General features: G+C 63.0%; 53 protein-coding genes (2 of these 53 cut by a window edge). 20 read left to right on the forward strand and 33 right to left on the reverse strand.

Annotation, left to right across the window (positions count from 1 at the left end):
* A protein-coding gene (locus tag AC0NIL_RS24650; protein ID WP_473573883.1) for an endonuclease/exonuclease/phosphatase family protein crosses the window boundary here: on the forward strand, window positions 1-215 show its end. It extends 832 nt beyond the left edge of the window; only the last 215 of its 1,047 coding nucleotides appear in the window; the start codon falls outside the window, past its left edge; its stop codon occupies window positions 213-215.
* Between the two features lie 4 nt (window positions 216-219).
* Here AC0NIL_RS24650 and AC0NIL_RS24655 read toward each other — a convergent pair whose 3' ends face one another.
* From AC0NIL_RS24655 to AC0NIL_RS24665, 3 genes are all read right to left on the reverse strand, one after another.
* A complete protein-coding gene (locus AC0NIL_RS24655; protein ID WP_473573884.1) occupies window positions 220-819 on the reverse strand; it encodes a DUF922 domain-containing Zn-dependent protease in 600 nt (199 codons plus the stop codon).
* A gap of 129 nt (window positions 820-948) precedes the next feature.
* On the reverse strand, window positions 949-2,628 hold the full coding sequence (locus AC0NIL_RS24660) for an electron transfer flavoprotein-ubiquinone oxidoreductase (protein ID WP_013532620.1): 1,680 nt from the start codon (window positions 2,626-2,628) through the stop codon (window positions 949-951).
* A gap of 63 nt (window positions 2,629-2,691) precedes the next feature.
* Window positions 2,692-2,838 carry a hypothetical protein gene (locus AC0NIL_RS24665; RefSeq protein ID WP_473573885.1) on the reverse strand — a complete coding sequence of 49 codons (147 nt, stop codon included), beginning with the start codon at window positions 2,836-2,838 and terminating at the stop codon, window positions 2,692-2,694.
* A 10-nt stretch (window positions 2,839-2,848) separates the two neighbouring features.
* Between AC0NIL_RS24665 and AC0NIL_RS24670 the strand changes: the two genes are divergently transcribed.
* The 3 genes from AC0NIL_RS24670 to AC0NIL_RS24680 all read left to right on the forward strand — a co-directional run bounded on the left by AC0NIL_RS24670 (window position 2,849) and on the right by AC0NIL_RS24680 (window position 5,434).
* Window positions 2,849-3,493 carry a hypothetical protein gene (locus AC0NIL_RS24670; RefSeq protein WP_013532621.1) on the forward strand — a complete coding sequence of 215 codons (645 nt, stop codon included), beginning with the start codon at window positions 2,849-2,851 and terminating at the stop codon, window positions 3,491-3,493.
* Window positions 3,494-3,691: 198 nt separating this feature from the next.
* The gene (locus AC0NIL_RS24675) at window positions 3,692-4,567 is read left to right on the forward strand and encodes a uracil-DNA glycosylase (protein WP_473573886.1); all 876 of its coding nucleotides are present in this window, start codon (window positions 3,692-3,694) and stop codon (window positions 4,565-4,567) included.
* A gap of 54 nt (window positions 4,568-4,621) precedes the next feature.
* A complete protein-coding gene (locus AC0NIL_RS24680) occupies window positions 4,622-5,434 on the forward strand; it encodes a helix-turn-helix domain-containing protein (RefSeq protein WP_063171745.1) in 813 nt (270 codons plus the stop codon).
* On the opposite strand, the gene AC0NIL_RS24685 is transcribed toward AC0NIL_RS24680, so the two are convergent.
* Window positions 5,435-6,337, reverse strand: coding sequence for a DMT family transporter (locus tag AC0NIL_RS24685; RefSeq protein ID WP_244506971.1), 903 nt, complete (start codon window positions 6,335-6,337; stop codon window positions 5,435-5,437). It lies immediately after the preceding gene.
* A 71-nt stretch (window positions 6,338-6,408) separates the two neighbouring features.
* Window positions 6,409-8,715: a xanthine dehydrogenase family protein molybdopterin-binding subunit gene (locus AC0NIL_RS24690; RefSeq protein WP_473573887.1), complete on the reverse strand. Its 2,307-nt coding sequence runs from the start codon at window positions 8,713-8,715 to the stop codon at window positions 6,409-6,411.
* Between the two features lie 156 nt (window positions 8,716-8,871).
* Here AC0NIL_RS24690 and pepN point away from each other — a divergent pair, with 156 nt between their 5' ends.
* The 4 genes from pepN to AC0NIL_RS24710 all read left to right on the forward strand — a co-directional run bounded on the left by pepN (window position 8,872) and on the right by AC0NIL_RS24710 (window position 14,901).
* On the forward strand, window positions 8,872-11,517 hold the full coding sequence (gene pepN / locus AC0NIL_RS24695) for an aminopeptidase N (protein WP_473573888.1): 2,646 nt from the start codon (window positions 8,872-8,874) through the stop codon (window positions 11,515-11,517).
* A 259-nt stretch (window positions 11,518-11,776) separates the two neighbouring features.
* Entirely contained in the window at window positions 11,777-14,098 is a 2,322-nt protein-coding gene (locus tag AC0NIL_RS24700) for a PAS domain-containing sensor histidine kinase (protein WP_024505281.1), read from the forward strand.
* A 107-nt stretch (window positions 14,099-14,205) separates the two neighbouring features.
* Window positions 14,206-14,466: a type II toxin-antitoxin system prevent-host-death family antitoxin gene (locus AC0NIL_RS24705; protein ID WP_013532628.1), complete on the forward strand. Its 261-nt coding sequence runs from the start codon at window positions 14,206-14,208 to the stop codon at window positions 14,464-14,466.
* Between the two features lie 69 nt (window positions 14,467-14,535).
* Window positions 14,536-14,901: a hypothetical protein gene (locus AC0NIL_RS24710; RefSeq protein WP_244506934.1), complete on the forward strand. Its 366-nt coding sequence runs from the start codon at window positions 14,536-14,538 to the stop codon at window positions 14,899-14,901.
* A gap of 59 nt (window positions 14,902-14,960) precedes the next feature.
* Here the strand turns inward: AC0NIL_RS24710 and AC0NIL_RS24715 are convergent, their stop codons facing one another.
* The 13 genes from AC0NIL_RS24715 to AC0NIL_RS24775 form a co-directional block, all read right to left on the reverse strand.
* Window positions 14,961-17,909, reverse strand: a complete 2,949-nt coding sequence (locus AC0NIL_RS24715) for a bifunctional [glutamine synthetase] adenylyltransferase/[glutamine synthetase]-adenylyl-L-tyrosine phosphorylase (protein ID WP_473573889.1) — start codon at window positions 17,907-17,909, stop codon at window positions 14,961-14,963.
* Window positions 17,909-19,387 carry a sensor histidine kinase gene (locus tag AC0NIL_RS24720; protein WP_024505283.1) on the reverse strand — a complete coding sequence of 493 codons (1,479 nt, stop codon included), beginning with the start codon at window positions 19,385-19,387 and terminating at the stop codon, window positions 17,909-17,911. The genes AC0NIL_RS24715 and AC0NIL_RS24720 overlap by 1 nt, the downstream gene beginning before the upstream one ends.
* Window positions 19,388-19,394: 7 nt before the next feature.
* Window positions 19,395-20,069, reverse strand: coding sequence for a response regulator transcription factor (locus AC0NIL_RS24725; RefSeq protein ID WP_023812818.1), 675 nt, complete (start codon window positions 20,067-20,069; stop codon window positions 19,395-19,397).
* A gap of 350 nt (window positions 20,070-20,419) precedes the next feature.
* A complete protein-coding gene (locus AC0NIL_RS24730; RefSeq protein ID WP_013532632.1) occupies window positions 20,420-21,973 on the reverse strand; it encodes a Do family serine endopeptidase in 1,554 nt (517 codons plus the stop codon).
* A 426-nt stretch (window positions 21,974-22,399) separates the two neighbouring features.
* Window positions 22,400-22,864, reverse strand: coding sequence for a cytochrome c-type biogenesis protein (locus AC0NIL_RS24735; protein ID WP_275953678.1), 465 nt, complete (start codon window positions 22,862-22,864; stop codon window positions 22,400-22,402).
* A complete protein-coding gene (locus AC0NIL_RS24740; protein WP_024505285.1) occupies window positions 22,861-24,852 on the reverse strand; it encodes a heme lyase CcmF/NrfE family subunit in 1,992 nt (663 codons plus the stop codon). The genes AC0NIL_RS24735 and AC0NIL_RS24740 overlap by 4 nt, the downstream gene beginning before the upstream one ends.
* A 32-nt stretch (window positions 24,853-24,884) precedes the next feature.
* Complete coding sequence (ccmE, locus tag AC0NIL_RS24745; RefSeq protein ID WP_013532635.1) at window positions 24,885-25,328, reverse strand: cytochrome c maturation protein CcmE; 444 nt, start codon at window positions 25,326-25,328, stop codon at window positions 24,885-24,887.
* 8 nt (window positions 25,329-25,336) lie between these two features.
* Window positions 25,337-26,476: a c-type cytochrome biogenesis protein CcmI gene (ccmI, locus tag AC0NIL_RS24750; RefSeq protein ID WP_024505286.1), complete on the reverse strand. Its 1,140-nt coding sequence runs from the start codon at window positions 26,474-26,476 to the stop codon at window positions 25,337-25,339.
* Window positions 26,477-26,569: 93 nt separating this feature from the next.
* Window positions 26,570-27,007, reverse strand: a complete 438-nt coding sequence (locus tag AC0NIL_RS24755) for a hypothetical protein (RefSeq protein WP_013532637.1) — start codon at window positions 27,005-27,007, stop codon at window positions 26,570-26,572.
* A 184-nt stretch (window positions 27,008-27,191) separates the two neighbouring features.
* Window positions 27,192-28,625 (reverse strand): ATP-binding protein, encoded by a 1,434-nt coding sequence (locus tag AC0NIL_RS24760; RefSeq protein WP_024505287.1) that lies wholly within the window; start codon window positions 28,623-28,625, stop codon window positions 27,192-27,194.
* The gene (locus tag AC0NIL_RS24765; protein ID WP_013532639.1) at window positions 28,609-29,274 is read right to left on the reverse strand and encodes a response regulator transcription factor; all 666 of its coding nucleotides are present in this window, start codon (window positions 29,272-29,274) and stop codon (window positions 28,609-28,611) included. The genes AC0NIL_RS24760 and AC0NIL_RS24765 overlap by 17 nt, the downstream gene beginning before the upstream one ends.
* A gap of 119 nt (window positions 29,275-29,393) precedes the next feature.
* Window positions 29,394-29,696 carry a hypothetical protein gene (locus tag AC0NIL_RS24770; RefSeq protein WP_013532640.1) on the reverse strand — a complete coding sequence of 101 codons (303 nt, stop codon included), beginning with the start codon at window positions 29,694-29,696 and terminating at the stop codon, window positions 29,394-29,396.
* 175 nt (window positions 29,697-29,871) lie between these two features.
* The gene (locus AC0NIL_RS24775) at window positions 29,872-30,279 is read right to left on the reverse strand and encodes a DUF3168 domain-containing protein (protein ID WP_064993409.1); all 408 of its coding nucleotides are present in this window, start codon (window positions 30,277-30,279) and stop codon (window positions 29,872-29,874) included.
* Window positions 30,280-30,572: 293 nt separating this feature from the next.
* Between AC0NIL_RS24775 and AC0NIL_RS24780 the strand changes: the two genes are divergently transcribed.
* On the forward strand, window positions 30,573-31,361 hold the full coding sequence (locus tag AC0NIL_RS24780) for a 2-keto-4-pentenoate hydratase (protein WP_275953679.1): 789 nt from the start codon (window positions 30,573-30,575) through the stop codon (window positions 31,359-31,361).
* On the opposite strand, the gene AC0NIL_RS24785 is transcribed toward AC0NIL_RS24780, so the two are convergent.
* The 5 genes from AC0NIL_RS24785 to AC0NIL_RS24805 all read right to left on the reverse strand — a co-directional run bounded on the left by AC0NIL_RS24785 (window position 31,358) and on the right by AC0NIL_RS24805 (window position 36,312).
* Complete coding sequence (locus AC0NIL_RS24785; RefSeq protein ID WP_027162976.1) at window positions 31,358-32,161, reverse strand: ABC transporter permease; 804 nt, start codon at window positions 32,159-32,161, stop codon at window positions 31,358-31,360. The genes AC0NIL_RS24780 and AC0NIL_RS24785 overlap by 4 nt on opposite strands.
* Window positions 32,161-32,994 (reverse strand): ABC transporter permease, encoded by an 834-nt coding sequence (locus AC0NIL_RS24790; RefSeq protein WP_013532644.1) that lies wholly within the window; start codon window positions 32,992-32,994, stop codon window positions 32,161-32,163. Before AC0NIL_RS24790 ends, AC0NIL_RS24785 begins: the two co-directional genes overlap by 1 nt.
* Window positions 32,995-33,017: 23 nt before the next feature.
* Window positions 33,018-34,133, reverse strand: a complete 1,116-nt coding sequence (locus AC0NIL_RS24795) for an ABC transporter substrate-binding protein (protein WP_027162977.1) — start codon at window positions 34,131-34,133, stop codon at window positions 33,018-33,020.
* Window positions 34,134-34,200: 67 nt separating this feature from the next.
* Complete coding sequence (locus AC0NIL_RS24800) at window positions 34,201-35,295, reverse strand: ABC transporter ATP-binding protein (protein ID WP_127385415.1); 1,095 nt, start codon at window positions 35,293-35,295, stop codon at window positions 34,201-34,203.
* Window positions 35,296-35,415: 120 nt separating this feature from the next.
* Complete coding sequence (locus AC0NIL_RS24805; protein ID WP_013532647.1) at window positions 35,416-36,312, reverse strand: LysR substrate-binding domain-containing protein; 897 nt, start codon at window positions 36,310-36,312, stop codon at window positions 35,416-35,418.
* An 84-nt stretch (window positions 36,313-36,396) separates the two neighbouring features.
* Between AC0NIL_RS24805 and AC0NIL_RS24810 the strand changes: the two genes are divergently transcribed.
* From AC0NIL_RS24810 to AC0NIL_RS24830, 5 genes are all read left to right on the forward strand, one after another.
* Window positions 36,397-38,016 (forward strand): zinc-binding metallopeptidase family protein, encoded by a 1,620-nt coding sequence (locus AC0NIL_RS24810; RefSeq protein WP_275953680.1) that lies wholly within the window; start codon window positions 36,397-36,399, stop codon window positions 38,014-38,016.
* Complete coding sequence (locus AC0NIL_RS24815; RefSeq protein ID WP_013532649.1) at window positions 38,013-38,945, forward strand: dimethylarginine dimethylaminohydrolase family protein; 933 nt, start codon at window positions 38,013-38,015, stop codon at window positions 38,943-38,945. The genes AC0NIL_RS24810 and AC0NIL_RS24815 overlap by 4 nt, the downstream gene beginning before the upstream one ends.
* A gap of 150 nt (window positions 38,946-39,095) precedes the next feature.
* Window positions 39,096-41,249, forward strand: a complete 2,154-nt coding sequence (locus tag AC0NIL_RS24820; protein WP_063171734.1) for a transglycosylase domain-containing protein — start codon at window positions 39,096-39,098, stop codon at window positions 41,247-41,249.
* A gap of 163 nt (window positions 41,250-41,412) precedes the next feature.
* Complete coding sequence (locus tag AC0NIL_RS24825) at window positions 41,413-41,997, forward strand: DUF1214 domain-containing protein (protein WP_063171733.1); 585 nt, start codon at window positions 41,413-41,415, stop codon at window positions 41,995-41,997.
* The gene (locus tag AC0NIL_RS24830) at window positions 41,990-42,559 is read left to right on the forward strand and encodes a DUF1254 domain-containing protein (RefSeq protein WP_224674121.1); all 570 of its coding nucleotides are present in this window, start codon (window positions 41,990-41,992) and stop codon (window positions 42,557-42,559) included. The genes AC0NIL_RS24825 and AC0NIL_RS24830 overlap by 8 nt, the downstream gene beginning before the upstream one ends.
* Window positions 42,560-42,698: 139 nt before the next feature.
* On the opposite strand, the gene AC0NIL_RS24835 is transcribed toward AC0NIL_RS24830, so the two are convergent.
* Window positions 42,699-42,887 (reverse strand): hypothetical protein, encoded by a 189-nt coding sequence (locus AC0NIL_RS24835; protein ID WP_013532653.1) that lies wholly within the window; start codon window positions 42,885-42,887, stop codon window positions 42,699-42,701.
* A gap of 187 nt (window positions 42,888-43,074) precedes the next feature.
* Here AC0NIL_RS24835 and AC0NIL_RS24840 point away from each other — a divergent pair, with 187 nt between their 5' ends.
* On the forward strand, window positions 43,075-44,109 hold the full coding sequence (locus AC0NIL_RS24840) for a hypothetical protein (protein WP_224621111.1): 1,035 nt from the start codon (window positions 43,075-43,077) through the stop codon (window positions 44,107-44,109).
* Here the strand turns inward: AC0NIL_RS24840 and AC0NIL_RS24845 are convergent.
* The 3 genes from AC0NIL_RS24845 to AC0NIL_RS24855 form a co-directional block, all read right to left on the reverse strand.
* Window positions 44,087-44,434 (reverse strand): DUF1491 family protein, encoded by a 348-nt coding sequence (locus AC0NIL_RS24845; protein WP_013532655.1) that lies wholly within the window; start codon window positions 44,432-44,434, stop codon window positions 44,087-44,089. The two genes, AC0NIL_RS24840 and AC0NIL_RS24845, sit on opposite strands and share 23 nt — an antisense overlap.
* A gap of 69 nt (window positions 44,435-44,503) precedes the next feature.
* Window positions 44,504-45,301 carry a peptidoglycan-binding domain-containing protein gene (locus AC0NIL_RS24850; protein WP_013532656.1) on the reverse strand — a complete coding sequence of 266 codons (798 nt, stop codon included), beginning with the start codon at window positions 45,299-45,301 and terminating at the stop codon, window positions 44,504-44,506.
* Complete coding sequence (locus tag AC0NIL_RS24855; RefSeq protein WP_127370050.1) at window positions 45,276-47,009, reverse strand: sensor histidine kinase; 1,734 nt, start codon at window positions 47,007-47,009, stop codon at window positions 45,276-45,278. Before AC0NIL_RS24855 ends, AC0NIL_RS24850 begins: the two co-directional genes overlap by 26 nt.
* Window positions 47,010-47,544: 535 nt before the next feature.
* Between AC0NIL_RS24855 and AC0NIL_RS24860 the strand changes: the two genes are divergently transcribed.
* Together AC0NIL_RS24860 and AC0NIL_RS24865 are read left to right on the forward strand one after the other, a co-directional pair.
* On the forward strand, window positions 47,545-47,898 hold the full coding sequence (locus AC0NIL_RS24860) for a DUF5330 domain-containing protein (RefSeq protein ID WP_013532658.1): 354 nt from the start codon (window positions 47,545-47,547) through the stop codon (window positions 47,896-47,898).
* Window positions 47,899-47,998: 100 nt separating this feature from the next.
* Window positions 47,999-48,427 carry a SufE family protein gene (locus tag AC0NIL_RS24865; RefSeq protein WP_027162984.1) on the forward strand — a complete coding sequence of 143 codons (429 nt, stop codon included), beginning with the start codon at window positions 47,999-48,001 and terminating at the stop codon, window positions 48,425-48,427.
* Between the two features lie 92 nt (window positions 48,428-48,519).
* Here AC0NIL_RS24865 and AC0NIL_RS24870 read toward each other — a convergent pair whose 3' ends face one another.
* Window positions 48,520-48,945 (reverse strand): Ros/MucR family transcriptional regulator, encoded by a 426-nt coding sequence (locus tag AC0NIL_RS24870; protein WP_013532660.1) that lies wholly within the window; start codon window positions 48,943-48,945, stop codon window positions 48,520-48,522.
* A gap of 444 nt (window positions 48,946-49,389) precedes the next feature.
* Complete coding sequence (locus tag AC0NIL_RS24875; protein ID WP_013532661.1) at window positions 49,390-49,758, reverse strand: SH3 domain-containing protein; 369 nt, start codon at window positions 49,756-49,758, stop codon at window positions 49,390-49,392.
* A 180-nt stretch (window positions 49,759-49,938) separates the two neighbouring features.
* Between AC0NIL_RS24875 and AC0NIL_RS24880 the strand changes: the two genes are divergently transcribed.
* From AC0NIL_RS24880 to AC0NIL_RS24890, 3 genes are all read left to right on the forward strand, one after another.
* On the forward strand, window positions 49,939-52,062 hold the full coding sequence (locus tag AC0NIL_RS24880; RefSeq protein WP_275953682.1) for a S9 family peptidase: 2,124 nt from the start codon (window positions 49,939-49,941) through the stop codon (window positions 52,060-52,062).
* Complete coding sequence (locus tag AC0NIL_RS24885) at window positions 52,059-52,685, forward strand: LysE family translocator (RefSeq protein ID WP_024505543.1); 627 nt, start codon at window positions 52,059-52,061, stop codon at window positions 52,683-52,685. Before AC0NIL_RS24880 ends, AC0NIL_RS24885 begins: the two co-directional genes overlap by 4 nt.
* A gap of 157 nt (window positions 52,686-52,842) precedes the next feature.
* Window positions 52,843-53,250: an SET domain-containing protein gene (locus AC0NIL_RS24890; protein WP_013532664.1), complete on the forward strand. Its 408-nt coding sequence runs from the start codon at window positions 52,843-52,845 to the stop codon at window positions 53,248-53,250.
* Between the two features lies 1 nt (window position 53,251).
* Here AC0NIL_RS24890 and AC0NIL_RS24895 read toward each other — a convergent pair whose 3' ends face one another.
* The 4 genes from AC0NIL_RS24895 to AC0NIL_RS24910 form a co-directional block, all read right to left on the reverse strand.
* Complete coding sequence (locus AC0NIL_RS24895) at window positions 53,252-54,199, reverse strand: cytochrome c (protein ID WP_127370988.1); 948 nt, start codon at window positions 54,197-54,199, stop codon at window positions 53,252-53,254.
* 9 nt (window positions 54,200-54,208) lie between these two features.
* Window positions 54,209-54,649: a c-type cytochrome gene (locus AC0NIL_RS24900; RefSeq protein ID WP_013532666.1), complete on the reverse strand. Its 441-nt coding sequence runs from the start codon at window positions 54,647-54,649 to the stop codon at window positions 54,209-54,211.
* A gap of 156 nt (window positions 54,650-54,805) precedes the next feature.
* The gene (locus AC0NIL_RS24905) at window positions 54,806-55,405 is read right to left on the reverse strand and encodes a superoxide dismutase (RefSeq protein WP_013532667.1); all 600 of its coding nucleotides are present in this window, start codon (window positions 55,403-55,405) and stop codon (window positions 54,806-54,808) included.
* 106 nt (window positions 55,406-55,511) lie between these two features.
* Window positions 55,512-56,104, reverse strand: the 3' portion of a protein-coding gene (locus tag AC0NIL_RS24910; protein ID WP_024505546.1) for a branched-chain amino acid aminotransferase. 286 nt of this gene lie beyond the right edge of the window; only the last 593 of its 879 coding nucleotides appear in the window; its start codon lies off the right edge, out of view — the gene reads right to left on this strand; the stop codon is at window positions 55,512-55,514.

Consider the following 56,104-nt stretch of genomic DNA (forward strand, 5'->3'; position numbering starts at 1 on the left):
CGGATTTCCTGCGGCGCTTCGCCGGCCTGCCGATCGACCAGGTTTTCAGCAAGGGCGGCGTGACGATCCATTCGGCGACACGGCTGGAAGACACCGGCTCGGATCACCTTCCGGTCATGGTGGAGTTCTCGCTCAGGCTGAACCAGCAAAAGCCGCTCGACGAACATGAAACCGCGACCGCGGCCATTGTCCAGGCCGGCAAGACGCCAGGCTGAAGGATCAGGGCCTGACCAAAGCGATGACGAGATGCTGGACATGGCCGCCGTCGCGATGCTCGCGCGCATCGAAAGCGAGCTGCTTGGCCTCATATGCGGCATTGGTGGCCTTGATGCGTCGCTGTGCCTCGCGACGTGTCTTGTAGCAGGACCGGTCGTCGGCAACCCTGAGGCCGGAGATGGATCTTTCCGTGGCCCGCATCATCTCCCTGGCGATGCGGCCATGGGTTTCCTCATGGGCGCGGACGCCGGCGAAGAACCGCGTCCAGCGCTTCCGGAGCGTCGGGGTGGTGGCCGAGGCGACACGCGGAAACGTGTAGAAGAGATTGAGCGTGCCGTTGGCACGCCGCAAGCGGCAGACGCCATTGTCCTGGCTGGTGTCGAGGTCCCAATCCACAGCGTAGCCGGTCAGCGCGATGGCATGCGTCATGAAGCCGTGCTTCGGCCCCTTGCGGTCCATAGCCTGGACTAGTGCCAGCCCCGTGTTCCCGGTGATGTCGTAGGTCCGCGTCTTGACCACCACCCTGGTGCCGGCCGGGGCCGCCGAAGCCAAACCGAACAGCGCACCGATCGCCACAAGGCATGCCAGAACCGCCACGCGCATTGGCCATCTCCTTATCGTCAAGGAATGGAACCATAAGCGCGCGGCAGTTTCAACAGTTCTAATGTTCCACATGCCACGGGAGACGCCGAGCCATCGTCGGGACCTTTGCGCGCTGCGGCCGGCGCGGGCCTACATGCCCTGATAGACCGGGCCTTCTCCGCCTTGCGGCGGCACCCAGTTGATGTTCTGGTTCGGGTCCTTGATGTCGCATGTCTTGCAGTGGACGCAGTTCTGCGCGTTGATGACGAAGCGCACATCCTTGGCCGTGGGATCGGCGGCGGCGTTGCCGTCCTTGTCGACCCACTCGTAAACCCCGGCCGGACAATAGCGCGTCGAGGGGCCCGCAAAGACATCGTGCTCGGAACGCTTCTGCAGCTCCATGTCGCCGACAAGCAGGTGGACCGGCTCGTTTTCCTCGTGATTGGTGTTGGACAGGAACACCGAGGACAGCCTGTCGAAAGTCAGCACGCCATCGGGCTTCGGATAGGCGATCTTCTTGTGCCGGGCGGCAGGCTCGAGCGTTGCGTAGTCGGCCTTGCCATGCTTCAGCGTGCCGAAGGGCGAGACACCGAACAGCGTGTTCAGCCACATGTCGAGGCCGCCAAGGCCGACACCGACGATGGTGCCGAAGCGCGACCACAGCGGCTTGACGTTGCGCACCTTCTTCAGATCCTTGCCGATGTCGGTCGCGCGCCAGGCTTCCTCGTAGGAAGCGAGTTCGTCGTTGGCGCGCCCGGCGCCGATCGCCTCGGCGACATGCTCGGCCGCCAGCATGCCGGACAGCACGGCATTGTGCGAACCCTTGATGCGCGGCACGTTGACGAAGCCCGCGGCACAGCCCATCAGCGCACCGCCGGGGAAGGACAATTTCGGCACCGACTGCCAGCCGCCCTCGGTGATGGCGCGCGCGCCATAGCCCAGCCGCTTGCCGCCTTCGAACGTAGCCGCGATCGCCGGATGGGTCTTGAAGCGCTGGAATTCCTCGAACGGCGACAGCCAGGGATTCTTGTAATTGAGGTGGAGGACGAAGCCGACCGCCACCTGGTTGTCCTCGAGATGGTAGAGGAACGAGCCGCCGCCGGTCTTCAAGTCAAGCGGCCAGCCGAAGGAATGCTGGACCAGCCCCGGCCGGTGGTTCTCCGGCTTGACCTGCCAGAGTTCCTTCAGGCCGATGCCGTATTTGCCCGGTTCGCGGCCATCGGAAAGCTTGTATCTGGCGATCAGTTGCTTGGCGAGCGAGCCGCGAGCGCCCTCCCCGATCAGCACATATTTGCCCATCAGCGCCATGCCGGGTGCGAAACCCGGGCCGTGCGTTCCGTCCTTCTCGACGCCCATGTCGCCGGTGACCACGCCGGTGACGGCGCCTTGCTCATTGTAGAGCAGGCCGGCAGCGGCAAAGCCCGGATAGATCTCGACGCCGAGCGCTTCGGCCTTGGTCGCCAGCCAGCGGCAGACATTGCCCAGCGAAACGATGTAGTTGCCGTGATTGTTCATCAGCGGCGGCATGAAAATGTTGGGCAGACGGAACGAGCCGGCAGGACCAAGGACCAGGAAATGATCCGCGGTGACCGGCGTCTTGAAGGGATGGCCGTCCTCGTCGCGCCAGCCCGGCAAGAGCCGGTCGATGCCGATCGGATCGACGACGGCGCCGGAGAGAATATGGGCGCCGACCTCACCGCCCTTCTCCAGGACGACGACCGAAAGCTCGGGATTGACCTGCTTGAGGCGGATGGCGGCGGCGAGGCCCGCCGGCCCGGCACCGACGATAACCACGTCGAATTCCATGCTTTCGCGTTCGATGTCGCTCATCAACCCCTCCGCACTGGCTTATCCCATTCGGGTATCTTGCTGGCTCCCGCGCTGCATAGCGCATCAATTGACGACAGGAAACCGGCGCATACGTGACAATGCCGTTTTGGCCAAAAAGTCGCGCATTGCGAGGCTGGAAGACTGCTTTTCGGCCGGCATTGCCTGCGGGGCGCGCGTTTTTAATTGTTCGACGGCTTGCTTATCGGCCATACTTCACGCCATGCGCTTTCCTGGGCCAGCCGGCTTTTCATCGACGCGCTTTCTTTTCCCGCCCGGCCGGATCCGCCGGGCGCTCCTTTTGGCCCTTCTGATGCTGGCGCCGCACCACGCTGCCGCCGACGAAGTGAAGGTCTGGGCGGCGGGCGCCTACTCCTTCTCCGACGAGCTTGGCGGCTTCCACATCACCGGCGCCTCGGGCATCGGCACAAAGGACGATCCGTTCGTCATCACCGAAGAGCTGACTTCGTCAACGCCGGTGACGCTGACGATCCGCACGACAAAGCCGATCCAGGCCTTCGGCAAGGCCGGCGAATTCGCCAACGGCATGATGTATATGCGCATCGAGGTGCTCAACAACAGCGGCCAGGCCTGGGTCGAATTCCAGTTCGAATTGCAGGAGATCCTGAACCAGCCGAGCGTGTTCGGCGACGGGCTTTCCTTCGACCAGCGCAACAAGACGCCGGACAATATCCGGTCGAGCAATTTCGCCGATTTCGATCGCGATTTCGAACCCTATGACCGGCTGCTGTTCAGGAATGGCAAGGTCGACCCGCTGAAAACCGCCAGCTTCGAATTCCTGATGACCGACTACACGCCCAGATGGACCTTCTACCTGGTGCAGGATCCGCGCATACCAACGGGCTGACACGATAGGAATTTTTTCTTGACTCGGTGAGCTCAGCTATGGTACATTTTTGCCTATGGTGCTGAGTTGCGCCAGTGACCCGCCGCACAGGCGGGTTTTTCGTTTGATGCTCCGTCAGCCAACGCGCCGGCGAGAGGCTCCGAAGGAACTCAAGCTGCCAGCCTTGCAAATTGCCGCCACGCGGACGAATGTGAATCGATGACTGCCGCTTCCCCAACCAACAGACCTGATATCGCCGACCTGCTGGCGTTTTACGCCAGCGTGGGCGTCGACGAGGCGTTCGAAGAGCAGCCGGTGAACCGGTTCGCCGAGGTTGCGCCAAAGCCGATGGAACGCGCGCCGATTGCAGCGCCTTCGGGTGGCACCGCCGCACCGCTGCGCTCGACGACCCGCGGCGAAGCCGGGGACAGAGCAAATGCACCACCCGTCGCGCGGTCGCCGTCTGCGACGACTGCGGTTCCCGACGAAGCGCAGGCGGCACTTGCCCGCCAATTGGCGACCACAGCAACGACGCTGGACGAGCTTCGCCAGCATATGGCGGCGTTCGAGGGCTGCAATCTCAAGGCCACCGCCAAGAACCTGGTGTTTGCCGACGGCAACCCGGAAGCCGCCGTCATGCTGGTCGGCGAGGCGCCCGGCCGCGACGAGGACATCGAGGGCCTGCCCTTCGTCGGCCGCTCGGGCCGGCTGCTCGACCGCATGCTGGCCGCGATCGGGCTCGACCGCACTTCAGCCTATATCGCCAATGTCATTCCCTGGCGGCCGCCGGGCAATCGCACGCCGACGCCGCACGAAACCGAGATCTGCCGGCCGTTCATCGAACGGCAGATCGAGCTGGTCAATCCCAAGGTGCTGATCAATCTTGGCGGCCCGTCGGCCAAGACCTTGCTCAACACCTCGGAAGGCATATTGCGGCTGCGCGGCAATTGGCGCGTTCACACGACGGCATCCGGCATCGCCATCCCGGCCATGCCGACGCTGCATCCGGCCTATCTCCTGCGAACCCCGTCGCACAAGAAGCTGGCGTGGCGGGATTTCCTCGAAGTGAAGGCAAAGCTGCGAGCGCTCACCTAGCGATAACCTTGCAGGTAATTGAAATGCCGTCCTCACCAGCCTAACCATCCACTCATGACAACAGCCCAAACCTCCGCCGGCAGCCTCATTCGCGAATGGCGCACGCGCCGGCGCATGTCGCAGCTCGACCTCGCCATGGAGGCCGAAATCTCGCAGCGGCATCTGAGCTTCGTCGAAAGCGGCCGCGCCGCGCCCTCGCGCGACATGGTGCTGCATCTGGCCGAGCAATTGTCGATCCCGCTGAGGCAACGCAACCAGTTGCTGCTCGCCGCCGGCTTTGCCCCCAGTTTCGGCGAACGCTCGCTGACCGACACGACAATGGCGCCGGCGATGGCGGCGGTCGAAATCGTGCTCAAAGGCCACGAGCCGTTCCCGGCACTCGCTGTCGACCGCCACTGGAACCTGGTTTCGGCCAACGCCGCCATCGCTCCCTTCCTTGCCGATGTCAGCGAGGCTTCGCTGCTGACGCCGCCGGTCAACGTGCTTCGCCTCAGCCTGCATCCCGGCGGCATCGCGCCACGCATCGTCAATCTTCAGGAATGGCGCACGCATCTGCTCGAGCGCCTGAAACACCAGAATGACGCGAGCGGCGACGCGGTGCTGATCGAACTCGAGCGTGAACTGAGGACTTATCCGTCCGGCCTGAGGAGCAACCGGCCGTCGCCGGTCGAGCCGAACGCCATCGTGCACCCGCTCAGGCTGGCGCATGGCGATCAGGTGCTGTCGTTTATCAGCACCATCACGGTGTTCGGCACGCCGCTCGACGTGACGCTTTCGGAACTGGCGATCGAATCGTTTTTCCCCGCCGATGAACAGACGAGGACGGTGCTGGTTCGGTTGGCGAAGGAGCGAGCCGAGCTGTCGTAATCACCCTTCAGGCAAAGATGCCTTGCGCGTGCGGGTGCGCTCCAGGCCGAGCTGGCGTTCGCGCCAGATGATGAAGATGCCGGCGGCGACGACGATCAGGCCGCCGACAAGCATATGGAGCGTGGCGACGTCGCCGAAGACGAGATAGCCGACGACGAGGCCTAGGATCATCGAGGTGTATTCGAACGGCGCCACGACCGAGGCTTCGGCATGGCGATAGGCCGCCGTCATCAGGATCTGGCCAAGGCCGCCGCAGAAGCCGGCGGCAACAAGAAGGGCCGCCTGGAGCGGCGTCAGCGCCTGCCAGCCGAATGGCAGCGACAGCAGCGACATGACGCTCGCCGTCACCGAAAACCACAGCACGATGGTCGCCGTGCGCTCGCTTTGCACGAGATTGCGCACCAAGAGCATGGCGACGGCCGAGATCGCCGCCGCGACAAGAGCGGCCATGACGCCAAGCACTTCCTGGTCGTCGAGCGCCTGGTCGGAACTCAGCAGCGTCAGTTCCGGCCAGGAGATGATCAGCACGCCGACCAGGCCGACCGCGACCGCACTCCAGCGATACACGCGGATAGCCTCGCCGAGGAAGATGGAGCTGAACACCACCACCAGCAGCGGCTGCGCGTAGTTCAGCGTGATCGCTTCCGGCAGCGGCAGCCGGGTCAACGCGAAAAAGCCGAGCCCCATGGCGCAGACGCCGACCAGGCCGCGGGCGATGTGGTTGAACGGACGCTTGGTGGTGAAGGCAGTGCCGAGTTCTTTCCTGAAGGCCAGGAAGGCGATGATCGGGAAGATGGCGAAGAAAGAGCGGAAGAAGACAATCTGGCCGGCCGGAACGGTGCCTGCGGCTTTGATGCAGGTCTGCATGCCGACGAAGACCGCCACCGACACGATCTTGAGCATGATGCCGGTAAGCGTGTCGTGCCCGCCGGCATCATCGCTGGCTGTGGCCGAGGGGCTGCCGGGGCCTGCTGTCACGCTCCCGACGCTTCTCGGATCGTCGCCCAGATACGCGCCGGCGTTGCCGGCATGTCGATGTGCCTGACGCCATAAGCGCGCCAGAGCGCGTCGGTCACCGCATTGAGTGCCGCCGGGGTCGAGCCGATGGTGCCGGCCTCGCCCGCGCCCTTGATGCCAAGCGCATTGGTGGTCGAAGGCACGTTGCGGGTCTCGAAATGAAAGAACGGGAAATTGTCGGCGCGCGGCATGGCGTAATCCATGAAGCTCGCCGTCAAAAGCTGTCCGTCCTCGCCATAGATAGTGTCCTCGGTCAGTGCCTGGCCGACGCCTTGCACGACGCCGCCATGCACCTGGCCGGCGAGCAGGATCGGGTTTACGGTCACGCCGAAATCGTCGACGATGGTGTAGCGGACGATCTCGGTCGCGCCGGTGTCGGGATCGATCTCGACCTCGCAGATGTGGGTGCCGTTGGGATAGGTGCATTCGTCCTGCACGAACTCGCCAAAGCCCTTGAGATCGTCAGGCGTCTTGGCGGCCTTGGCGATGCTGGAAAAATCGAGCGAGCGATCGGTGCCGACGATGCGGGCAACACCATCGGACAACTCGATGTCGCCGGCAGAAGCCTCGAGCTCGTCGGCGGCGATGCGCTTGATCTTGTTGGCCAGATCCTCGCCCGCGCGGGAAGCCGACACACCCCCCAGCGGAATGGAGCGCGAGCCGCCGGTGCCGCCGCCGGCCTTCAATTCATCGGTATCGCCCTGGCGGACATGGATTTTGTCGATGTCGAGATTGAGCTTTTCCGACAGGAACTGCGCATAGGCGGTGGCGTGTCCCTGTCCGTTGGTCTGGGTGCCGATCTTCAGCGTCACCGTGCCGTCGCCATTGAGTTCGACGAAGGCCGGCTCCGAGCCCGGAAAGGCACAGGCCTCGATATAGGTCGCCATGCCGAGACCGCGGATTTTTCCGCCGGCCTTGGACTGCGCCAGCCGCTCCGGAAACGCTTTCCATTCGGATTGCTCAATGGCGCGCTCCATATGGCCTTCGAATTCACCGGTGTCGTAGAGGCGGCCGGTTTGCGTCCGGTAGGGAAATTGCTCCGGCCGGATGAAATTGCGGCGGCGGATCTCCTCGACGGGCAGGCCGAGATCGTGGGCGCAGGCATCGACCAGTTTTTCCAGCAGGAAGGCTGCTTCCGGCCGGCCGGCACCGCGATAGGCATCGACCGGGCAGGTGTTGGTGTAGAGGCCGGTCACCGAGACGTCGAGCGCCTGGATATCGTAGACACCGGTCGACATGGTGACGCCGATATAGGGGATGAACGGACCATATTGCGAGATATAGGCGCCGATGTTGGCGAGCAGGTCCACCTTCATGCCGAGAAAGCGGCCGTCCTTGTCCAGTGCCATCTCGGCCGTGACGAAATTGTCGCGGCCTTGCGCGTCGGTCAGAAAGTGTTCCGTGCGGTCGCCGACCCACTTCACCGGGCGGCCAATCCGCTTCGCCGCTTCCAGCACCAGCGGATATTCGCGGTAGACGAAGCTCTTCGGCCCGAAACCACCGCCGACATCAGGCGTGATGACGCGCAACTGGCCCTTCTTGATCTTGAACACGCTGGCCAGGATGTACTGCATGGAGTGCACGCCTTGCGACCCGGTGGTCAGCACGAAGCGCTTCTCCTCGACGTTCCATTCGCCGATCGCGGAGCGCGGCTCCATGTAGTTGCAGACCAGCCGGTTGTTGACGAACTCGATGTGGGTGACGTGTGCGGCCTTGGCGAAAGCCGCTTCGGTCTTTTTCCTGTCGCCCATGTGGTAGTTGAAGGCGCGGTTGGAACCGAGCTCCGGCCAGACCAGCGGCGTGCCTTCGGCAAGTGCATTTGCGGTCCCGGAAGCCGCGTCTTCGCCGTCATAGTCGACATCGATCAATTCAGCGGCATCCTGCGCCAAGGCACGGCTGTCGGCGACGACGAAGGCAACGGCATCGCCGACATAGTTGACGCGGTCGCGGCACAGGATCGGGATGTCGCGCGTCGGCGCCTTGGTGCCGTCCGGCTGTTCCTGCATGACGCCGGATTTCAGATCGCCGAGATGGGCAAGGTCCTTGCCGGTCAGTACCAGATGGACGCCAGGTGCGGCCTTCGCCGCCTCGGTCGAACCGATGGTGAAGCTGGCCTTGGCGACCGGCGAACGCAGGACATAGCCATGCAGGACGCCAGCCGGCTGGATGTCGTCGGTATAACGGCCCTGGCCCTGGATGAAGGCGGCATCCTCGCGCCGCAGCACGGATGCGCCCATGCCGAATTTCGGTGTGACGACGGTCATGGATGCCTCGTGATGATGACAGGAGAACGAACGCCTGAAATAGGCATTGCCTCAGTTTTGTCGAGGGGCCGTTTCGTGTAAAGAGCGCGGACTTCAAATTTCTTGGACCAGCGGACACAATCCGCCGCCAACGCAATCGACAGGAAAACCCACGGAATGCGCACGGACACCGGCCAGGTCTTCAAGCTTGAAGACTATCGCCCCAACGACTACCTCATTCCGCAAACCGACCTCACCTTCCGCCTTTCGCCAGACGCAACGCGTGTCACCGCCGTGCTCACGATAGAGCGCCGTGACGGCGTCTCCGTGTCGGCACCGTTGGTGCTCGACGGCGACGGGCTGACGCTCAAGCGCATCGAGATCGACGGCAAGAAGGTAAAACCGGCGGATCTGCTGGCGACGCCCGACCAGTTGACCATCCTCGAGCCACCGGTGGCGCGGCGCTTCCAGTTGCTCATCGAGACCGAGGTGGCGCCGGCGGGCAACGAAGCCCTGATGGGCCTCTACCGCTCGAGCCACGTCTACTGCACGCAATGCGAAGCCGAGGGCTTTCGCCGCATCACCTATTTCCTCGACCGTCCCGATATCCTGTCCGTCTACACGGTGCGCATGGAGGCAATGCGCGACGAGGCGCCGCTGCTCCTGTCCAACGGCAACCCGCTCGAAAAGGGCGACCTCGGCGACGGCTGGCATTATGCCGTGTGGCACGACCCTTTCCCCAAGCCGTCCTATCTGTTCGCATTGGTAGCCGGCAATCTCGGCCGGCTCGCGGACAGTTTCGTCACCCTGTCCGGCCGCACGGTCGAGCTCGGCATCTATGTCGAGCCCGGCAAGGAGACGCTGGCCGGCTATGCGATGGACGCCCTGAAGCGGTCGATGAAATGGGACGAGGAGGCGTTCGGCCGCGAATACGATCTCGACGTCTTCAACATCGTCGCCGTGTCGGACTTCAACATGGGCGCGATGGAGAACAAGGGCCTCAACATCTTCAACGACAAATATGTGCTGGCCGACCGGGAGACCGCGACGGACGCCGATTTCGCCAATATCGAGGCGATCATAGCGCATGAGTATTTCCACAATTGGACAGGCAACAGAATCACTTGCCGCGACTGGTTCCAGCTCTGCCTGAAGGAAGGCCTGACGGTTTTCCGCGACCACGAATTCTCCGCCGACCAGCGCTCGCGCGCGGTCAAGCGCATCGCCGAAGTGCGGACCTTGCGCGCCCACCAGTTTCCAGAGGACCAGGGCCCACTGGCCCATCCGGTGCGGCCGCGCCGCTACCGCGAGATCAACAATTTCTACACCGCGACGGTCTACGAGAAGGGCTCCGAAGTGGTGCGCATGATCCGCACAATTCTCGGTGCCGACGTGTTTCGCGCCGGCATGGACCTCTATTTCGAGCGGCACGACGGTGACGCGGCGACGATCGAGGATTTCATCAAGGTGTTCGAGGATGCGTCCGGCCGCGACCTGTCGCAGTTCGCGCTCTGGTATCATCAGGCGGGAACGCCGAACCTGACGATCAGTTCGACGCACAATCCAGCCGCGCAGGAGTTCACACTCGAAATCGAGCAGTCGGTGCCGCCGACACCCTCCGAAAGCCGCAAGCGGCTGATGCACATCCCGCTCGCTTTCGGGCTGATCGGCGCCGGCGGCAAGCCTGTGCCGTATAGTAGCGTCGAGGGCGCCAGCGTCGAGGGCGGCGTCATCCATATCCGCAAGCGCCGCCACATGGTGCGGTTTTCAGGCGTCACCGAGCGCCCGGCCGTGTCGCTCAATCGCGGCTTTTCGGCGCCGGTGACATTGTCCGTCGAGCAGAAAGCCGACGACCAGTTCTTCCTTGCCCGCCACGATGGCGACGCCTTCTCGCGCTGGCAGGCCTTCAACACATTGCTGACCGATGCGCTGATATCAGCGTTCCGCGAGATCCTCGGCGGCAAGCAGCCGGCCTTTGCGCCGCGGCTGACCGAGCTCGCCGGCAGCATTGCCGGCGACGAGACGCTGGAGCCGGCCTATCGGGCATTGGCGCTGGCCCTGCCCGGCGAAGCCGACATTGCCCGCGACATCGGCAGGAACATCGACCCCGATGCCATCTATGCGGCTCGCGAGGCACTGGCGCTGGCGATCGGCACTGCGAACCGGGACGTTTTTTCGGGCCTCTACCTCAGCCTTGCCGACAGAGAAGCGTTCAGCCCCGACGCCGCAAGCGCCGGACGACGCGCCTTGCGCAACACCCTGCTGGATTATCTGTCGCTGCAGCCGGGCGGAGCGGAACTCGCTGCCGGGCATTTCCAGTCCGCGACCAACATGACCGACCGCGCGGCAGCACTTGCCGTGCTCGCGCATCGTCACCACGGTTCGCCCGAGGCGGTCGAGGCGCTGGCGGCTTTCGAGACGACCTACGGGTCCGACCCGCTGATCATGGACAAATGGTTCCAGATCCAGGCCAGCGTACCGGGGCCGCAAACCGTCGACACGGTGAAGGCCTTGACCAACCACCCGGCCTTCTCGATGGGCAATCCGAACCGGGTGCGCTCGCTGATCGGCACCTTCTCCAGCGCCAATCAGACCGGCTTCCACCGGACCGACGGCGAAGGCTACTGGTTCTTTGCTCAAACCGTCCTCGAGGTTGAAAAGCGCAACCCGCAAGTGGCGGCAAGGCTGGCGACGGCGCTCAGATCCTGGCGTTCGCTCGAACCCTTGCGGCAGGCGAAGGCCAGGGAAGCGCTGCTCTCGATCGCCGGCGCCGAAAACCTGTCGGCGGATCTGCGGGATATTGTCGAGCGCACGCTGGCTTAGCCGCTCTCTTCCTTCTCCCCTTGTGGCAGAAGGGAGATCCGTGCACGCCGCCAAGCTGGTGAATTTCAACCAGGACCTGCCAGCAGCGGCTTCCGTTAGGCGCTGCGCCAGCGAAAGCCCATTATTTTAGTCGATTTTTAATCTTTTTTCGCCGGACCACTGGACAAGGCGAATCACCTTTGATTCTTTACTGACGATTCGGAAGTGCGGCGTTTGCCGGATCACCAAGCAGCATAGGCAAATTCGGGGAGTGCCATTTATGGCGAAGGCGGACGCGTGGGGCGCGCCCGGAGGGACGGTTTTTGCGCATCGGGAGACGCGCGGCGACGGTCTTGCCGGGAATACGCGACTCATCGCCGAACCGGCCTACCGGCGGCTTCTGGCCGCCGAGCCGCTGCTGCGCCGATCAATACCCGTCCTCATCATCACTTTCCTGATCGTCATCGCGGCGTTGCGCGTGCTGTCGCTGATGAACGAGCGCGACGATGTCGAGCGCAATGCCAAGGCGATCCTGACGCTGGCGGCGGGCCAGCTGGCCAGTTCGCTCGCCACCACCTCGGAAACGGTGCCCGGCGCCATACAGGATCTGCTGGAGACCACCAGCCGTCAGGGCGCGATGGGCCGCAGCCATGTGCTTGTCATCACCGACAGCGCTTTCAAGATCGTCGCGGTGACGCCACGCTCGATGCCATGGCAGGGCCATTCGCTGGACGGCCTCGTCGAGGGCGGCCAGCCCTTGTTCATGTTCGGCGATCGTGCGGGCGTCATGGACGTCAACATCGACGGACGGGATTGGTACGCCGCGGTCAGCCTGGCGAATGGCGGAAAGGGTGCATCGGCGGCCCTGGTGCCACAGGACGCGGTTTTCGATGCCTGGCGCAAGACCGTTTCGCTGAACGTCACCCTGTTCGTGCTGACGGCCGGTGTGCTGATCGTCATCCTCTATGCCTATTTCGGCCAGGCGGCACGTGCGCAGGCGGCCGACCGCATCTACCTCGAAGCGCATCAGCGCATCGACATGGCGCTGGTTCGCGGCCGCTGCGGCCTGTGGGACTGGGACATGGTGCGCGGCAAGATGTACTGGTCGCGCTCGATGTACGACATGCTCGGCTACAAGCCTTGCGAAACGATGCTGTCCTTCGGCGAGGTCGATCAGATCATCCATCCCGAGGACGGCGACCTGTTCGAGCTCGCCAACAGAATCGTCGCTCGCGAGATCGATCACATCGATCAGGTGTTCCGCATGCGCCATGCCGATGGCCAATGGGTCTGGATGCGCGCGCGGGCACAGGTCATCGATCCGGAAGCGCCGGAGATCCAGCTGATCGGCATCGCCGTCGACGTCACCGAACAGCGTCATCTGGCGCTGCGTTCCGAGGCTGCCGACCTTCGCCTCAGAACGGCGATCGAGAACATCAACGAATCCTTCGTGCTGTGGGATTCGACGCAGCACCTGATCATGTGCAATTCCAAATACCAGCAGGACAACGGGCTTTCGGACCGCGACGTGATGCCGGGCACCGCGCGCGCGGCGCTGGAAGAACGCATGCTGGCCTTTGCTTCCGAAAGGCGGCTTGCCCACACCAGCGGCCTGCAGGGCGGCGCCACTTTCGAGCGGCAGTTGGCCGATGGCCGCTGGCTGCAGGTCAACGAACTGAAGACCCGGGACGGCGGCATCGTCTCGGTCGGTTCCGACATCACCCAGATCAAGCTGCACCAGGAGAAGCTGGTCGACAGTGAGCGACGGCTGATGGCAACGATCCATGATCTCAGCCTCGCGCGGCGGGCCGAAGAGGAGCGTTCGCGCGAACTGGTCGACCTCAACCGCAAATACATGAAGGAAACCGAACGGGCCGAAGCGGCGAACCGGGCCAAATCCGAATTCCTGGCCAACATGTCGCATGAGTTGCGCACGCCGCTGAACGCCATCATCGGCTTCTCCGAACTGATGGAACAAGGGCTGTTCGGCCCGCTCGGATCGGAGCGCTACGAGGAATATGCCACCGACATCAACAGCAGCGGCAAGTACCTGCTGGGCGTCATCAACGATATTCTCGACATGTCCAAGATCGAGGCCGGCCAGTTCTCTCTGGACCGGGAAGAGATCGACCTCGGCCCGCTGATCAGCGAAACCGTACGCGTCGTTTCGCTGCAGGCGGCGCAAAAGGCCATCTCCGTGGAAACGCGCATTGCCGATGCGCTGACGCTGGTCGCCGATCGCCGTGCGATCAAGCAGATCGTCATCAACCTTTTGTCCAATGCGGTGAAGTTCACCGGCCAGGGCGGCCACATATCGGTCAGGGCCCGCAACACATCCGGCGCGCTGGTGCTGACGATCGAGGACAATGGCTGCGGCATCCCCAAGGAGGCGCTCGGAAAGCTCGGACGGCCGTTCGAACAGGTGCAGAACCAGTTCTCCAAGAGCCATGCCGGGTCCGGCCTTGGCCTTGCCATCTCACGTTCGCTGGCCGAGCTTCAGGGCGGCGCGCTGAAGATCCGGTCGAGCGAAGGTGTCGGCACTATCGTGTCGGTGCGCATTCCGGTGAAGAAGAGCGTGCTGGCCGTCAAGGTTGCAGCGTGAAGTTTTTATCACCATCCCAGGCCTGATCCACCTCGTGGACGCGAGGTGAAACGCTTTGACAAAGTTATCTATTTTATCTATTTTGGATAAAAAAGAAAGGCCTTGTCATGCGAGTGACTTCAACGGAATTCCAGCAGAATGTCGGGCGTTTTCAGGATGCTGCCCAGCGTGCGCCGGTCGCAATCACAAAGAATGGCCGGACCCACACGGTACTCCTGTCGGCGGCGATGTTCGAGGTCTTGGTCAAGGGACGGGTCGCCCGTCCTGTGGAAGAGCTGGACGACGAGACGCTTAACGCCATCGCCGAAAGCGCCGTATCGAGCGAATATGCCGGGCTTGATGCAATGCTCAAAGACTGGACACCGTGAGCCTGCCCAAACCTATCCCGGGTCTGGTGATTTGCTATTCTTACCTCTGGGTGAGAGAACACGAAAAGGGTGCCGAAGAAGGTCGCAAAAAACCGACCATGCGCCATTGTCGCCGCGCGCCGGGTCGTGGAGGGCCGTGAAGTCATAACGGTCGTTCCGGTCACACACTCGCCACCAGCTGATCCTGCCGATGCAGTAGAAATACCTGCGCCCCTCAAAGCCTATCTCGGCCTCGATGACACGCCATCATGGATCGTCGTCACCGAAACCAATCATTTCCTCTGGCCGGGTCCCGATCTCAGGCCTATCGCGGGGAGCAAACCGTCCCGATTCGACTATGGCATGCTGCCGCCGCGTTTCTATGCCTATCTGCGCGACCGGATTTTGCAGTCTCACGCAAGCCGGGCGCTGCAGCAGATTCGGCGAACAGAGTAGCTGCATGAGACTGGAGGACCACGAAACGTCCCCGATTCCAAGGGACGATCGCTTCCCGGTCATCCCGTACGAAGCAAAAGGTGGAAATCCTTCCTGACCTTCTGCGACGTCTCCTTGAGGTGTGCTTCCAGCACACCGAAATCCGGCAGGTCGGTCACCGCCAGAAGCAGATCCGAAAGCCCCGGCGGAACGTCGTCGCGCTCGAAGGCTCCGGTAAGGCACAGCCGCGTCATCTGGGTCAGCGCCAGATAGAGCGCATAGGCGTCGAAAAGCTCCTGCCTCGCCCCGGCATTGGCGAAGCCCGGTGACAGGCGCGAAAGGATTTCGGCGGTACCGGTAACGCGCGGCCCGGCGCCTACCTGCCCGGTGATGACGGCCACTTGGGCGATGAATTCGAGATCGATGAGGCCGCCGGGGATCAGCTTGATGTCCCACAGGTCGCGCGGCGGCTTTTCCTTTTCGATCATGGCGCGCATCTCCGAGGCCTCGGCCATCACCTTTGCGGCGTCGCGCGGCTGACCAAGCACCGCCGCCACTTCCGCTTCAACCTCGCCGCACAGGCTGGCGTCGCCGGCTATGGCGCGGGCCCGGGCCAGCGCCATGTGCTCCCAGGTCCAGGCCTCCTGGCGCTGATATTTCTTGAAGGCATCGATATGGGTGGCCACAGGACCCTTGTTGCCGGATGGCCGCAGGCGCAGGTCGAGTTCGTAGAGCACGCCCTCCGCCGTCGGCGCCGACACAGCCGCGATCAGCCGCTGCGTCATGCGGGTGTAGTAATGCGAAGGCGCCAGCGGCTTGCCGCCATCGGACTCCTCGGCGTCCGGCGCGTGGTCATAAAGCAGGATCAGGTCGACATCCGATCCGGCGGTCAGCTCGCGGCTGCCGAGCTTGCCCATGCCGAGCAGCGCAACCACGCCGCCGGCAATGGTGCCGTGGCGCGCCGCGAATTCGGCCGTCACCGCCTGCAACGCAGCCTCGATGGTGAGATCCGCCAGATCGGAGAAGGCGCGGCCGGCGCGCGCCGGATCGATCGAGCCGGCGAGCAGCCGGACGCCGATCAGGAATTTCTGCTCGGAAGCAAAAATGCGCAGCCGGTCGAGCACGTCCTCATAAAGCCGGTCGCCCTCGACAAAGGCGGAAAGCCGTGCCGACAGATAGGCGCGGTCCGGTAGCTCCGTCAGCAAGGCCGGGTCGAGCAGACCATCGAAGACATGCGGCCGGCGGGTGATGATCGCCGCCAGCCGGGGCGCCGCACCCATGATCGTTGCCAGGAGCTTGAGCAGGGCCGGATTGGACTGCAGCAGGGAAAACAGCTGGATGCCGGCCGGCAGGCCGGCGAGAAATTCGTCGAAGCGCATCAGCGCTTCGTCGGCCCGGCGCGTCTGGCCGAAGGAGCGCAGCAGAGCCGGCGTCAATTCCGTCAGCCGCTCGCGCGCCTCCGCCGACTGAGTGACGCGATAGCGACCGAAATGCCAGCCTCGGATGACGCGGCAGATGTCGCTTGGCCGCTGGAAGCCGAGGCCGTGCAAGGTCTGCAGCGTATCGGGATCGTCGACATCGCCGGTGAAGACGAGATTGCCGATGCCTGTCGAAAGTTCCGGTGCTGTTTCGAACAGTGCCGCGTAGTGGCGTTCGACCTGCTGCAGCGAGGCGCGAAACGCCTGGGAAAAGGCAGGAGCATCGGCAAAGGCGAGCATGCGGGCGATGCGCTCCAAGCCTTCATCATCTTCCGGCAGCGTGTGGGTCTGCTCGTCGGCAACCATCTGCACGGCATGTTCGACGCGGCGCAGGAACCAGTACTGGCGGGCGAGCGCATCGCGCGCCTCGATGGTGATCCAGCCGCGTGTCGCAAGCTCGCCGAGCATCGGCACGGTCTCGCGGCCACGCAGTTCAGGGAAGCGTCCGCCGGCGATAAGCTGCTGGGTCTGGACGAAGAACTCGATCTCGCGAATGCCGCCGCGCCCGAGCTTGACGTTGTGGCCCTTGACCGCGATCTCACCATGGCCCTTGTGGGCGTGGATCTGGCGCTTGATCGAATGGACGTCGGCAATCGCCGCGTAGTCCATGTATTTGCGCCAGATATAGGGCTGAAGCTCCTTGAGGAAGGCAGCGCCCGCTGCCAGATCGCCGGCCACCGGACGTGCCTTGATCATGGCGGCGCGCTCCCAGTTCTGGCCGCGCGCCTCATAGTAGCGCAGTGCCGCCTCGACCGGGATCGCCAGCGGTGTCGAGCCGGGGTCGGGGCGCAGCCTCAGATCGGTGCGGAAGACATATCCGTGCTCGGTGCGGTCCTGCAGGATGCGAACCAGGCGGCGCGTCAGCCGCGAAAACAATTCGGTGGCGTCGAGCGGGTCGACGACCGCCGGTGCTTCCGGATCGAAGAAAACCACCAGATCGATGTCCGAGGAAAAATTCAGCTCATGTGCCCCGAGCTTGCCCATACCGAGCAGGATCCAACCCGACTGCTTCGACGGGTTGTCGAGATCCGGCAGTTTGAGTTTGCCCTGGCCGTGCGCGTCGCGCAGCAGGAAGTCGACGGCGGCACGGGTACAGGCGTCAGCGAGGTCGCTCAACCGCGGGACCGTCAGCGCCGTTTCGGCCTCGCCGGCAAGATCGGCCAGCGCGATGAGGAAATGCGCCTCCGCCTTCCACTGGCGCAGCTCCATCATCAGGCCGGATTCCGAAAGGGTCTCCGCCAAATGCGCCTGGTCTATGGCGGCGCCGATCGCTTTCAGCCGAGCCTCGATTGTCTGCTCGAACAGCCCGTCCAGGATTTGCGGCCGGCGACGTGCCGTATCGCGCAGGAACGGCGACAGATCGAAGACGGCGGCGAGGAAATCCTGGCCCTCCCCCTTGCCGGCCAGAAACTTGGCAAGCCGCGTCAGTCCTTCTTCGCGCGCGGCGGAAGCGATCTCGGCCAGTTCCAACCGCGCACGGTCCTTGTCGAGCGGAACAAGCCTGGCCGCCGGCTTCAGCAGCCAATCTTTCGCTCTCGCAGCCGTGCTCATCAGTGATCCTCCCGAACCGGGAAACTCATGACCACGGATAATCCAGGATTGCCAGGCAAGAGTTCAAGCCGGCCATTGTGGAATGTCATGACGGCCTTGGCGAGGCTGAGGCCAAGACCCGAACCCGGTTGCGAACGGCTCTTCTCCAGCCGCACGAAACGTTCCGTGGCACGCGCGCGGTCGCCATCGTCGGGAATGCCGTGGCCATTGTCGGCAACCGACAGGCGAACGTCCGCACCGGCTCGCTCGAGCGTGACGCGCACCGCCGGCTGGGCATTGGCGCCGGTCGAATATTTGATGGCGTTGTCGACGATGTTCGACAGCGCCTGGCCGATCAGTTCGCGGTTGCCGTTGACGGACACCGCCTCGTGCGCGTCTGCTTCCAGCGACACGCCCGCCTCTTCCGCCACCGGCTCATAGAGCTCGACGACATCGCGTACGGCTTCCGCAAGATCGACGCGGTTCGTATTTTCAGACGAGTAGCCAGCCTCCAGCCGGGAGATCATCAGGATGGCGTTGAAGGTTTTTATCAACTGGTCCGACTCGGCGATGGTGCCTTCCAGCGCCTGCCGGTAGTCGGTGGGCTTTTGCTTGCCCGAAAGCGTCGCTTCGGCCCGGTTGCGCAGCCGGGTCAGCGGCGTCTTCAGATCATGCGCGATGTTGTCGGAAACCTGCTTCAAGCCTTCGTTGAGCGTGGCGATCCTGGCCAGCATGGCATTGAGATTTTCGGAGAGCCGGTCGAACTCGTCGCCAACCCCCGTCACCGGCAGCCTGCCCGACAGATCGCCGCCCATGATGCGACGGCTGGCTTCCGACACGCTGTCGATGCGCTTCAGCGCAGCGCGGCCGACAAAAAACCAGATCAGCAATCCGCCCAGCCCCATCATGCCGAGCGCCAGCATCAGCGCACGGCGGATGACGGCACGAAACCGTTCCGGCTCGCCAAGGTCGCGGCCGACCAGCATGATCATCTGGTTCGGCAGCCGCAGCACCAGCGCAATGGCGTTGTGGCCTTTTTCGCCCTGCGCCTGCGCATCGTTCTGCTCGGATTGGGTGGTGGTACCCTGCTCGGCGGGAAGGTTGCGCAGGCGCTCGAGCTCTCCCTCGCCAAAGCGCTGATAAGAGAACGGACTGCTGGTCCAGCCTTCGGTTTCGAGAACGCCAGGTTCGAGGCTCTGCACGTTGCCGGTCAGGATCTGGCCGTTGGCGTCGGCGATCAGGTAAAGGTTTGCGCCGGGCTGGCGCGAGCGCGCTTCGACCACGCGGACCAGTACCGGCAGGCCGCCGCGCTGATAGGCGCGGGCAAGGCCGAGCACTTCGTCATTGATGGTCTCCTGCGTCTGCGCGGTCAGCATTCGCGCCGACAGCGAGGTCATGTAGAAGACGAGCGCCACCGCGCAGAGCGCGAAGAGCAGGAAGTAGAGCGCCGAAAGCCGCGCTGCCGTCGTCTTCATGATGGCTGGCACGGAAAGAGCCATGCCGCAGCTAACCACTCTTCAGCATATAGCCGGCGCCGCGAACCGTATGCAGGATGGGCTTGTCGAAGCCCTTCTCGATCTTGCCACGCAGCCGGGAGACATGGACGTCGATGACATTGGTCTGCGGATCGAAATGGTAGTCCCAGACATTTTCCAGCAGCATGGTGCGCGTCACCACCTGGCCGGCATGCCGCATCAGATATTCGAGCAAGCGGAACTCACGCGGCTGCAGCGTTATCTCGCGTGACGCACGGCGGACCGAATGCGACAGCCTGTCGAGTTCGAGATCGCCGACGCGGTAGACGGTTTCCGCTTCCTTTGCACTGGCGCGCCGGTTCAGCACCTCGACGCGGGCGAGAAGCTCGGAGAAGGCATAGGGCTTTGTCAGGTAATCGTCGCCGCCGGCGCGCAGACCCGTGACCCGGTCATCGACCTCGCCGAGCGCCGACAGGATCAGCACCGGCGTCGTGTTGCCCCTGGACCTGAGACCGGCAATGACCGACAGGCCGTCGCGACGCGGCATCATCCGGTCGATCACCATCACGTCGTAGTCGCCGGCGTCGGCGAGCGCAAAGCCGGTTTCGCCGTCACCGGCGACATGCGCGGTGTGACCGGCCTCGGCAAAGGCTTTCTGCAAGTAATCCGCAGCCTCGCGATCGTCTTCTATGACGAGAATCTTCATAGGGCTGTTATACGCGATTTCGCCGGAAGGTTGAGTGGCAGACATCTGCATTGTGGCCTTTGCCAAAGCGCATCGCGACCGAGATCGCTCGAAGCAGTGCGCGATAAAGCTGCTCGCTGCCGATGTCGTTGGCATCGGATCGTTGAAGCGCTTTTGAAATTGTGCGGCAGCGGGCGATGGGAAGCCCGCTGCCGCCGGGGGAAGGCGCGATGACTGACTAACGCGCGCTCCTCCATGCTTTCCCGTACGGCGGCTCGGGGGTGTTGAACCGGCGCACTGGAAAAGTCCAACTTGCCGCCGGAACGCCCTCACCCGCCTCGGAAGGCCGAGAGAACGCTCCGGAGCCGACCTCAGCCCTTGGCGACGGGCAGCGCGACGAAACGATTGGTGTCGTCGCGGGTGATCTGCATCAGCACCGCCTTGCGGCCGGATTTGACCGCTTCGGTCATCGCCTTGGTGACGTCGTCGGTGCCGTTCACTTCGGTCGAATTGACCGATGTGATGACGTCGCCCGGCTGGATGCCGCGATCGGCAGCATCGCTGTCGGGATCGACGTCGGTCACCACCAGCCCCTTGCCGTTTTCGGACTTGGTGACGGTCAGGCCAAGATCGGCCAGCGTGTCGGGCTTTGCCGGAGCGGCAGGCTGCGACTGGTCGACAGAGGCCTGCTTGTCGCTCGAGGGCAGTTTGCCGAGATCGACCTTGACCGTCTGGCTCTTGCCGTCGCGCCACACGGTGACGTCAACCGACTTGCCAGGCGAGTAGGCGCCGATCAGCCGTGCCAGTTCCTTCGGCGAAGCGACGTCCTTGCCGTTGACCTGGGTGATCACGTCACCGGCCGTGATGCCCGCCTTCTTGCCGGGACCATCGTCCTGGGCACTGGAAACCAGTGCGCCGTTGTTGGACTTCAGACCAAGCGACTCAGCGATGTCGGAGGTGACCGGCTGGATTTCCACACCGAGCCAGCCCCGCTGAACGGAACCGCTCTTCATCAGGTCCTGAACGACCTGCTTGGCGGTCGAAGCGGGAATGTCGAAGGCGATGCCGACGCTGCCGCCGGACGGCGAGAAGATCGCGGTGTTGATGCCGACGACCTGGCCGTTGAGGTTGAAGGTCGGGCCGCCCGAATTGCCGCGGTTGACCGATGCGTCGATCTGGATGAAGTCGTCATAAGGGCCAGCGCCGATGTCGCGGCCGCGGGCGGAGACGATGCCGGCGGTGACGGTGCCACCAAGGCCGAACGGATTGCCGACGGCCACCACCCAGTCGCCGACGCGAACCTTGGAGTCATCGGCGAAGTCGACATAGGTAAACTTGCCGACGCCATCGACCTTGAGCACGGCGAGATCGGTGCGCGGGTCGGTGCCGATCAGCTTGGCGTCAAGTTCCTTGCCGTCATTCATCACCACGGTGAAGGCCGAGCCTTCCGAAACGACGTGGTTGTTGGTGACGAGATAGCCGTCATCCGAGATGAAGAAGCCGGACCCTTGTGCAACCGGCCGCGGCTGGTCGTTGTTGCGGTCGCGATGGCTGAAGCGCCTGTTGCCGCCACCCTGGCCGTCCTGATCACCAAAGCCGCGGAATTCCTTGAAGAAGCGGCGCAGTTGCGGATTGTTGGGCAGGTTGTTCATGCCATCCTGATCGTCGGACGGGTCGGAGCCGTCATCGGCGGCCGGGCTGATCTTGGCCTTGACCTTGACGCTGACAACAGCGGGAGAAACCCGCTCGACGACATCGGCGAAGCCCGGTACCTGCGGCGCCTCGACGCGCACGGCATCGGCCAGAACAGGGCTGGTTCCGCTGGTCAGCGCACCGACGCCGATCGCACCGGCCACGGCGACAGACGCGACGGCAGCCATGAGACGCTTGCGGGTGACGGAATATGAACGGGGGGCAATATTCATGGATCTCGTATCCTCTTTCCAAATGGACGCTGCTGATGGGCATCCTCAAGCAAGAGAATTAGAGTGGCGCACATTACAGCGCCATTTCCGACACATGAAACTTTGGTAATGTTTTGGGGTCGGGAGACGCACAAACCCGTTGGCCGCGATGCCCTATGCGCTATCTTGTACACAACTCAGCACAAGGCTTTCATAAATGACAGCAAGCACGCCTGGCGGATCGTATTCGTGAAATGGGCCGAGGCCTTGGTGATATGGCGACGGGCCGGCCAGGCCGAATAACAGGCACATATGAGACGTTCATCGGCCGCCTGCCCCACACCACATCATTGCCTATGAGTTGCGCCCGATCGCTGGCCGTCAGAGCGTCGTTATCCTGCGCGTCATTCACACGTCGCGGGACTGGCCCTCGGAAGAATGGCCGAGCTAATTGCCTAGTATCTTGTCCAGCGCCGCCTGTTCCTCAGTGGTCAGCGCATTGGTTGCCAGCGAGCGACGCGACCGCGCGGTCAGCACGATGAAAACGCCTCCCACCAGCAACAGCAGGACAGGCGTGCCCCACAGCAATGCATTGCGCAGGTCGAAACGCGGCTTGAGCAGCACGAACTCGCCATAGCGCGAAACCACGTAGCCCATGACCTGCTGGTCAGTGTCGCCGGCGACGAGGCGCTGACGCACGAGGACGCGCAGGTCGCGGGCAAGGTCGGCATCGGATTCGTCGATCGACTGGTTCTGGCAGACCATGCAGCGCAAGCCTTCCGAAAGCGCCCGAGCCCGCGCCTCAAGTGCAGGATCAGGCAGCATCTCGTCAGGCTTCACCGCCAAGGCCGTGCCGGCAAAAAACAGCGCCAGCAGCAGGATAATGGAGGTCAGCGAAAGCCGTGCGTTCATGGCAGGGTCGCGGATGGCACCACGCTCGCCTGCTTGCGCCGTCGCGACGGCGCGCCGACGCGCAGGCGCCGGTCCATCAGCGACATCGCCGCGCCCGCCATCATCATCAGGCCACCGCCCCAGATCAACGTCACCAGCGGCTTCCACCACAAACGCACGACGACCGAACCGTCTTTGCCCTCGTCGCCGAGCGAGATGTAGAGCTGCGAGAAACCGATCGTCCTGATGCCGGATTCCGTCGTCGTCATCTGCCGCACCGGATAAAACCGCTTGGCGGAGCTGATTTCGCCAACAGGGCTACCGCTGACGCCGATCAGCTCGAAGCGGCCGCGATCCTCGCTGTAATTCGGTCCCTGGGCCGGATAAAGCCCGACGAAACGCAGCGTATGGCCGGACAGTTCGACGGTCTCGCCGGCATGCATCGACAGGATCTTCTCGGTGCCGAAGCAAAGTGTGCCGACGATGCCGAGCGTGGTCAGGCCGAGGCCGAGGTGAGCGAAGGCTGTGCCGAAGACCGAACGCGGCAAGCCGAGCAAGCGCCGGACCATGATCCCCGTTGCGACGGTCCGAAAGCCCGATTTGACGGCGAGATCGGTGAGCGCGCCAAGGATCAGCCAGACGGCAAGGCCTACGCCCAGGGCTGCGAACACCGAGGCGCCGTCGATGAACAGAGCGGTGACCAGCGTCGCCAGCAGCGCCGCTGCAAAGGCCACCATCAGGCGCTGCGCGACGGCGAAGACATCGCCGCGCTTCCAGGCCAGCAACGGCCCGAACGGAACCACGAGCAGCAGCGGCACCATCAGCGGCCCGAAGGTGAGATTGAAGAACGGCGCGCCGACCGAGATCTTGTCGGCTGAAAAGGCTTCGACGGCGAGCGGATAGAGTGTGCCGACAAGCACGGTCGCCGTCGCCGTGGTCAGGAACAGATTGTTGAGGACGAGTGCCCCTTCTCGGGAAATCGGGTGGAACAGGCCGCCGGTCGTCAACCGGGAAGCGCGCAGCGCAAACAGCGCCAGCGAGCCGCCGATAAACAGCGTCAGGATGCACAGGATAAACACGCCCCGGGTCGGATCGGTGGCAAAGGCGTGCACCGAGGTCAGCACGCCCGAACGCACGAGGAAGGTGCCGAGCAGCGACAGCGAAAAGGTCAGGATGGCGAGCAGCAGCGTCCAGATCTTCAGCGCCGAGCGCTTTTCCATGACAATGGCCGAATGGAGCAGCGCGGTGCCCGCCAGCCACGGCATGAAAGACGCGTTCTCGACTGGATCCCAGAACCAGAAACCGCCCCAGCCAAGTTCATAGTAGGCCCAGTACGATCCCATGGCGATGCCGCCGGTCAGGAACATCCAGGCGACCAGCGTCCACGGCCGCACCCAGCGCGCCCAGGACGCGTCGATGCGGCCTTCGATGAGAGCGGCGACCGAGAAGGAAAAACAGATCGAGAAGCCGACATAGCCGAGATAGAGGAACGGCGGGTGGATGGCGAGGCCGAGATCCTGCAGGATCGGGTTGAGATCGCGGCCTTCGATCGGCGCCGGGTTGAGCCGGATGAACGGATTGGACGTCGCCAGAATGAACAGGAAGAAGGCGGCGCCGATGGCGCCTTGCACCGCAAGCACATTGGCGCGCAGCGTCGCCGGCAGGTTGGAGCCGAAAGCGGCGACGAGTGCGCCGAAGAAGGTCAGGATCAACACCCAAAGCAGCATCGAGCCTTCATGATTGCCCCAGGTTCCGGTGATCTTGTAGATCAACGGCTGCAAGGAATGCGAGTTTTCCCACACGCTTGCCACCGAGAAATCGGAGCTCGCATAGGCACTCGCCAGCGCTGCGAAAGACAGCGCCGTCAAGGCGAAGCCGGTCACCGCGACCGGACCGCCGACGGCCATCAGGCGCTGGTTGTTCAGGCGTGCGCCAAACAGCGGCACGAGCGTCTGCACCAGCGAAAGCGCAAACGCCAGGACGAGGGCGAAATGTCCGGTTTCAACCATGCCCGTGATCCACTGTCGCTCTCCTGCCGGAGCTATTCACTCTTGCTCTCCTGCCACACGCCCTTGGCCTTGAGGCCGTCCGCAACCTCCTTGGGCATATAGCGCTCATCATGCTTGGCCAGCACGCTATCGGCAACAAAAACCCCGTCCGGGCCGAAACTACCCTCGGTGATGACGCCCTGCTCTTCGCGGAAAAGGTCGGGCAGGATGCCGGTGTAGGTGACCTTGACCGATTTGTGCGTGTCGGTGACCGAAAAGCCGACCGTGGCCCCCTGCCCGCGCTGGATCGTGCCTTTTTCGACCAATCCACCCAACCGGATGCGCTGGCCAGGCTGGACGCTTGCCGTGGTGAGATCGGCCGGCATGTAGAAATAAGAGGCCTTCTGGCCAAGCGCGTAGAAAGTCAGCCCGGTCGCGGCACCCAGGAAGACCAGGCCGCCCGCGATCACCGACAATCGTTTCTGCTTGCGCGTCATGTCTTGTTCTACTCCGTCGCCGCAAGCCCAAGCGAAGCGGCAAAGGCGGTGAACTTCTTCGCCTGGTCACTGTCGGCCCCAAAGACGGCAATGGCGCGACCGAGCGCCTCACGCGCCTGATCGGCCTTGCCAAGCACGACATAGGAACGAACGAGCCGCATCCATCCTTCCGGGTCGTGCGGATTTTGCCGCAGTTTGTCGTCAAGGCCGGCAACCATGGTGTTGATCATGGCTTCCCGATCCTGCGGCGACATCGAGGATGCGGCGTCGATATCGCCGGCATCGGGGCCGTTGGCGGCGCCGCCGGAAGCCACTTCGGGGTTGCCGGACTTGGCCAGCGCCTGCTCGACGGCACCGCGCCATGGCGAGTCCGGCGGCAATCTGCCCAGCATCGCCTGCCATGCCGTGGTCGCTTCCTTGGCGCGACCCTCCTGCGCCAACGCCATGGCCAGGTAGAAACTGGCCTTCGCATTGGCCGGATCGAGCTTCAGGGCTGCCTCGAAAGCATCCTGGGCATCGGCCGAGACAATGCCGCCTGCCGCGCCGGCGATCGCCTCTCCGAGACCGGCCTGGCGAACGGCGCTGTCGCCATCAAGCCGAATGGCGTTGCGATAGGCATCCGCCGCGTCGGAAAAGCGCTGCATGCGCAGATAGACCGGTGCAAGCACGTCCCAGCCCCTGCCATCGGTGGGATTGGCGGCCAGATGGGCTTCGGCCCGCGCCACCAGTTCGTCGACCGAACTGTCGGCGGGATTCTTGGCCAACCGCTCGCTGAGCGGTTGTGACGGCAGGTCGGGAGAGCCAAGCTTGACATAGAGCCCCCAACTGACCAGCGGCACCGCCAGCACGGCTACGGTCGCCACCAGCCTTGCGGTGGCCGGCGCTCGGCCCGCGTTTGCGCCGCCGGCGGTACCCGCATTGTCAAGGCGAAGGATGCGGCGAGCGATCTCGGCGCGGGCTTCGGCCGCTTCGGCCGGCTGGATCAAGCCACGCGCGGCGTCGCGGTCAAGCTCGGACAGTTGGTCGCGATAGACTTCGAGATCATGTTCGCCGCTCGACGACGCGCCCTTCGCGCTGGCGGCCAGCGGCAACAGCACCGCCAGGCTTGCACCCAGCGTGAGAATGGCGGCTATGACCCAGAACAGCATGGTTCTTCCAATAACGGCAGAGCTCTGCCGTGCCAACAGATGCATGCTGCGACGCTTTGACGACGCCAGCCGCCAATCGTCGGCAGACGGTCGTCAGGTCAGCGGCGTCCAGCTGCCATCGGCGTTGCGGCAAGCGGTTCCGCGCGCCGTGACTCCGGCGCCGCCGGAAAACACCGTCTGCGTGTACTGGCGGCAGTCCTGCGAACCGACGCGGTAGGGCTGGGCCGGAACCACCTCGCCGTAGCGCGAAGCCTGGGCGCCTTTCCACGTCACCTTCTGGCCGCTGGTCGTGTATTCCAGAGCTTTGTACTCAGCCTCGAGCGCGCTGCGCTTCTCGGTCTCGCTGAGGCCGTTGCCGATCGCCCCGCTGATGAGGCCGCCGCCCATCGCCGAAATGATCGTCGTGGTCACCTTGCCGCTGGAAGGAGGTGTCGAGGCCGGTGTCGCTGCCACGGTTGGACCCTTGCCGCTCAAGGTGGTGCAGCCGGAAACAGCCAGCAATGCGGAAACAAGCGCGACGCGAATCTTCATGCCAACAACCGGTTTTCTTGAGTTGGAGCCTGCCATGGATGCGCCGGGGGCCGCGTCATCGAGAAGTCGGCGTGGCCATAGTATTGATATTTGTCGGAAATTTGGCCGCTGGCCGCTGCGGGACCAATGGACATGCCGCCAACAACATCTCCCGCCCCTCTATGTCGATCGGCTCTGGTGAACATCACTGAAGGCTCCGCAATCGCACCACCGCCTTCAATCCGCCCATACCGGACCGTTCGAGCGCCAGAACGCCTCCATACTCGTTGACGAGGTCTGCGACAATGGCCAGGCCCAGACCTGTTCCGGGCTTTGTCTCGTCCAGACGCCGTCCGCGCTTCAGCGCCTCGCGCGCCTTGTCCTCGGGAATGCCCGGACCGTCATCCTCTATGCCGATCTCGAACAGGCCGGCCGGGTCGTCCTTGCCGGTCAAGGGCACGATCGAGACCTGCACCGCGCTCTTTGCCCATTTCATCGCGTTTTCAAGGAGATTGCCCAGCAGTTCCTCAAGGTCCTCACGCTCGCCGGCGAAGACGATCTCGGCCGCCGGCAGCGACAGCGACAGATTTGTCTGCGGATTGAGCTTCCGCAGAACCCGCACCATGCGCTGCACCAGCGGCGTCACCGGCGTGCGGTAGACGACGCTGTCGCGTTGTGCCGCGACGCGGGCGCGCTGGAGATAGTGTTCGACCTGCTTCTGCATGGAAGCCGCCTGTTCGGCGATCAACTGCCCCTTGGCGCCGCCGAGCGCGCGGCCCTCGTTGAGCAGTACCGCCAGCGGCGTCTTCAGCGAATGGGCGAGATTGCCGACCTGTGTTCGCGACCGCTCGACGATGCGCCTGTTGTTTTCGATCAGCGCATTGGTTTCGTTGGCAAGCGGTTCGATCTCGGCCGGGAAGCGGCCGTCGAGCCTCTGGGCGGTGCCTTCGCGCACCATGGCGAGCGCGTTCCTGACCCGGCGCAGCGGCTGCAGGCCGAGCAGGATTGCGATCGCGTTGATGGCGATCATGCCGACGCCGAACAGGCTGAGATAGGTCAGCAGGCGGCGCTGAAAGGTGGCGATTTCCTGTTCGAGTTCGCTCTGGTTGCCCATGACGCGGAAACGCGCGGCGCGGTTCTTGGCGTCGAGGACGAATTCGCTCTCGAACACTTCGAGCTGCTCGCCGTCGATGCCTTCGGCTGCGTAGCTGCGCTGGAAGCTCGCGTTGAACGGCACCTCGGCAACGCTCGGTGACGGGATCGTCGTGGTCATCGACGACGAATGGAGATCGCCATGCACGCCTTCCGAAGCGGGCTCAACCGACCAGTACCAGCCCGAATTCGGCTCCGAGAACCGGAGGTCGCCGAGATCTGGCGCGCCGGTCAGCGCACCGCTGTCGGAGATGCCGATCGAACCGATCAGGTTGAACAAATGCGCCGAAAGCAGGCTGTCGAAGCCGCGCTCGCTGGCCTGGCGGTATAGGGTGGTGATCAAGGTGAAGATGACAACGAGCGTCACGATCGCCCAGACCGTGGAAAAGGCGATGACGCGGAACGTCAGCGAACGCGGCCACAAACGCAGCGAAAGCGGCGTCCTTGCGGTTGGTTTGAGCGGTTCCGAGTTACGCCTCCGGCTCACGCATGCGGTAGCCCATGCCGCGCACGGTTTCGATCATGTCGATGCCCATCTTCTTGCGCAGCCGCCCGACAAACACCTCGATGGTGTTGGAATCGCGGTCGAAATCCTGATCGTAGAGATGCTCGACCAGTTCGGTCCGCGAGACGACCTCGCCCATATGGTGCATCAGATAGGCAAGCAGGCGGAATTCATGCGACGTCAGCTTCAGCGGCACTCCGCCGACATCGGCCTTGGAGGCCTTGGTGTCGAGGCGCAGCGGTCCGCAGGTCAGCTCGGACGAGGCATGGCCGGCAGCGCGCCGGATCAGAGCCCGCAGCCTCGCCAGCACCTCCTCGATGTGGAACGGCTTGGTGACGTAGTCGTCGGCGCCGGCATCGATGCCGGAAACCTTGTCGCTCCAGCGGTCGCGCGCCGTCAGGATCAGCACCGGCATCTTGCGGCCGCCGCGTCGCCAGCGCTCGACCACGCTGATGCCGTCCATCTGCGGCAGGCCGATATCGAGCACGACCGCGTCATAGGGCTCGGTGTCGCCGAGGAAATGGCCTTCCTCGCCGTCGAAGGCGCGGTCGACGACATAGCCGGCATCGACCAGCGCATCCGATATCTGCCGATTGAGATCCTTGTCATCTTCGACGACCAGTACACGCATGCGGAGTTCGATACCTGTTGAAGAGCTTTGTCGGATGGAAGAGCTTTGTAGGATTGAAAACTGGGGCAGATATAGGCCGATTCCGGCGGCCTGGGAAACGTGGCCTAAGATTGATTGGATCAGTTCAGCGGAACGACTATCTCGGAACGGCGCGGACGTTGTCCGTCCTTGCCCGGAACGAGCACGACAATGACACAGACAGGCTGACCGCCGCGCGTCGATTGCGAGGCCTTGGCCAGCGTTCCGCCATTCTGCTCGGCCACCTGTTGGCCGATGGCGTAGCAATCGGAGGCCGCCAGTACGATCGGACTGGCCAGGTCGGGCGGCGCGATGACCGGCATCGCCATCGCCTGCGACGCAAACAGCCCGGCAGCACAAAGCGCCAGTGTCGCGGTTCGGAAGTGGGAGCGAAGCGTTTTCATGACCGGCGTTGTAACGCATCGGTGCTGAACGTGAAATGAACGGTGAACGCCGCTGCAAACATCCTCGTCACACCCCTGCAACGCGAGACAGTCAACCTGGAATTTCACCGCCTCGAACAGGCGAAATCCCGCGAAAGTCCAGTCTAGACTCCGTTTTGACCATATTGAAAGCGCATCAGGCATTTTCCTGCGTCATCGCGCGAAAACGCAGCAGCCCGTGATGCACGAGCAGATCCTCGTCATGGCGGGCTTCGGCAAATTCCAGCGACAGTCGTGTCTGGCCGCGAGGGCCGATCACCAATGCTGCGTCGGCAAGGCGCGCCTGGATGGCGGCCATGATGGCTAGCGTTTCGGCATCACCATGGGCTTTCGACCAGACATGCAGCGTAATCAACTGATCGTCGGTGTTCTCGATGCCCGTATCCCAGTCGAAAGCGGAGGTATGGCCGCAGGTCACGTACGGAAAAGCGGCGTTGTCGGCTGGCCGTTCGAGCAGTCCGGCGCCGCCCAACAAGGCCGACAGCGATGGATCGCTTTTCAGCCTGAGAAACAGTGCCTGCTGTAAATCGCCTGGCGCGGTCATCGTCTTTTCCTCCGGTTCCTGCGCTGCCGACTGTTGCTTTTCGGAAGCTGTCCGCGTTCTGCGTGTTCTGACAGATATAGCCATTCGACGCGCAGAGGCGATGGCGATTCGTCATCGGAATGATGGATGCCGATGATCTCGAAAGGGCGGCTTTGCCAAGACCACCGTCGCGGGCACCACGCCGTGAACATGGACTCTCGATTCCTGGTCACATATTCTCGCTCCATACAGCGTCGCATGACGCAATGTTTCCTTGCCGTTTTTGATCCGCGAAGCAATTTCGGAAGCTGATGATGCTCGATGCAGAAAAGACCAGGGCTGCGTCGCGGTTGTTGGTAGGCCACTGGGACAAGGGCACCCGTCTCGACGCCATACCCGAGGCGTTGCGCCCACAAACACGGCTCGAAGGTTACGCTATCCAGTCGCATGTCATGGATCGCTCGGCGGCTCCGCTTTTCGGCTGGAAGATTGCCGCGACCAGTCTGGCGGGACAAAGGCACATCAACGTCGACGGCCCCATGGCCGGACGTCTCCTGGCCGAGAAAGCGGTGGAGATCGGCGGGACCGTTTCCCTGGCGACGAGCAAGATGCGCGTGGCCGAGATCGAGTTCGCTTTCCGTTTCGGCCGCGAGCTGCCGCCTCGTGCGGTACCCTATGAAGTCGCCGAGGCGATGGAAGCCGTGGCGAGCTTGCACCCGGCGATCGAAATCCCGGACTCACGGTATGACAATTTCTGCGCCGTCGGGGCGCCGCAGCTCATTGCGGACAATGCCTGCGCCAACCTGTTTGTCATCGGCGAGGCGGCGGAAGACGACTGGCACGACGTGGATCTTGCAAAGCACCCCGTGATCGCGTCCGTTTCCGGAAGGTCGCAACATAGCGGATCGGGAGCAGCCGTATTGGGCGATCCTCGCATCGCGCTTACCTGGATCGTCAATGAACTGTCGGGCCTGGGCATAGCGCTTCAGCCGGGACAGGTGGTGATTACCGGCACCTGCGTGACACCGATAAGCGTCGAGGCAGGCGACGAAGTCATCGGCGATCTAGGCAGGTTTGGCAGCGTCTCGGTGAGGTTTGTCTAGGCTCCGCGCTGCCTGGCCACGAAACTGCGCACCGCCAGCACCAGCACGGTGATGATGATCAGGATCACCGACAATGCCGCGATCGCCGGGTCGATGTTGTCCCGCAAGCCCATCCACATGAGCCGCGGCAGCGTGATGGCGTTGACAGAGGTGATGAACAAAGTGACGCCGATTTCTTCCCAGGACAGCACGAAGGAGAGAAGTGCGGCGGTGACGATGCCGAACTTGATGTTGGGCATGATGATGCGGGTGGCGCGCTCCCACACAGTGGCCCCTAAGCCCCGCGCGGCAAGGTCGATGCGGCGGTCGAGCTGGCTGAGAGAGACCAGCATCAGCACCGTGGCGAAGGGCACGGTCATCACCGAATGGGCCATGGCGACGCCAAGCCAGGTGTCGTAGCCGAAGAACGCGCTGAAACCCGAGATCGAGGTGAGCAAGAAGTAGAGCGTGATCGCCGAGACCACCGGCGGCACCACCATCGGCAGCAGCACGAAGCCGACCAGGGCCGCGGTGAAGCGCGGCTGGAACATCCAGACGCCAAGGCTGAAGCACAGCGCCAGCACAGTTGAAAAGGCGCTGCTGACGACACCGATGCGGATCGAGAGCAGGATCGATTGGAGCCAGCGCGGGTCCTCGATCAGCGCCCGGTAATGGCGCAGCGACAGTTCGCCCGACGGCATGGCCAGCATGCGGCTCGGCGTCAGCGACACCGGGATGACGGCGAGCAGCGGCATCAGCAGGAACAGCGCCACGAAGGCGGCGATGATCAGCGAGACGGGACCGGGGCGGTAGGTCGGCATCAGATCAACTGCTTCGGTCTGACATATCGGAACAAGAGCGCCATCAGCGCGCCGACGAACAGCACCAGCACGACGCTGATCGCTGCACCCAAGCCCCAGTCCGGGCTCTGGAATATCCTGAGATAGATCAGCTCGGCAATCATGACGCTGCGGCCGCCGCCAAGGATCGCTGGCGTGACGAAGAAGCCGAGCGAGAAGACGAAAACGATCATCGCCGCGCCTATGATGCCGGAGCGCGTCATCGGCACGAACACCGTCCAGAAGGTGCGCATGCGGCTGGAGCCGAGCCCGCGCGCCGCCAGGAGCACGCGGTCGTCGAGGCTGCGCATGGCCGATGCCAGCGGAAAAACGGCGAAAGGAATGAGGAAGTGCGTCATGCCGACGATGACGCCGAATTCGTTGCGCACCAACGCCAGCGGTTCGGAGATGAAGCCGATCGCCTGCAGCCACGTGTTGATCAGGCCGCGATTGGAGAGCAGCGCCACCCAGCCGAAGGCACGGGTCAGCACGGAAATCCAGAAGGGAACGAGAATGCAGAACTCGGCGATCAGGCGCTGTGCCGGGGTTCCACGCACCCAGACGACGGTGATGGCGTAGGCAGCGGCCACCGAAACCACGGTGACGACCGCCGCGATGCGCAGCGTGCGGATGAACACCGACTGCACCAGATCGTCAGTGAGCAGCGCCTCATATTGGCCGAGGCCGGGCGTCGGCAGCGTAAAACTCCATTTGACGACGCCAAGGAACGGCCAGGCATAGGCCAGGACAAGAAACAGGAGCAGCGGCGCCATCAACAGCGCCGCGCCCATCCTGTCGGAGAGATAGGATCTCATTGACCCGATTACCCCGGCCCTGATCAGGCCGAGATGATCTTGGTGTATTCGTCGAGCGCCGGCCCGTAGTTCTTGGCGTACCAGTCCATGTCGAGCGCGATCTGCTTCTTCATGTTCTCGGGATCGACCGGGTTGATGCGCTTCTTGTCGGCCGTGATCAGCGCGTCTGCCGCCGGGTTTGCAGGACCTTGGCCGAGCTTGTCGAACATGACCAACTGCTTTTCAGGGTCCTGGGCACTGGCGATGAACTTCATCGCAGCGTCCTTGCCGCCGGGGTTGTTCTTGAGCACGGCCAGCGCACCGGGCGAGATCAGTCCCTGGTCCCAGATGAACTTGATCTTGCCGCCCGAATCCTGCTCGATCAGCGAAGCGCGCGTCGACCAGACGATCGCCATCGAGGCCTCGCCATTGAGCAGCACGCTCTGGCTTTCGGCGCCGCCACCCCAATAGGCAACGACGTTTTCCTTGAACGCGGCGATCTTGTCATGGGCGCGCTTGAGGTCGAGCGGGTAGAGCGACGCCGGCGCGATGCCATCGGCCAGAAGTGCTGCTTCCCAGCTCGATACGCCCCATTTGTAGAGCGAGCGCTTGCCGGGGAATTTCTTCACGTCGAAGAAATCGGCCATGCCGGTCGGCGCGTCCTTGCCGTACTTCTCGGAATCATAGGCGATGACATAGGAGAAGAAATAGGTCGAGGCGGCGTATTCCCAACCAAAGCCGGGCCGCATCTTCTTCTTGTCGACGATGTTGTAATCGATCGGCTCGAGAGCCCCTTGGGCGCCGAGCGTGATGGCCGAGAAGGGGTCCACGTCGACGAGATCCCAGGTCGGCGCGCCGCTCTTGAACTGCGCGGCGATGGCGCCTTCAGTCGGACCCGAACCGTCCATCTTGACGGCGATGCCGGTGTCCTTGGTGAAGGCCTGGCCATAGGCGGCATCATAGGCGGTGATGGCATCGCCACCCCAGTTGACCAGCACCAGTTCCTTGGCCTGCGCAAAGGCACCTGTCGAGCGCAGTAGCATCGGCGTGCCGGCCAGCACGAGTGCCGCCAGCTGTGTGAACTGCCGGCGCGAGATCTCGCCGCGACCTGCCCTGGCGGACAGGCTCTCGACGGCTTGTTTTTTGGTGTCATGTGTCATGTCAGTTCCCCTTTTTTGTTGTTGATAGTGCCGGAAAGCGGTGGAGCGGTATCTCGCCACACCGTCGTCATTGCCCTCCATGCGGAAGGAGGAAACCCTTTTCCGCCGGCCAGGTGAGCCAGACGGAATTGCCCTTGCTGAGCGCTGCGGCCGCCACCTCGTTCGGCACCGACACGGTAACCTTGGCGCCTTGCCGTGTCGTCAGGTCGAGCCGCGTTGCAGCGCCCAGATAGGTGGAGTTGGTGGCGGTAGCGGCGATGCCATTCTCGCCATCCGCCGCCTCGCCCGATATCGACATGTATTCGGGCCGGATCGCCAGGATGGCATCGCCGCGCACGAGTTCGGCCTTGCAGCCCATGCTGACCGCGCGGTCTTCGCAAAGGCCGGTCGAGCCATTGCCGGCAGGCTTGACGCCCTTCAGCGGCAGCATGTTGATTTCGCCGAGGAACTCGGCGACGAAGCGGTTGTCCGGCCGGTCGTAGACTTCGTCGGGCGCTCCGACCTGCAGCAGTTTGCCGTGGTTGAAGATGGCAACGCGCGACGACAGCGCCAGCGCCTCGCTCTGGTCGTGGGTGACGAAGACGAAAGTGGTTCCGGTTTCCTGGTGCAGCCGCTTCATCTCGGCCTGCATCTGGCCGCGCAGGCTCTTGTCGAGCGCCGAGAACGGCTCATCGAGCAACAGCACGCCAGGTTCGAACACCAGCGCACGGGCCAGCGCCACGCGCTGCTGCTGGCCGCCCGACAGTTGCGCCGGCAGTTTCTTCTCGTGGCCCTTGAGACCGACGCGCTCGATCATCTCGCCGACACGGCGCTTGATGTCGGCGGCCGGTTTCTTGCGCACCTTGAGTGGGAAGGCGATGTTGGCTTCGACGCTCATATGCGGGAACAGCGCGTAGCCCTGGAACACCATGCCGGCGGCCCGTTGCTCTGCCGGTCGGTCGGTGATGTCGACGCCGTCGCTGAACAGCTTGCCCTCGGTCGGCTGCACGAAGCCCGCAAGGATCATCAGGAAGGTGGTCTTGCCCGAACCCGACGGCCCGAGCAGGGTCAGGAACTCGCCACGGCCGATATTGAGCGACAGATTGTCCAGCGCACGGAACGAGCCGAAGCTCTTGCCGATCCCGATTGCCTTGATCTCTGCGGCACGGCCGGGTTGCTGCATACTGCCCTTTCCCTAACGCTTGTCGAAATCGTAGGCAGGGTGCCGGCTCATCGCAACCGAATAGTTTTCGCGTGATCGGCAAATTCCATTCATCTATGGCGAGATGGCGCCGCCTTGCCCTCAATACGGCAGAATGCGGTTCTCCTGGAGTTTCGACCGCAGCCATCCCGCGAACGCTTCCAGCACCGGATGCGAAGCCTTGGCGTGTTCGGAGACCAGGAAATAGGAGCGCGGCGACTTGATCGCGATGTCGAACGGCCTGACCAGCCGGCCCTCGCTCAGCGCCCGCCGGCTGGTCAGTTCGTCGCCCATGGCGATGCCCTGGCCGGCAATCGCCGCCGAAAAGACCAGGTTCATGTCCGAAAAGAAGATGCCACCCTCGATGTCGGGGTTTTCCACCTTGGACAGCGCCAGCCAGCGCGCCCAATCCTCGGTGTCGTCGAGATGCAGCAGGTTGGCGCGAAGCACGTCCGACGGCCGGGAAAAACCGCCGACCTTGTTGAGCAGCGTCGGGCTGCAGAGCGGCGTGAACGAGATTTCGCAGAGCGGCTCGACCGCCCGGTTCGGCCAATTGCCGACACCAAACGCAATGAAGGCATCGGCATCTGCGTTGCTGACATCGTCGAGCCGGCGCGGCGTCAGGATGCGCAGCGCCACGTCAGGATACATCTGCCGGAACTCGCCGATATGGGTGCACAAGAACAGCGAGGCGAAGCCGGGCGTGCAACTGACGGCGAACGAGCCGCCGACGCCGGTGCCGGCGTCCCGCGTCACCGCATCGCCCAAAACGGTGAGCGCCTTGCGCACGTCGCTGGCGTAGCGCTGGCCGCGCGGCGTCAGCGCCACGCCCTTGCCGATGCGTTCGAGCAGGTCGAAGCCGAGATCGCGCTCCAGCAGACGAAGCTGATGGCTCACGGCGCTGCGGGTCAGGTGCAACTCGTCGGCGGCGCGCCAGACGCTGCCATGGCGGGCGAAGCTGTCGAGCGCACGCAGCGCTTGTGTGGATGGTATACGCAAGGAGCCTCAGGTGAACCGAATTTGCACGAACCGGGAAAACATATCACTTTTTAGCGAACCGCTTCACTGCTTTCTTCTCATGCCATGGAGAAACCGGTGGCCACCTCGGCGCAAGCAACCGCCCTTGCCTGTCTCGACGGCATCCAGCCGTTGTTGTCCGCGTGGACACGCATCATCTTCGATTACGGCGAGACCGCGTGGCGGGAATATCAATCCGCCGCCTGGTATGTCGAGCGACTGAAACTCGAAGGCTTTTCTGTCGAAGAAGGCTCCGGCGGCATGCCGACCGCCTTCTGCGCGCATTGGACCAACGGCCCCGGCCCGACCATCGGCATGTACGCCGAATACGACGCGGTGCCCGGCAATTGCCAGGATGCCGCTACGGTCGAGCGTCCGCGCCGGGGACTTGGCAATCAGGCCGGCGGCCACACCGACCCGCATTCCGGGCTGGGTATTTCGAGCCTCGGCGGGCTGCTGGCGACCAAGGCCGCGATGCAGCGCCACGGCATATCAGGCACGCTGCGCTTCACCGGCGAGCCGGCGGAAAAGGTGCGTGGGTCAAAGCCGATCCATGCCGCCAAGGGCTATTATGACGGCCTTGCCGGCATGATCTCCTTTCATCCGTTCTACATGCTGCCGCTCTGCAACACGGCGCGCTGGGACACGCATTGCGGCGCGGCCTACGCGATGATCTATCGCTTCATCTGCGACCAACCGGAGCGCTGGGCGCTGGCTGCGGGCGCTGCACCCATTCCGCAAGCACATTCGGCGGCGCGCGCGCCCGGCGCCAACGACGCATTGATGATGATGTACATGGCCTCCAAGGCTCTGCGCGATTCCATGCTGCCTCACCAGGGCGGCTGGTCGATCAGCGAGGCGATCCTGACGGCGGGGCAAGCGACCGCCGACAATTTGCCGGCGGGGCTGGCCGAGATCCAGTACATGATCCGCGTGCCGACGCTTGCCATGGCCGAGCAGGTCACCGCGGTGCTCGACCGCAATGCCGAGGCGGCGGCAGCGATGAGTGGTTGCCGCACCGAGCGGCATTGGGTGTCGAAGTCACGACCGGGACTTGCCAATCATGCCATGGCCGAGATCGCCTATGAAGCGCTGTCGACGGTCGGGCCGCCGCGCTGGGACGAAGACGCCAAGGCAGTCGCGCGCGAAATGCAGGTCAATGCCGGGCGCATGGCGAGCGACGAGCCGTTCATCGAAGAGCTGGAGCGCCTGATCGAGCCGCAGGCGGCGGAAGCGATCCTGCGCTGCGACCTGCCGCCCTCGCAGGTCAATTCGACCTCCGACGATTACACCGACATGAGCTGGCACACGCCGACGGCGCGCTTCTATGTCGCCCGCCCGGCGCTGCGTTCGGAGACCGGCTATCCCTATCCAGCCTGGGTGATGAATGCGCTGGGCGGTATTTCGGCCACGATCGACCCGATGGTGGCCTGCGCCTCCCGCACGATTGCGCTTGCCGCCCTTCGCCTGCTGGAAGACCAGACTGCCCGCGAGGCGGCGATGGACGAGTTCGTTACCCGCACCGGCGGCGGCATCGGCGGTTCGAACTGGATCGCACCGCTTTGCGACTACGAGCCGCCGATCGGGTTTCGCTGGCCAGAATATGTCACCACCCCGCGTGGACGCGACTGGTGGATACCGAGCAATCAGACACCCCCAAGTCACCTCACGAGGAGCATCCCATGACCGTTCATGACCGCATTGTCGCCGAGCCGTTTTCGCTGCAGCGCCGCAACCCCGCCGGCGGCACCAAGCCGCTGACCGCCTGGGGTTTTGCCAACGAGACCGACGTGCTGACCGACGTCCTGCTCGGCTCGCCCAATTTCCTGCGTCATCTGTCGACCAGTTCGCTGTCGCGCAAGCACCTGCGCGAGGCGCCCTGCAACGTGCAGATCGCACAAGCACAGCACAAGGACCTGGTCGCCGCCTACGAGCATTTCGGCGTCAACATCCACTGGCACGAGCCGACGCCCGAGCTGCCGATGCAGGTCTATTCCCGCGATTCCAGCGTCATGACGCCCTACGGCGCCTTCATCACCGCCATGGCCAACTGGTGGCGGCGCGGCGAGAACTATGCCGCGATCCGCACCTATGAAAAACTCGGCATCCCGATCTACGACATGGTCACGGCTGGTACGTTCGAGGGCGGCGACTTCAACGTCATCGAGGATGGCGTCGTGCTGATAGGCTGCGGCGGCGCGCGCACGCAGGAGGAAGGTGCGCGCCAGGTGCAGGCCTGGTTCGACAAGGAAGGCTGGGAAACCCGCATCGCTTTCATCGACGAATATTACGTCCATATCGACCTGATGGTGGTGCCGATCGCCGAAAAACTGACCGCCGTCTGCCTTGCCTGCACCGAGCCCGGCATTGTCGACTGGCTGAAGGGCAAAGGCCACGAGATCATCGACGTGCCGTTCCAGGACACGATGGCGCTCGGCTGCAACTTCATGTCGCTGGGCAAGGACCGGGTGATCGCGCCGACCTCCAGCCAGTCGCTGATCGGCCAGCTCAAGGCCCGCGGTTTCGAGGTCGCGGCCGTCGACATGAGCGAGATTTCGAAGACCGGCGGCGGCATCCACTGCATGGCGCAGGCGCTGAAGCGCGAACCGGCCTGAGCCGGCTCGCCCCTCAGCAACAAACCCGATACTGTGTCTTCGCTGCCCTTGTGAGTGCTGGAAAAATGGAGGAATAGTCTTGCGGAATGCATCGCCCTGAAATTGCCGGTTTGCGGTACTCAGGTCGTGCAATTGCTAGCCGGATTCCGAATGGCCAGTCCCGAACCGCGCAAGAGAAGAGGTCCGATCGCCGCCCGGCTGCTGGCGCTCGACGCGTGGATCGATTCCTCGCTCTACGAGATCGGCTTCAAGGCGCGCCAGTTCTGGGAATCGGCGACGATCTTCTCGCGGCGCTTCCGCGTCAACGGCTGGCGCCGTGGCATCATCGAAGTGTTGAGCGAAGGTTTTACGCTCGGCGCCGGCGGCATCGTGGTGATGCTGGCGCTGGCCATTCCGGCTTTCCAGGATACGGCCGGCGACTGGCGCGCCCAGGGCGACTTCGCCGTCACCTTCCTCGACCGCTATGGCAACGAGATCGGCCAGCGCGGCATCATCCAGCGCGATTCCGTGCCGGTCGACGAGATGCCCGATCACGTCATCAAGGCGGTGCTTGCTACCGAGGATCGCCGCTTCTTCGATCACTACGGCATCGATGTGCTCGGCCTTTCCCGCGCCATCTTCGAGAATGTGCGGGCCAATTCCGTCGTTCAGGGCGGCTCGAGCATAACCCAGCAGCTGGCCAAGAACCTGTTCCTCACCAATGAGCGCACGCTGGAGCGCAAGATCAAGGAAGCCTTCCTGTCGCTGTGGCTCGAGGCCAATCTGTCGAAGAAGGAAATCCTGCAGCTCTATCTCGACCGCGCCTACATGGGGGGCGGTACGTTCGGCATCGAGGCGGCCGCCGATTTCTATTTCGGCAAGAGCGTCAAGGATCTGAACCTCGCCGAGGCGGCGATGCTGGCCGGGCTGTTCAAGGCGCCCACCAAATATGCGCCGCACATCAACCTGCCGGCAGCGCGCGCACGCGCCAATGTGGTGCTGTCCAACCTTGTCGATTCCGGCTTCATGACCGAGGGGCAGGTTCTGCAGGCAAGGCTGCATCCGGCCGACGTCGTCGACCGCGGCGAGCAGAAAAGTCCGGACTATTACCTCGACTGGGCATTCGACGAGGTCAAGAAGATCGCCAAACCGGGCCAGCACTCGCTTGTTGCCCACACCACCTTCGACGCGAACATCCAGAAGGCAGCGGAAGAATCGGTGGAGTTCCACCTGCGCCAGTTCGGCAAGGAGTACAACGTCACCGAAGGTGCCGTCGTCGTCATCGAGACCAACGGCGCCGTGCGCGCCATCGTCGGCGGCCGCGACTATGGCGCCAGCCAGTTCAACCGCGCCACCAAGGCGCTGCGCCAGACCGGCTCGTCATTCAAACCCTATGTCTATGCAACGGCGATGGAACACGGCTTCACGCCCAACTCCATCATCTCCGGCGGCCCGATCAGCTGGGGGTCCTGGTCGCCGCACAATTACAGCGGCGGATCGGCGGGCAATGTAACTCTGATCATGGCTATGGCCAAATCGATCAACACCGTGCCGGTTCGGCTGGCCAAGGATCACCTTGGCATCGGGCCGATCAAGGCCATGGCCGAGGCGATGGGCGTAGAATCGCCGCTCGAAGCGCACAAGACGATGGTGCTGGGCACCTCGGGCATGACGGTGATGGACCAGGCGACGGGCTACAGCGTGTTCGCCGACAACGGTTTCGTCGGCTTCCGGCACGGCATCAGCCAACTCGTCACCCGCACCGGCGAGGTGGTTTATGATTTCGCCAAGGATGCGCCGCCGCCACACCGGGTGTTGTCGGAGCAGGCGCTGAAATCGATGAACACCATGCTGGCGGCAGTACCGGTAATGGGCACGGCGCGGCGGGCCCAACTTCCCAACATCGTCGTCGCCGGCAAGACGGGCACGACGCAATCCTACCGCGACGCCTGGTTCGTCGGCTTCACCGGCAACTACACGGCGGCGGTATGGATGGGCAATGACGATTTCACGCCGACCAAGAACATGACCGGCGGCTCGCTGCCTGCGATGGTATGGCAGCGCCTGATGGTCTATGCGCACCAGAACATCGACCTCAAGCCGATCCCGGGCATCGACAAGCCCTTCATCGACGAGGAGATCGCTGCCAAAGCCGAGGAAGCACAGAAGAAGAGCGACGCGCAGGCGGTGGCCGATGCAGCCGCCGAACGGCCGCCGGTGCTGTCCAGCCGCACGACGCAGACGCTGCGGGACATGACCAGCCTGTTCCAGTCGGCGCCCGTCCTCAATACGCCTCAACCGCCGGAGACGCTGTCGGCGCTGTGATGGCGCGCCTGGAACACCCCTCATCCGACCGAGCTTCGCTCGGCCACCGTCTCCCGCAGGGGGAGAAGGAAGAGGCGGCTGCAATTCTACATCGGCCCGCTTGCCACAAGGCCCTGCGCCGCGATATCCCCGAGCGGCAACTCTTCGGTGTCCCCGGCCCTTCATGCTCAAAACTGCCTTCCTGACGTTGCTTTCGCTTGCCATAGCCATCATCGGCGGTGGCGGCAGCGTCTGGTATGCGCTGAAAGTCCAGGATGGCGTCGGCGCCATCCGGATCGGTCAATGGACAGCCTTTCCCGATATCGGCACGCCGTCCGCCGATCCTTATTCCAAGGCTCGCGTGGCGCGCGAGGGCGTGCTTGCACTCGGCCGTGCCGAGGGGCTGTCCTTCGTCGCCGAGCGAGACACGGGCGGCGCCGAGCTCAAGCGCGAATGCACCTACACCATCGAGGGCGGATTTCCGACGGCGCGGTTCTGGACGCTCTACGCCGCCGACCAGTCGCTCAGCGTGGTCGAGACCGGCAAATCACGGCTGGCGGCGCTGCAATCCTACGGGGTGGTGCGCCAGCCCGACAATTCGGTGATCATTTCCGCCGGCCATCACCCGATGCCCGGCAATTGGCTGCTGACAGACGGCTTCGGCAGGATGTATTTCGTGCTGACCTTCTACGACACGCCAATCGCCAGCAGCACGGGCCTGTCGGACGTCTCGCTGCCGCGGATCGTCAAGGTCGGCTGCAATGCGTAGTTTTTACGCTGCGACGCGCGGACTTCTGCATGCCGTCCTGCTCGGCTTGCTCGGTGCCGGCATCGTGCACATCGCCGTGCTGCTGCTGGTGCCTGAGTTTTCCGAGCGCGATGCCTGGTCGCGGCTGTCAATGGCGTCGGACCTCTACAAGATGACGCGGCTCGATGCCGAGGCCGGTGGCGCGCCCGTGGTGAAATCCGTCGATCCGCTGTTTTATGCGACGGCCTGCCGGTTCGACCTGGGCGAAGGTTTGGTCCGCGTCAAGGCACCTGGACATGTCCCGTTCTGGTCGGTGTCGGTCTATGACCGCAGCGGCCACAACATCTATTCCTTCAACGACCACACAGCGACCGGCGGCGTTCTGGATGCCGTGGTGCTGACCCCGGCGCAGATGATCGACGTGCGCAAGGACCTTCCAGAGGATCTTCAGGGGGCGATCTTCGTCGAAGCGCCGATCGAGGAAGGCATCTTCGTCATCCGTGCCTTCGTCCCCGACAGCAGCTGGAAGCCGATCGTGTCGCGCTTCTTCGAACAGAGTTCCTGTGAGTTGCAGGACTTCTAGAGCGTGACGCGTCTGAACGGATTCAGACGACCCGCTTTAGGTCTTTGTTTTCATGCATGTCGTTCTCCAAAACCGAGGTCACTTTTGGGCGACATGCACTAGACATGATCCCGGACCAAAGGTCCGTGGCCGCCGAAACTCAGTGGTGCGGGACCGGCTTCGTCCCTGGCGACCCCGTCTTGTCGGGATCGACCGGCCGCACTTCGCCGGCATGCGACCGCTCATAGCGGATGCCGGGAAAGATGATCACCGCCGCCGGCATTTCGGCGGTTTGCTTTGCTCTGGTGTTTGGTGCCGTACGCGGCACGAAAGACAGTACCATGCCCATGGTTCGCGCATTCCTCTCGGTTTCCCCGGAGCACAACGCAACGCCTCCAAATGTCATTAAGGCCGGCAGAGGGTTAACGGAACGCTAACGGATCGTCGCTAACTTGATCTTTGTTCTTGGCGTTCGCGAAACCGACATAGTCCCGGTGGAGCGCGCCAAGCTTGTGTCGAGTACGGGCGTATCCTTCGTGTCATCTTCGGACTTCAGGCAAATCGCGGTACGAAAAGACTCGGGAAAGGCCGAAAGGCTCTTCCGCGCCGCGGTGTCGGCGTTCTGCTCGCTCACCCGCCCTTCACGCCGCGAGATCGGCCAGCTCGAAGACCTGACGCTGCCGCTGTTCAATGACGTGTCCGTCGAATCCCGCCGTTACGTGGCAGCCGCCCTTTCCGAATGCGAATACGCACCCGCTGCCCTGGTGCGCCGTCTTTGCGAGGAACCGGTTGACATTGCCGCGCCGCTGCTCATCCGCTCACGCGCCGTCAGCGACATCGATCTCATCGCCCTGATCGGGCGACATGGCCTGCCGCATGCGCGTGCCATTGCGCGCCGCAAGGGCTTGAACCCGACCATTGCTGACCTGATCAGGGCCCTCGAGAGGCCAACCCTGGTGCGCGCGCCGGACCCGGATGCGAACGCCGCTGGGGCAGACAAGATCGCGCCAGCGAGCGCGGATACCGCCTCCGGCGAGCCAGCCCGGGAACAGACACTCGGCATCGCGGCCGAGAATGCACGGCGCAGGCTGCGCTCGATGATGCGCACCGGCGACGAGAAGACAGCGACCGCCGAGCCTTTCAAGGGCGCCGATACCTATATGAAATTGCGCGAGACAGCGCTGACGGGAAACGCCGCGTTCTTCCAGACCGCGCTCGCCGATGCACTCGACATCGATTTCGAGATCGCGCGATCGCTCACCGCCAACCAGAATTATGCCTCGCTGCTTGTCGCCTTGCGCTCGCTCGACCTCAGCGAAGACAGGGCCTTCCTGGTCACGGTTGCCGTCTATCCCAGCCAGTTCCCGCACCCGCAGGCTATCCGGACTTTCCTCGACCGCTACCGGCTGCTGCATCGCGAGGCGGCCCAGGACAAGATGCGGTCGTGGAGAGCGGAAATCCTTTCAAGGGTGGTTCGCGGCGCAGCACCTGCCAACAGCGATACACGCACCGCTTCGAACAGCGACGATGCGGCGGCTTCTTCCGGCCTCAGGGCGTCTTCACGGAAATAAGCTCCTCGACGGGCACGGCACCGGCCTCGATTTCGACCACCCAGATGTCGGGATCGAATTTTTTCTCCCGTTCCAGCCTGGCTTCGAGCACCGCGGGATCGTCACCAGCTCCGAGCAGAGTGAAAAACCGGTCGTCGGGCTTGGCCGAATCATAGCTTGTCTGCGGCGCCGGCCCGAACAGGGCAACCTCACCCAGCCTGCCCCGCGCCAGCACGAACACAGCGCCGGCCTCGGTCGCGCCACGCTTGACCACGGCGGCAAATCCACCGGCGCCGAAAATCCGGCGCAACAGGGCCGAAACCCACAGATCCGATGTGACGCGCATGAGAGAGCTCCCGAAACTGCCGGTTCTCTATCGATATTTCCGCCGCTCGGCGAGCCGTCGTTTCGGCCGTCAGTTGGTCAGGCCGATCTCGCGCATCTTGACGTAGACGATCTCATCGGGCTCGCCGGTCTGCGGCAGCCCGAACAGCGACTGGAATTCCTTGATCGCCGCCTTCGTGCGCGCGCCGACGACACCATCCAGCTGCATGTCGTCATTGCCGAACGCCTTGAGCCCGGCCTGGATCTTGACGATGCGGGCATCGGGCGCTTGCGTCGCGGCATCCGCCTGCCCGGAATTTGTCTGTCCCGACCCTGTCTGCAAAGACACCGGAACGGCGGCCGGCATATCCGGGCGCGGCTGCGGCCTGGGCACGACGGAAGCTGTCTTCGGCGTCGCGCCCAGTTGATCGAGCAGAAGCGCGTCGATCTCGCCGGACGTGTTGAGCCCGACCTTCTGCTGATAGTCCTGGATGGCCTTGCGGGTGTTGGGTCCGGAAATGCCGTCGACCGTCCCGGAATAGAAATCGAGATCCTTCAATATGCCTTGCACCTGCTCGACAACCGGATCGCCCTTGATCGGTGCCGGCGCGCCGGATGGCCGCACGATGTTGAATGTCGTCTCCGGTTCGTCGGGCGTCGCGTGCGGAAAGCCCGCAATGCTGCGGGTCGCAAAAAATGCGCCGGCATGCGGGAAAGGTTGGTACCACAAGGCATTGGCCGAGACGTAGAACAGCGTCACCAGGAATGCCGTCGAGCCGCCCACCAGGACGGGATTGCGCGAGATCATGCCGCCGACGGCGACAGCGCCGTCCTGAAAGGCATTGCTGCGGCGCTTGACCGCCTTAGCCGGTTTTGCGGAGCGAGCCATCTCTGTCCCCTTTCGCCATCGCCACAGGCATGGTCAGCACGCCGGCTTTCTCCGCCTGATGTCCCTTCGGTCCGTTCACCGGCAGGCTGATGGTCACCGTGGTGCCCTCGCCTGGCATGCTTTCGATGGACATCGTGCCCTCGTGCAGCGCCACCAGGCCCTTGACCAGTGAAAGGCCAAGACCAGTCCCCTCGAAACGGCGCGTATAGTCGTTCTGGATCTGCATGAAGGGCTTGCCGAGATTGGCGAAATCCTCCTCGGCGATGCCGATGCCGGTGTCCCTGACCCAGAAATGCAGGCGCGAACCGATCCGCTTGGCGCCGACGACGACGTCGCCGCCGTCGGGAGTGAACTTGATCGCGTTGGAGACCAGGTTGATGAGCATCTGCTGCACGGCGCGCTGATCGGCATTGATGTCGCCGGCGTCCGGCGCGATCTGCGCCTGCAGATCGATGTTCTTGGCCTGCGCCTGCAGTTGCATCATCGACTGGCACATGTCGACCGCTTCCGCGAACCGGAACGGCTCGGGTTCGGTCGCATAGACGCCCGATTCAATCCTGGACACGTCGAGTATCGAGGTTACGACGGCGAGCAGATGCTGGCCCGAATCCCGTACCAAGCCGACATATTCTTTCTGGCGCGGATCCTTGAAGGCGCCGAACATCTCATGCAGCAGCATATCCGAGAAGCCGATAATGGCATTCAACGGCGTGCGTAGTTCGTGGCTGACCACCGCCAGGAAGCGTCCCTTCGCCACCTCGGCGGACGCGGCCGCCTCATTGGCTGCCGCCAGATCCTCGCGCAACCGGGCGATCTCGTCATTCTGCCTCAGGACGAACGTAAAGACATCACCCTGTTCCTCACCACGCACGAGATCAAGCGAGAACGGCCGGTAATTGTCGGCCGTCAGGCCATTGCCATTCTGAGGCAGCCGGATGCGCAATTCGAGCCGGCGCGACAGTGCGCCGTCGCGCATGTCGGCCATTGCGCTGAGATAGGAAACGCGATCCGACAGATGGACGCGATCGAAGAGGCCGTTTCCGGACAGCAGTTCGGGCGGCAGTTTCAAAAGCGTGCGCGCTTTTGGCGACGCGTCCAGGACCTCGCCATGACGGGCGACGCGCAAGACCACCGCATCGATGGTGTCTTCGAGCCGGTCGGCAGTGTCGAGCACATCAGCCGCATCGGCCGTGTTTTGAAATGCCGATGCGCGCGGGATCAGTGTGAGCGTCCAGGCCAACGGCACCAACCAGTGCCACGCCGCGATCTGCGCTCCTGCGAACGGGAATACGGTTCCAGCCAAAGGCTGAGCCAAGATGGCTACAGCGGCCGACACGGCTCCCCACAGTGCCGCGCGCCGCGAAGCGCCGATCCACCAGGCTTCAAAAGGCAGCGCCACGACAAGCATGGCGACAGGCGAACTCAGCCCGCCCGCGGCGGCAATGAGACTGCCGAGAGAAATGCCGGCCAGCACCAGGGCGACCCAACTCGCTATCGCCATCTTGCCGGTCGCCGCCACCAGCAAGGCGACGAACCAGCACAGGCCAAAGGCGGCGAAAATGGCGGCCATGGTGACGGCGACGCCCATGCCTGAAGTAACCAGCGTGACCGCGGCACCGGCGACAAAGAAAGGAGCGGCGAGCATGACGCCGATAAAGCGGCGCTGGCGCTCGCGGTCGCTCCGCCCAAGGATGGACGGATGGACCATACGTTCGCAACCGGCCGAAATCGCGCCAGGCAATTCAACGTATCTGGCCTTGATTGAACTCAACTCAACGCACTCGCACTTGTCGTGGACAGCTCTGCTTTGCAGATGGTTCTGGTTGGCTTTGAAACTCGCATCCAGCGTTTAAGGAATGGATAAGGCAGGGCCGACCAGGGCCCGGCCTGCGGCAAATATCGGGATGCCGGCGGCCGAAAGCACGGACAAATGCAGCCATAGTAAACGGAGAGTTATCCGCCGACGGCACCCATCGGCCGGGCGCACTCGGCACCTGGACGTCCCTATTTCAAGAAAAACGCAGGGAAATCATGGGGATATATGGTTATTTGTTGTTAAGGAAAATTACTCGGATTTGAGACAAATCGATTGCAGAACGGTTCGTTTCGAATTTGCCTAAAATTTGAGGAAAATTCTCTCTTTGCCCGCAAGCCGTCCTTTGCGCCTGTGTGCCAAAATCCTGCCTACAAAAGAGGTCATGCCATATGGATGCATGATCCGGTCACGACGAGAGGGCAAGGGCATGGTCTTCCTCATAAGAATGGCTTTCTGGTTTTCGCTGGTGCTGCTGGCGCTGCCATTGAGTGTCGGCCCCGATGAAGCGGGGCATGAAAGCGTCGGACCGATCCAGGCCTTGTTTGCGGCACGCGAAGCGGTTGGCGATATCGCCGGCATTTGCGAACGCAAACCCGATGTCTGCGAGACCGGCAAGTCGGCGATGCACACCATTACCGCCCGCGCCAAAGAGACCGCCAAGATCGCGGCAGCGATGATGGACGACAAGTCCGCCGCCGGCCCCGACACGTCGACGATGACCGGCAGCGTGCCCGAAGGAATCGTCTTGCCCGAGACCGTCAACCTGCCGCCTCAGAATTAAGCCGTTTCGACGGCGCACCGCGGGCTGTCTGCCCTCTCGACGCCCGCGGTGTCCTTGTTTTTTCCGTGACGCGGAGCCGCCGCGTGACTATATCCCAGACATGACCACGACGATCCAGACGATCCGCGACGACTTCTCGTTCCTCGAGGAATGGGAAGACCGCTATCGCTATGTCATCGAACTCGGCGAGGCGTTGCCGCCGTTTCCGGACGAGCAGCGCAGCCCCGCCAACAAGGTGCCGGGATGCGTCAGCCAAGTCTGGCTGACCACTGAACGCGGAGCTGGAGCCGATCCTGTCATCACCTTCACCGGCGATTCGGACGCTCATATCGTGCGTGGGCTGGTCGCGATCATGCTGGCGCTGTTTTCCGGCAGGACCGCCAGCGAAATCCAGAAGACCGATGCGGAAGCGACATTGAAAGAACTCGGCCTCGACGAACATCTGTCGCCGCAGCGCGCCAACGGCCTTCGCTCGATGGTCAAGCGCATCAAGCGCGACGCCGAGGCAGCGCTCAAGCAGACCGCCTGACGCTTCCCGACCCGATCCGCGCGTCGCGGCTCGCAAAAATCAAACGGCGCCCGAAGGCGCCGTTGATGTCGATCCGATCTGGCTGGCAGCAATTACCGCGCTTTGCGCTTGCGGCCGAGACCCATCTTCTTGGCGAGTTGGGACCGGGCAGCTGCATAGTTGGGTGCAACCATCGGATAGGTCGGGTCGAGGTTCCACTTTTCGCGATACTGGTCCGGCGTCAGGTCATAGTGGGTCATCAGGTGGCGCTTCAGCGACTTGAACTTCTTGCCGTCTTCAAGGCAGACGATGTAGTCGTCATGAACCGACCGCTTCGGGTTGACCGCCGGCTTCTGCTTGTCGGCAGGCGGCTGTTCGGCGGTTCCGCCCACACGCCCGAGTGCGGCATGGACATCGGATATCAGGTTCGGCAGTTCGCCGACCGGCACGGGATTGTTGCTGACATAGGCGGCCACCACATCGGCGGTCAATTCGATCAGCGCATCGCTGTTTCTGGAAGGTGTTTCGACAATATCCATGGTCTTCGGTCCCCAACAAGAGTTACATCGATCTGCGCCCTTTTTTACAAGCAGGGCATCGCACGAATTTTGTGCAGGTAGAGTTTCTACGATTCGTGTCGCGGGCACATCAATGAGCGTGCAGACCAAGTAAGTCAATTCGCCCCTCGCGCTATATTGAACGATATTGATCAAATGTTCCGCGATCAGCTTCAATCTTTCGTGCATTGTGTAATTTATCGATATTTCGCGTTCCCGTCGGCGGCGGCTGACGCAACGTCAGATCGCCGTTACATTCGTGGCAACTCACGAAACGGGTTTTAATGTTTGATCTTGCTTGGCTATCGCTCGAGAAATATTGGTTGTTCGCATTTGTCCACAAAACCACAGGTTGCCGTGGTCATATACGAGCAATCAGGCGACATGCCAGTCATCCGACCGATCGGCTGATTGCTGCCGCGTCAATCAATGCGGGATGATGTATTTGCCATAGGCCCAGCCGGTGACGAAATTGCCGTTCTGGACCGGATCATGCCAGACTTCGCACCAGCGATAGCGAATCTTTTGTGCCTGCTTCCATGCCGGCTGGTTGGCGATGTCGAGCAGGTTTATTCCGCCGGTGCATCGCCCGGTCATCTGCAGAACGGTGCCGTTCGGATATCCCGCCTGCTTTTGGGATGTGCCCGAAGGGTATTTGCGTACATTGAGCGTGTCGCCGAACGGGACATTGGCCACTTGCCAAGCCGCGAATACGGTCGCATGAGACTGGCCGGCAAAGCCCAGAGTTAGCGAAGCAACGGCGAAAGCCGCAGCAGTCCGAGACCAAATAGTCATCATCTCTCCTCCCGGCTCATCTCCTGGAGCCGACACAACCCATACGCTCCGGCTCTTGAACCTGCCCTGATCGGCGTGTTCATTTGCCATTCAAGATATTTCTCCATTCGAGATGGCCCTTCAAGATACTGGCCCATTGAAGATACTGGCCCATTGAAGATACTGGCAAAGCGAGACGCAATGACCAAGACATCCATATTTCCGATCGTCAGCCCGCCAACGCCCGAGAAGCGGCCGGTTTCCGACACGCATCACGGCATCACGCGAACCGACGACTATGCCTGGCTACGGGCCGATAACTGGCAGGAGATGTTCCGCGACCCGTCATTGCTCGATGCGGGGATCCGCGCAGAACTCGAGGCGGAGAATGCCTACCAGTCGAAGCTGATGGCCGATACGGTCGAACTGCAAATGCAGCTTTTCAAGGAGATGAAGGGCCGTATCAAGGAAGACGATTCTTCCGTGCCGATGAAGGATGGGCCCTATGCCTACGGCTCGTCCTTTAAACTTGGTGGCGAGCAGCCGCGCTATTTCCGCATGTCGCGCGACGGCGGCGCCGAGCATATCCTGCTCGACGGCGATGCGGAGGCCGCGGGCAAGGCCTATTTCCGTCTTGGCGGTGTCGACCATTCGGCCGACCACGCCAAGCTGCTATGGGCATTCGACGACAAGGGCTCCGAATTCTACACGCTTCGCGTGCGTGACCTTGCCGATGGCAAGGAGCTTGCCGACCAGATCCCCGACACCGGCGGTTCAGGCGTCTGGAACGCAGGCAATGACGGCTTCTTCTACACGCGTCTCGATCCCAACCATCGCCCGTCCAAGGTACTGTTCCATGCGCTGGGCGACAGCCCGGACAGCGACCGGCTGATCTATGAGGAAACCGATCCCGGCTTCTTCATGAATGTCGACGGCACCCGCAACAACGAATGGGTCATGATCGGCATCAACGATCACGAGACTTCGGAATACCGCCTGATGCGCGCCGACGATCCGTTTGCCGAACCGAAACTGGTGTCGCCGCGCGAGGTTGGCCTTCAATACGAGCTGGAAGAAGGCGGCAATATCTTCTTCATCCTGACCAATGCCGACGGCGCCAAGGACTTCAAGATCATGACGGCGCCGGCGAGCGATCCCGTGCGCGCCAACTGGCAGGAACTGGTGCCGCACGAGCCCGGCCGGCTGATCCTGTCGGTGATCGGCTTCAGGGACCACATGGTCCGGCTCGAACGCAAGGAAGGCCTGCCGCGCATTGTGGTGCGCGACCGTATCAGCGGCGAGGAGCATCTTCTGTCCCTCGACGAGGAGGCCTTCTCGCTCGGCCTGTCGGGTTCCTATGAGTACGACACCGAGATCATGCGCTTTTCCTACTCGTCGATGACGACGCCCGCGCAGGTGTTCGACTATAACATGCGCACCCGCGAGCGGGTGCTGCTGAAGACCCAGGAAGTGCCGTCCGGCCATGATGCGGACCATTATGTCACGCGGCGGCTGATGGCGCCGGCCAGCGATGGCGAACTGGTGCCGATCTCGCTTTTGCATCATCGCGACACGCCGCTGGACGGATCCGCACCTTGCCTGCTTTACGGCTACGGCTCCTATGGCATCACCGTGCCGGCCGCCTTCAACACCAACTGGTTCTCGCTGGTCGACCGCGGCTTTGTCTTCGCCATTGCTCACGTTCGCGGCGGCAAGGACAAGGGCTATGGCTGGTACGATGACGGCAAGCGGGAGAACAAGATGAACACGTTCACCGATTTCATCGCCGTCGCGCGCCATCTGGTCACCGAGCGTTACACGGCGCATGACCGTATCGTCGCGCAAGGCGGTTCGGCCGGCGGCATGCTGATGGGTGCCGTCGCCAACATGGCGCCGGATTGTTTTGGCGGCATCGTCGCCGAGGTTCCCTTCGTCGATGTGCTCACCACCATGCTCGATGCGACCCTGCCACTGACGCCGCCGGAATGGCCCGAATGGGGCAACCCGATCGCGTCCGCCGACGACTATCGGACGATCGCTGCCTATTCGCCCTACGACAATGTCTCTGATCACGACTATCCGCCGATCCTGGCGCTGGCCGGTCTCACCGATCCGCGCGTCACCTATTGGGAACCGGCCAAATGGGTGGCCCGGCTGCGCGACCGCAAGAGCGGCGACAATCCGGTTCTGTTCAAGATCAATATGGATTCCGGCCATGCAGGCGCTTCCGGCCGGTTTTCGCGGCTGGAAGAGATCGCCTACACCTACTCCTTCGCGCTGAAAGTGATGGGCAAGGCGCAGCTTACGGGAGCAACCAACAAATGATCGACCTGACCACCCTGATCGCCTACATCGCGGTCGTGCTCGGCTTCGTCTTCATTCCAGGCCCCGCCACCCTGCTGACGATCGCCCGGGCAACGAGTTCCGGAACCAAGGTCGGCATCGCGACGGGCGCCGGGATCGCTGCCGGCGACGTCTTTCATACCGTCATGGCCATGATCGGCATCTCGGCGATCATCGCCGCGTCGGCGACGCTGTTCAGCGTCATCAAGTACATCGGCGCGGCCTACCTGGTTTATCTCGGCATTCGCGCGATCATCGAGAAAACACCGGCCAACCCGGCGGCCGGTGCGCTCGCGATCTCCGCCGGCAAGGCGTTTCGACAGGCTGTCCTGACCGAAGTGCTCAACCCCAAGACCGCTCTGTTCTTCCTCGCTTTTCTGCCTCAGTTCGTGCGGCCTGAAAACGGATCGGTGATGCTTCAGATGACCGCGTTGGGGGTCATCTTCGTCATACTGGGCCTTTTCAGCACGGTCGTCTTTGCCGTGAGCGCTGGCCGGCTCGGCACGTTCCTGCGCCGAAATCCGTCGGTGTTACGATTGCAGGGCAAAGTTGTCGGCGGCATCTACTGCGCTTTGGGCGTCCGTCTCGCGCTGCAGCAACGCTGACTCTGGACGATAATCGACGCACCCTTTCCAGAGGGCTGGGTGTCAGGACTTTTTGAAGCTCCCGTCGCTCATTTTCACTCGCAATTGCGACGACCGCGCGCTACCCAGTGCGCGGCTTTTCCCGGCCTGACAGCCTCCAATCGCGTAAAGGTTCATTATGCTGCTCGTCGACGTCTATCTCGACAAATCACCCATCCAGGGAATCGGCGTCTTTGCCAAGAACCACATTCCTCGCGGTACTCTGATCTGGAAGTTAGACCCAAGGTTCGATCGGCTCATCGAGGTCGAGACTTATGAGCGGGCGGCCGGCCCGGTGAAGAGCTATCTCGACCGCTACTCCTATCCTGACCGCCGCGATCCGAACTACATCGTCTTCGAAGCCGACGACGCGCGCTACATGAACCATGCCGACGAGCCTAATTGCGACGTCTCCTCACCCGAGGAGAGTTTTGCGCTGCGCGACATCGCGCCTGGCGAAGAGTTGACCTGCAACTACAACCATTTTTTCGAAACGGGCTTCGATTTTCTCGGTGACCGCCACCTGTCATCCGCAGACTCGATCTAGACTAGTTCGCCCTCTTGCGGGCCGGATAGCCGTTTGGATGCGCGGGTATCGCCTTGAGATAGGCGGCGATGGCAGCACGGTCCTGCGGCGCCAGCTCGGCCATGTTTCGCTGCACGTCGACCATGGCGCCGCCGACGGAATCAAAATCGGGCGTGAAGCCGGTTTCGAGGTAGTTGGCGATGTCGGCTTCCGACCAATCGCCTATACCGCCCTCGCCCGATGTGATGTTCGGCACGACGCCGCTGCCTTCGGCAGCCACCGCACCGGCCAGCCACACGTTCTTTTTCGTACCACCTGCGAGGTCGCGCGGCGTGTGGCATTCGCCGCAATGGCCCGGCCCCTCGACCAGATAGCGGCCGGCCATGACCGGATCGGGCGTGCCAGCGGGAAATGGAACGACAGGCTGGTCGCTAAGATAGAGCAATTTCCACAGGCCGATGCCGCGACGAATGTTGAAGGGAAAACCGAGCGAATTTGCAGGCGCCTTGCCGGCGACGGCCGGCAGCGTCTTGAGGAAGGCATAGAGATCGCCAATGTCGGCCGGATTCATGCGCGCGTAGGACGCATAGGGAAACGCCGGATAGAAGTGTCGGCCCGAAGGCGACACGCCCTTCAGCATGGCATTGGCGAGGTCCTCGACCGACCATGCGCCGATGCCGTCCTTAGCGTCTTGCGAAATGTTGGGCGGCACGAAGGTTCCGAACGGCGTCTTGAGCTCGAGACCGCCCACGAGTTGAAGCCGCGCATCGCCCTGTGAGCCCGGCTTTGCATGGCAGGATGTACAACCGCCGGCATAAAAAATGCGCTTGCCCCTGGCTGCGTCGCCAGGACCGAGCTTGGCCAGGGTCTCCCTGTCGAGCCTCACCGGCGCCGACCCGACCCACCCGGCAACCGCGCCGACGCCGCCGAGGATGACGATGGCGCCGACGAGTTTCTTTAGCCAGGGCATCGCCCGCTATCAGCCTTTTTTCACCCGGTAGGTCTGGTGGCAGGTGCCGCAATCGGAGCCGATGGCGCCGAATTGCGCCTTCAACGCATCGACGTCGGCAGGAGCGGCAGCGGCCGCGGCCTTGACGTCGGCGACATATTTGGCGTTGGTGGCCTTGAAGCCGGCCATGTCTTCCCAGATCTTCGGCGACGCAGTGGTATCGCCGCCTGTGTCGCTGCCCGCCGGAAACAGCGCGTCGACGTCGACTTTCTCGGCATTCGCATGCAGCGCCTGCAGCGCCGTCAGCACCGCGGCGGCATCAAACGGCTCCTCGCCCTTGACCACTTTCGACAGGCCGCCGACGATCTTTCCACGTTCCTTCATCAGTGCCTGCCGGTCGAGGATCGGGTCGGCAAAGGCCGCCGAAGCCGCGAGTGCGAGCATAGAGATGGCGATAACAAGCTTTCTCATTCAATTGGCTCCATGATGAAGGCATTTCGGGACAGGACGTCAACGGATGTTACAGAGGGAAAATTCCCTTCCCCCTGATGATTTTTGCCGGACCTTTGCTCTTGCGGGACGCAGAAAAGAAAAGCCCCGGGTGATACCGGGGCTTCTGGAAATCGATCACTTCGCCTTTTCGTACAATTCCAGGACATGGTCCCAGTTGATCAGGCTGTCGACGAACGCCTCGAGATATTTCGGCCGGGCGTTGCGGTAGTCGATGTAGTAGGAGTGCTCCCAGACATCGACGCCGAGGATCGGCGACGCGCCATGGACGAGCGGGTTTTCGCCGTTCGGTGTCTTGGAGATCGCCAGCTTGCCATCCTTGACCGAGACCCAGGCCCAGCCGGAGCCGAACTGTGTCGTGCCAGCGGCAATGAAGTCGGCCTTGAACTTGTCGTAGCCGCCGAGATCGCTATCGACTGCCTTCTGCAAGGCGCCCGGCAGCTTGTTGCCGCCGCCGCCTTTCTTCATCCACTTCCAGAAATGGATGTGGTTGTAATGCTGGGCGGCATTGTTGAAGAGGCCGGCATTCTTGCCGAACGACTGCTTGACCACCTCTTCGACCGACAAATCGCCCAAGCCGGCCTCGGCGGCGAGTTTGTTGCCGTTATCGACATACGCCTTGTGGTGCTTGTCGTGGTGATATTCCAGCGTCTCTTTCGACATGTAAGGCTGCAAGGCCTCATAGTCGTAAGGCAGAGCGGGCAATTCAAAGGCCATGGATAGTACTCCCTCGTGGAAAAATCCGGTGTCGATACCGGAGTAAGATAGGTCTGGAATGGGTTGGGACAACTCCGGATGAAGCGTCGATCGCCTTTTTATCCGCTCAAACAGCAGAAGTCGAATGCGCCCAATCCCAATAGAGTTCGCGCGCTTTTTTGGCCACCGGCCCGGGTTGCAGATTGCGATCCTCGATGCGCGTGATCGGCACCACCTTGGAATGGTTCCCGGTCGAAAAAATTTCGTCTGCTTCGAGGAAATCGCGCACCGACAGCGTCTTTTCCGTGGTCCTGAAGCCATATTCGCCGAGCAGCGCTATCGTGCGCGAGCGGGTGATGCCGGATAGGAAGGTGCCGTTCGGCGCAGGCGTAAAGACGTGGCCATCCTTGACCAGGAAGATGTTCGAGGTTCCGGTCTCGGCGACGTTGCCCAGCATATCGAGCACCATTGCGTTGTCGAAGCCGCGCATCTTGGCTTCGAGAATGGCCCTACCGTTGTTGGGGTAAAGGCAGCCGGCCTTGGCGTTGGTCGGCATGGTTTCAATGGTCGGACGCCGGAACGGCGACACGGTCACCGAAAAGCCAGTCGCCGGAATCATCGGTGATTCATAGAGGCAAAGGCAAAAGCGCGTCGAGGCGGGATCGGCCGGCACGCCCATATAGCCGCCATGCTCGGCCCAGTACATCGGCCTGATATAGA

This window comes from Mesorhizobium sp. WSM1343 (genome assembly GCF_055901535.1).

Excerpts from the sequence above, each read along its gene's own strand:
- AC0NIL_RS24800 (WP_127385415.1), bottom strand. The coding sequence starts at position 35,295 with ATGCAGCAACCCGGCCGTGCCGCAGAGATCAAGGCAATCGGGATCGGC.
- ccmE (WP_013532635.1), bottom strand. The coding sequence starts at position 25,328 with ATGACGCGCAAGCAGAAACGATTGTCGGTGATCGCGGGCGGCCTGGTC.
- AC0NIL_RS24720 (WP_024505283.1), bottom strand. The coding sequence starts at position 19,387 with ATGGCTCTTTCCGTGCCAGCCATCATGAAGACGACGGCAGCGCGGCTT.
- AC0NIL_RS24815 (WP_013532649.1), top strand. The coding sequence starts at position 38,013 with ATGACCGTTCATGACCGCATTGTCGCCGAGCCGTTTTCGCTGCAGCGC.
- AC0NIL_RS24730 (WP_013532632.1), bottom strand. The coding sequence starts at position 21,973 with ATGAATATTGCCCCCCGTTCATATTCCGTCACCCGCAAGCGTCTCATG.
- AC0NIL_RS24880 (WP_275953682.1), top strand. The coding sequence starts at position 49,939 with ATGACCAAGACATCCATATTTCCGATCGTCAGCCCGCCAACGCCCGAG.
- AC0NIL_RS24755 (WP_013532637.1), bottom strand. The coding sequence starts at position 27,007 with ATGAAGATTCGCGTCGCGCTTGTTTCCGCATTGCTGGCTGTTTCCGGC.
- AC0NIL_RS24905 (WP_013532667.1), bottom strand. The coding sequence starts at position 55,405 with ATGGCCTTTGAATTGCCCGCTCTGCCTTACGACTATGAGGCCTTGCAG.
- AC0NIL_RS24860 (WP_013532658.1), top strand. The coding sequence starts at position 47,545 with ATGGTCTTCCTCATAAGAATGGCTTTCTGGTTTTCGCTGGTGCTGCTG.
- AC0NIL_RS24855 (WP_127370050.1), bottom strand. The coding sequence starts at position 47,009 with ATGGTCCATCCGTCCATCCTTGGGCGGAGCGACCGCGAGCGCCAGCGC.
- AC0NIL_RS24685 (WP_244506971.1), bottom strand. The coding sequence starts at position 6,337 with ATGCTCAAGATCGTGTCGGTGGCGGTCTTCGTCGGCATGCAGACCTGC.
- AC0NIL_RS24690 (WP_473573887.1), bottom strand. The coding sequence starts at position 8,715 with ATGACCGTCGTCACACCGAAATTCGGCATGGGCGCATCCGTGCTGCGG.
- AC0NIL_RS24715 (WP_473573889.1), bottom strand. The coding sequence starts at position 17,909 with ATGAGCACGGCTGCGAGAGCGAAAGATTGGCTGCTGAAGCCGGCGGCC.
- AC0NIL_RS24790 (WP_013532644.1), bottom strand. The coding sequence starts at position 32,994 with ATGAGATCCTATCTCTCCGACAGGATGGGCGCGGCGCTGTTGATGGCG.
- AC0NIL_RS24865 (WP_027162984.1), top strand. The coding sequence starts at position 47,999 with ATGACCACGACGATCCAGACGATCCGCGACGACTTCTCGTTCCTCGAG.
- AC0NIL_RS24675 (WP_473573886.1), top strand. The coding sequence starts at position 3,692 with ATGACTGCCGCTTCCCCAACCAACAGACCTGATATCGCCGACCTGCTG.
- AC0NIL_RS24895 (WP_127370988.1), bottom strand. The coding sequence starts at position 54,199 with ATGCCCTGGCTAAAGAAACTCGTCGGCGCCATCGTCATCCTCGGCGGC.
- AC0NIL_RS24740 (WP_024505285.1), bottom strand. The coding sequence starts at position 24,852 with ATGGTTGAAACCGGACATTTCGCCCTCGTCCTGGCGTTTGCGCTTTCG.
- AC0NIL_RS24670 (WP_013532621.1), top strand. The coding sequence starts at position 2,849 with ATGCGCTTTCCTGGGCCAGCCGGCTTTTCATCGACGCGCTTTCTTTTC.
- AC0NIL_RS24885 (WP_024505543.1), top strand. The coding sequence starts at position 52,059 with ATGATCGACCTGACCACCCTGATCGCCTACATCGCGGTCGTGCTCGGC.
- ccmI (WP_024505286.1), bottom strand. The coding sequence starts at position 26,476 with ATGCTGTTCTGGGTCATAGCCGCCATTCTCACGCTGGGTGCAAGCCTG.
- AC0NIL_RS24795 (WP_027162977.1), bottom strand. The coding sequence starts at position 34,133 with ATGACACATGACACCAAAAAACAAGCCGTCGAGAGCCTGTCCGCCAGG.
- AC0NIL_RS24725 (WP_023812818.1), bottom strand. The coding sequence starts at position 20,069 with ATGAAGATTCTCGTCATAGAAGACGATCGCGAGGCTGCGGATTACTTG.
- AC0NIL_RS24655 (WP_473573884.1), bottom strand. The coding sequence starts at position 819 with ATGCGCGTGGCGGTTCTGGCATGCCTTGTGGCGATCGGTGCGCTGTTC.
- AC0NIL_RS24780 (WP_275953679.1), top strand. The coding sequence starts at position 30,573 with ATGCTCGATGCAGAAAAGACCAGGGCTGCGTCGCGGTTGTTGGTAGGC.
- AC0NIL_RS24775 (WP_064993409.1), bottom strand. The coding sequence starts at position 30,279 with ATGACCGCGCCAGGCGATTTACAGCAGGCACTGTTTCTCAGGCTGAAA.
- AC0NIL_RS24870 (WP_013532660.1), bottom strand. The coding sequence starts at position 48,945 with ATGGATATTGTCGAAACACCTTCCAGAAACAGCGATGCGCTGATCGAA.
- AC0NIL_RS24810 (WP_275953680.1), top strand. The coding sequence starts at position 36,397 with ATGGAGAAACCGGTGGCCACCTCGGCGCAAGCAACCGCCCTTGCCTGT.
- AC0NIL_RS24785 (WP_027162976.1), bottom strand. The coding sequence starts at position 32,161 with ATGCCGACCTACCGCCCCGGTCCCGTCTCGCTGATCATCGCCGCCTTC.
- AC0NIL_RS24700 (WP_024505281.1), top strand. The coding sequence starts at position 11,777 with ATGGCGAAGGCGGACGCGTGGGGCGCGCCCGGAGGGACGGTTTTTGCG.
- AC0NIL_RS24820 (WP_063171734.1), top strand. The coding sequence starts at position 39,096 with ATGGCCAGTCCCGAACCGCGCAAGAGAAGAGGTCCGATCGCCGCCCGG.
- AC0NIL_RS24770 (WP_013532640.1), bottom strand. The coding sequence starts at position 29,696 with ATGAAAACGCTTCGCTCCCACTTCCGAACCGCGACACTGGCGCTTTGT.
- AC0NIL_RS24900 (WP_013532666.1), bottom strand. The coding sequence starts at position 54,649 with ATGAGAAAGCTTGTTATCGCCATCTCTATGCTCGCACTCGCGGCTTCG.
- AC0NIL_RS24705 (WP_013532628.1), top strand. The coding sequence starts at position 14,206 with ATGCGAGTGACTTCAACGGAATTCCAGCAGAATGTCGGGCGTTTTCAG.
- AC0NIL_RS24875 (WP_013532661.1), bottom strand. The coding sequence starts at position 49,758 with ATGACTATTTGGTCTCGGACTGCTGCGGCTTTCGCCGTTGCTTCGCTA.
- AC0NIL_RS24850 (WP_013532656.1), bottom strand. The coding sequence starts at position 45,301 with ATGGCTCGCTCCGCAAAACCGGCTAAGGCGGTCAAGCGCCGCAGCAAT.
- AC0NIL_RS24845 (WP_013532655.1), bottom strand. The coding sequence starts at position 44,434 with ATGCGCGTCACATCGGATCTGTGGGTTTCGGCCCTGTTGCGCCGGATT.
- pepN (WP_473573888.1), top strand. The coding sequence starts at position 8,872 with ATGCGCACGGACACCGGCCAGGTCTTCAAGCTTGAAGACTATCGCCCC.
- AC0NIL_RS24830 (WP_224674121.1), top strand. The coding sequence starts at position 41,990 with ATGCGTAGTTTTTACGCTGCGACGCGCGGACTTCTGCATGCCGTCCTG.
- AC0NIL_RS24835 (WP_013532653.1), bottom strand. The coding sequence starts at position 42,887 with ATGGGCATGGTACTGTCTTTCGTGCCGCGTACGGCACCAAACACCAGA.
- AC0NIL_RS24735 (WP_275953678.1), bottom strand. The coding sequence starts at position 22,864 with ATGAACGCACGGCTTTCGCTGACCTCCATTATCCTGCTGCTGGCGCTG.
- AC0NIL_RS24680 (WP_063171745.1), top strand. The coding sequence starts at position 4,622 with ATGACAACAGCCCAAACCTCCGCCGGCAGCCTCATTCGCGAATGGCGC.
- AC0NIL_RS24665 (WP_473573885.1), bottom strand. The coding sequence starts at position 2,838 with ATGGCCGATAAGCAAGCCGTCGAACAATTAAAAACGCGCGCCCCGCAG.
- AC0NIL_RS24890 (WP_013532664.1), top strand. The coding sequence starts at position 52,843 with ATGCTGCTCGTCGACGTCTATCTCGACAAATCACCCATCCAGGGAATC.
- AC0NIL_RS24825 (WP_063171733.1), top strand. The coding sequence starts at position 41,413 with ATGCTCAAAACTGCCTTCCTGACGTTGCTTTCGCTTGCCATAGCCATC.
- AC0NIL_RS24765 (WP_013532639.1), bottom strand. The coding sequence starts at position 29,274 with ATGCGTGTACTGGTCGTCGAAGATGACAAGGATCTCAATCGGCAGATA.
- AC0NIL_RS24660 (WP_013532620.1), bottom strand. The coding sequence starts at position 2,628 with ATGAGCGACATCGAACGCGAAAGCATGGAATTCGACGTGGTTATCGTC.